53 protein-coding genes and 2 tRNA genes (1 of these 55 cut by a window edge) are annotated in these 56,296 nt (G+C 65.9%); 26 read left to right on the top strand and 29 right to left on the bottom strand.

Features of this window, described 5'->3' with window-relative positions:
* Positions 1–909 carry the 3' portion of a bifunctional UDP-N-acetylglucosamine diphosphorylase/glucosamine-1-phosphate N-acetyltransferase GlmU gene (gene glmU / locus VH326_RS09675; RefSeq protein ID WP_329631606.1) on the top strand. It extends 441 nt beyond the left edge of the window, so the window shows 909 of its 1,350 coding nt (coding positions 442–1,350); its start codon lies beyond the left edge, outside the window; its stop codon occupies positions 907–909.
* A 3-nt stretch (positions 910–912) separates the two neighbouring features.
* Here the strand turns inward: glmU and VH326_RS09670 are convergent, their stop codons facing one another.
* A complete protein-coding gene (locus VH326_RS09670) occupies positions 913–1,608 on the bottom strand; it encodes a tetratricopeptide repeat protein (protein ID WP_329631605.1) in 696 nt (231 codons plus the stop codon).
* A 180-nt stretch (positions 1,609–1,788) separates the two neighbouring features.
* Here VH326_RS09670 and VH326_RS09665 point away from each other — a divergent pair, with 180 nt between their 5' ends.
* Genes VH326_RS09665 through VH326_RS09650 form a run of 4 tightly spaced genes read left to right on the top strand, consistent with a single transcriptional unit; the run spans position 1,789 to position 5,766 of the window.
* Positions 1,789–2,163 (top strand): ribbon-helix-helix domain-containing protein, encoded by a 375-nt coding sequence (locus VH326_RS09665; protein ID WP_329631604.1) that lies wholly within the window; start codon positions 1,789–1,791, stop codon positions 2,161–2,163.
* Positions 2,160–2,528, top strand: a complete 369-nt coding sequence (locus tag VH326_RS09660) for a type II toxin-antitoxin system VapC family toxin (RefSeq protein WP_329631603.1) — start codon at positions 2,160–2,162, stop codon at positions 2,526–2,528. Before VH326_RS09665 ends, VH326_RS09660 begins: the two co-directional genes overlap by 4 nt.
* Positions 2,529–2,542: 14 nt before the next feature.
* The gene (gene glmS / locus VH326_RS09655; protein WP_329631602.1) at positions 2,543–4,366 is read left to right on the top strand and encodes a glutamine--fructose-6-phosphate transaminase (isomerizing); all 1,824 of its coding nucleotides are present in this window, start codon (positions 2,543–2,545) and stop codon (positions 4,364–4,366) included.
* 20 nt (positions 4,367–4,386) lie between these two features.
* A complete protein-coding gene (locus VH326_RS09650) occupies positions 4,387–5,766 on the top strand; it encodes a cytochrome P450 (RefSeq protein WP_329631601.1) in 1,380 nt (459 codons plus the stop codon).
* On the opposite strand, the gene dapE is transcribed toward VH326_RS09650, so the two are convergent.
* On the bottom strand, positions 5,756–6,886 hold the full coding sequence (gene dapE / locus VH326_RS09645) for a succinyl-diaminopimelate desuccinylase (RefSeq protein WP_329631600.1): 1,131 nt from the start codon (positions 6,884–6,886) through the stop codon (positions 5,756–5,758). The genes VH326_RS09650 and dapE overlap by 11 nt on opposite strands.
* A 30-nt stretch (positions 6,887–6,916) precedes the next feature.
* Between dapE and VH326_RS09640 the strand changes: the two genes are divergently transcribed.
* Positions 6,917–7,381 carry a cupin domain-containing protein gene (locus tag VH326_RS09640; RefSeq protein WP_329631736.1) on the top strand — a complete coding sequence of 155 codons (465 nt, stop codon included), beginning with the start codon at positions 6,917–6,919 and terminating at the stop codon, positions 7,379–7,381.
* 3 nt (positions 7,382–7,384) lie between these two features.
* On the opposite strand, the gene VH326_RS09635 is transcribed toward VH326_RS09640, so the two are convergent.
* The 10 genes from VH326_RS09635 to rpmH all read right to left on the bottom strand — a co-directional run bounded on the left by VH326_RS09635 (position 7,385) and on the right by rpmH (position 14,267).
* Positions 7,385–8,050 carry a glutathione S-transferase family protein gene (locus VH326_RS09635; RefSeq protein WP_329631599.1) on the bottom strand — a complete coding sequence of 222 codons (666 nt, stop codon included), beginning with the start codon at positions 8,048–8,050 and terminating at the stop codon, positions 7,385–7,387.
* Positions 8,051–8,127: 77 nt separating this feature from the next.
* The gene (locus tag VH326_RS09630; protein ID WP_329631598.1) at positions 8,128–8,259 is read right to left on the bottom strand and encodes a hypothetical protein; all 132 of its coding nucleotides are present in this window, start codon (positions 8,257–8,259) and stop codon (positions 8,128–8,130) included.
* Positions 8,260–8,339: 80 nt separating this feature from the next.
* Positions 8,340–9,452 carry a zinc-binding dehydrogenase gene (locus VH326_RS09625; protein ID WP_329631597.1) on the bottom strand — a complete coding sequence of 371 codons (1,113 nt, stop codon included), beginning with the start codon at positions 9,450–9,452 and terminating at the stop codon, positions 8,340–8,342.
* Positions 9,453–9,529: 77 nt separating this feature from the next.
* Positions 9,530–9,682 (bottom strand): hypothetical protein, encoded by a 153-nt coding sequence (locus VH326_RS09620; RefSeq protein WP_329631596.1) that lies wholly within the window; start codon positions 9,680–9,682, stop codon positions 9,530–9,532.
* Positions 9,683–9,765: 83 nt separating this feature from the next.
* Complete coding sequence (locus tag VH326_RS09615; protein ID WP_329631595.1) at positions 9,766–11,103, bottom strand: M28 family peptidase; 1,338 nt, start codon at positions 11,101–11,103, stop codon at positions 9,766–9,768.
* 27 nt (positions 11,104–11,130) lie between these two features.
* A complete protein-coding gene (gene yihA / locus VH326_RS09610) occupies positions 11,131–11,769 on the bottom strand; it encodes a ribosome biogenesis GTP-binding protein YihA/YsxC (protein WP_329631594.1) in 639 nt (212 codons plus the stop codon).
* A gap of 1 nt (position 11,770) precedes the next feature.
* Positions 11,771–13,480, bottom strand: coding sequence for a membrane protein insertase YidC (gene yidC / locus VH326_RS09605; RefSeq protein WP_329631593.1), 1,710 nt, complete (start codon positions 13,478–13,480; stop codon positions 11,771–11,773).
* 27 nt (positions 13,481–13,507) lie between these two features.
* Positions 13,508–13,720, bottom strand: coding sequence for a membrane protein insertion efficiency factor YidD (gene yidD, locus VH326_RS09600; protein ID WP_329631735.1), 213 nt, complete (start codon positions 13,718–13,720; stop codon positions 13,508–13,510).
* 8 nt (positions 13,721–13,728) lie between these two features.
* Positions 13,729–14,055 carry a ribonuclease P protein component gene (rnpA, locus tag VH326_RS09595; protein WP_329631734.1) on the bottom strand — a complete coding sequence of 109 codons (327 nt, stop codon included), beginning with the start codon at positions 14,053–14,055 and terminating at the stop codon, positions 13,729–13,731.
* A 77-nt stretch (positions 14,056–14,132) separates the two neighbouring features.
* The gene (rpmH, locus tag VH326_RS09590) at positions 14,133–14,267 is read right to left on the bottom strand and encodes a 50S ribosomal protein L34 (RefSeq protein ID WP_066589281.1); all 135 of its coding nucleotides are present in this window, start codon (positions 14,265–14,267) and stop codon (positions 14,133–14,135) included.
* 332 nt (positions 14,268–14,599) lie between these two features.
* On the opposite strand from rpmH, the gene VH326_RS09585 reads away from it, so the two are divergent.
* The 3 genes from VH326_RS09585 to VH326_RS09575 all read left to right on the top strand — a co-directional run bounded on the left by VH326_RS09585 (position 14,600) and on the right by VH326_RS09575 (position 16,930).
* The gene (locus VH326_RS09585) at positions 14,600–16,108 is read left to right on the top strand and encodes a YifB family Mg chelatase-like AAA ATPase (protein ID WP_329631592.1); all 1,509 of its coding nucleotides are present in this window, start codon (positions 14,600–14,602) and stop codon (positions 16,106–16,108) included.
* Positions 16,109–16,255: 147 nt separating this feature from the next.
* A complete protein-coding gene (locus VH326_RS09580) occupies positions 16,256–16,786 on the top strand; it encodes a DUF805 domain-containing protein (RefSeq protein WP_329631591.1) in 531 nt (176 codons plus the stop codon).
* Positions 16,787–16,845: 59 nt separating this feature from the next.
* A tRNA-Leu gene (locus VH326_RS09575) sits at positions 16,846–16,930 on the top strand.
* Between the two features lie 70 nt (positions 16,931–17,000).
* Here the strand turns inward: VH326_RS09575 and VH326_RS09570 are convergent.
* The 6 genes from VH326_RS09570 to VH326_RS09545 all read right to left on the bottom strand — a co-directional run bounded on the left by VH326_RS09570 (position 17,001) and on the right by VH326_RS09545 (position 23,792).
* Entirely contained in the window at positions 17,001–18,611 is a 1,611-nt protein-coding gene (locus VH326_RS09570; RefSeq protein WP_329631590.1) for an alpha-glucosidase family protein, read from the bottom strand.
* Positions 18,612–18,613: 2 nt separating this feature from the next.
* Positions 18,614–19,951 (bottom strand): HAMP domain-containing sensor histidine kinase, encoded by a 1,338-nt coding sequence (locus tag VH326_RS09565; protein WP_329631733.1) that lies wholly within the window; start codon positions 19,949–19,951, stop codon positions 18,614–18,616.
* 43 nt (positions 19,952–19,994) lie between these two features.
* The gene (locus tag VH326_RS09560; RefSeq protein WP_329631589.1) at positions 19,995–20,714 is read right to left on the bottom strand and encodes a response regulator; all 720 of its coding nucleotides are present in this window, start codon (positions 20,712–20,714) and stop codon (positions 19,995–19,997) included.
* 112 nt (positions 20,715–20,826) lie between these two features.
* Positions 20,827–21,372, bottom strand: coding sequence for an EF-hand domain-containing protein (locus tag VH326_RS09555; RefSeq protein WP_329631588.1), 546 nt, complete (start codon positions 21,370–21,372; stop codon positions 20,827–20,829).
* A 111-nt stretch (positions 21,373–21,483) separates the two neighbouring features.
* Positions 21,484–22,260, bottom strand: coding sequence for a thioesterase family protein (locus VH326_RS09550; RefSeq protein WP_329631587.1), 777 nt, complete (start codon positions 22,258–22,260; stop codon positions 21,484–21,486).
* On the bottom strand, positions 22,260–23,792 hold the full coding sequence (locus VH326_RS09545) for a class I adenylate-forming enzyme family protein (RefSeq protein ID WP_329631586.1): 1,533 nt from the start codon (positions 23,790–23,792) through the stop codon (positions 22,260–22,262). The genes VH326_RS09550 and VH326_RS09545 overlap by 1 nt, the downstream gene beginning before the upstream one ends.
* Positions 23,793–23,864: 72 nt before the next feature.
* Here VH326_RS09545 and VH326_RS09540 point away from each other — a divergent pair, with 72 nt between their 5' ends.
* Together VH326_RS09540 and VH326_RS09535 are read left to right on the top strand one after the other, a co-directional pair.
* Positions 23,865–24,473 (top strand): glutathione S-transferase family protein, encoded by a 609-nt coding sequence (locus VH326_RS09540; RefSeq protein ID WP_329631585.1) that lies wholly within the window; start codon positions 23,865–23,867, stop codon positions 24,471–24,473.
* Positions 24,470–25,267 (top strand): SDR family oxidoreductase, encoded by a 798-nt coding sequence (locus tag VH326_RS09535; RefSeq protein ID WP_329631584.1) that lies wholly within the window; start codon positions 24,470–24,472, stop codon positions 25,265–25,267. Before VH326_RS09540 ends, VH326_RS09535 begins: the two co-directional genes overlap by 4 nt.
* A gap of 135 nt (positions 25,268–25,402) precedes the next feature.
* Here the strand turns inward: VH326_RS09535 and VH326_RS09530 are convergent, their stop codons facing one another.
* Together VH326_RS09530 and VH326_RS09525 are read right to left on the bottom strand one after the other, a co-directional pair.
* On the bottom strand, positions 25,403–26,629 hold the full coding sequence (locus VH326_RS09530) for an MFS transporter (RefSeq protein WP_329631583.1): 1,227 nt from the start codon (positions 26,627–26,629) through the stop codon (positions 25,403–25,405).
* Positions 26,630–26,793: 164 nt separating this feature from the next.
* Positions 26,794–27,510, bottom strand: coding sequence for a DNA alkylation repair protein (locus VH326_RS09525; RefSeq protein WP_329631582.1), 717 nt, complete (start codon positions 27,508–27,510; stop codon positions 26,794–26,796).
* Between the two features lie 50 nt (positions 27,511–27,560).
* Here VH326_RS09525 and VH326_RS09520 point away from each other — a divergent pair, with 50 nt between their 5' ends.
* The 4 genes from VH326_RS09520 (at position 27,561) to VH326_RS09505 (ending at position 34,589) form a co-directional block, all read left to right on the top strand.
* Positions 27,561–28,775: an acyl-CoA dehydrogenase family protein gene (locus VH326_RS09520; RefSeq protein ID WP_329631581.1), complete on the top strand. Its 1,215-nt coding sequence runs from the start codon at positions 27,561–27,563 to the stop codon at positions 28,773–28,775.
* Positions 28,776–28,874: 99 nt separating this feature from the next.
* The gene (locus VH326_RS09515) at positions 28,875–29,948 is read left to right on the top strand and encodes an acyl-CoA dehydrogenase family protein (protein ID WP_329631732.1); all 1,074 of its coding nucleotides are present in this window, start codon (positions 28,875–28,877) and stop codon (positions 29,946–29,948) included.
* A gap of 208 nt (positions 29,949–30,156) precedes the next feature.
* Entirely contained in the window at positions 30,157–33,201 is a 3,045-nt protein-coding gene (locus VH326_RS09510) for a TonB-dependent receptor domain-containing protein (RefSeq protein WP_329631580.1), read from the top strand.
* Positions 33,202–33,296: 95 nt separating this feature from the next.
* Positions 33,297–34,589: an MFS transporter gene (locus tag VH326_RS09505; RefSeq protein ID WP_329631579.1), complete on the top strand. Its 1,293-nt coding sequence runs from the start codon at positions 33,297–33,299 to the stop codon at positions 34,587–34,589.
* Between the two features lie 72 nt (positions 34,590–34,661).
* On the opposite strand, the gene VH326_RS09500 is transcribed toward VH326_RS09505, so the two are convergent.
* Positions 34,662–35,918, bottom strand: a complete 1,257-nt coding sequence (locus VH326_RS09500; RefSeq protein WP_329631578.1) for a TetR/AcrR family transcriptional regulator — start codon at positions 35,916–35,918, stop codon at positions 34,662–34,664.
* A 162-nt stretch (positions 35,919–36,080) separates the two neighbouring features.
* Between VH326_RS09500 and VH326_RS09495 the strand changes: the two genes are divergently transcribed.
* The 6 genes from VH326_RS09495 to VH326_RS09470 all read left to right on the top strand — a co-directional run bounded on the left by VH326_RS09495 (position 36,081) and on the right by VH326_RS09470 (position 41,944).
* On the top strand, positions 36,081–37,364 hold the full coding sequence (locus VH326_RS09495; protein WP_329631577.1) for an acyl-CoA dehydrogenase family protein: 1,284 nt from the start codon (positions 36,081–36,083) through the stop codon (positions 37,362–37,364).
* Between the two features lie 88 nt (positions 37,365–37,452).
* Positions 37,453–38,535: a Zn-dependent alcohol dehydrogenase gene (locus tag VH326_RS09490; protein ID WP_329631576.1), complete on the top strand. Its 1,083-nt coding sequence runs from the start codon at positions 37,453–37,455 to the stop codon at positions 38,533–38,535.
* Entirely contained in the window at positions 38,535–39,590 is a 1,056-nt protein-coding gene (locus VH326_RS09485; RefSeq protein WP_329631575.1) for a phosphotransferase family protein, read from the top strand. The genes VH326_RS09490 and VH326_RS09485 overlap by 1 nt, the downstream gene beginning before the upstream one ends.
* A 20-nt stretch (positions 39,591–39,610) precedes the next feature.
* Entirely contained in the window at positions 39,611–40,375 is a 765-nt protein-coding gene (locus tag VH326_RS09480) for an SDR family oxidoreductase (RefSeq protein ID WP_329631574.1), read from the top strand.
* Positions 40,376–40,455: 80 nt separating this feature from the next.
* Entirely contained in the window at positions 40,456–41,256 is an 801-nt protein-coding gene (locus VH326_RS09475; protein ID WP_329631573.1) for an SDR family oxidoreductase, read from the top strand.
* 94 nt (positions 41,257–41,350) lie between these two features.
* Positions 41,351–41,944, top strand: coding sequence for a hypothetical protein (locus VH326_RS09470; protein WP_329631572.1), 594 nt, complete (start codon positions 41,351–41,353; stop codon positions 41,942–41,944).
* A gap of 1 nt (position 41,945) precedes the next feature.
* Here VH326_RS09470 and VH326_RS09465 read toward each other — a convergent pair whose 3' ends face one another.
* The 6 genes from VH326_RS09465 to VH326_RS09440 form a co-directional block, all read right to left on the bottom strand.
* Positions 41,946–42,857, bottom strand: coding sequence for an acyl-CoA thioesterase II (locus tag VH326_RS09465; RefSeq protein ID WP_329631571.1), 912 nt, complete (start codon positions 42,855–42,857; stop codon positions 41,946–41,948).
* Positions 42,858–42,975: 118 nt separating this feature from the next.
* Positions 42,976–44,103 carry an acyl-CoA dehydrogenase family protein gene (locus VH326_RS09460; protein ID WP_329631570.1) on the bottom strand — a complete coding sequence of 376 codons (1,128 nt, stop codon included), beginning with the start codon at positions 44,101–44,103 and terminating at the stop codon, positions 42,976–42,978.
* Positions 44,104–44,195: 92 nt separating this feature from the next.
* Positions 44,196–45,377, bottom strand: coding sequence for an acyl-CoA dehydrogenase family protein (locus VH326_RS09455; RefSeq protein WP_329631569.1), 1,182 nt, complete (start codon positions 45,375–45,377; stop codon positions 44,196–44,198).
* The gene (locus tag VH326_RS09450) at positions 45,374–46,780 is read right to left on the bottom strand and encodes an amidase family protein (protein WP_329631568.1); all 1,407 of its coding nucleotides are present in this window, start codon (positions 46,778–46,780) and stop codon (positions 45,374–45,376) included. The genes VH326_RS09455 and VH326_RS09450 overlap by 4 nt, the downstream gene beginning before the upstream one ends.
* Positions 46,780–48,804: a 3-hydroxyacyl-CoA dehydrogenase NAD-binding domain-containing protein gene (locus VH326_RS09445; RefSeq protein ID WP_329631567.1), complete on the bottom strand. Its 2,025-nt coding sequence runs from the start codon at positions 48,802–48,804 to the stop codon at positions 46,780–46,782. Before VH326_RS09445 ends, VH326_RS09450 begins: the two co-directional genes overlap by 1 nt.
* A 97-nt stretch (positions 48,805–48,901) precedes the next feature.
* A complete protein-coding gene (locus tag VH326_RS09440; RefSeq protein WP_329631566.1) occupies positions 48,902–50,122 on the bottom strand; it encodes a serine hydrolase domain-containing protein in 1,221 nt (406 codons plus the stop codon).
* 183 nt (positions 50,123–50,305) lie between these two features.
* Between VH326_RS09440 and VH326_RS09435 the strand changes: the two genes are divergently transcribed.
* The 3 genes from VH326_RS09435 (at position 50,306) to VH326_RS09425 (ending at position 53,102) form a co-directional block, all read left to right on the top strand.
* Positions 50,306–52,009, top strand: coding sequence for a class I adenylate-forming enzyme family protein (locus VH326_RS09435; RefSeq protein WP_329631731.1), 1,704 nt, complete (start codon positions 50,306–50,308; stop codon positions 52,007–52,009).
* A gap of 163 nt (positions 52,010–52,172) precedes the next feature.
* Positions 52,173–52,313: a hypothetical protein gene (locus VH326_RS09430; RefSeq protein ID WP_329631565.1), complete on the top strand. Its 141-nt coding sequence runs from the start codon at positions 52,173–52,175 to the stop codon at positions 52,311–52,313.
* 63 nt (positions 52,314–52,376) lie between these two features.
* Positions 52,377–53,102 carry a Crp/Fnr family transcriptional regulator gene (locus VH326_RS09425; protein ID WP_329631564.1) on the top strand — a complete coding sequence of 242 codons (726 nt, stop codon included), beginning with the start codon at positions 52,377–52,379 and terminating at the stop codon, positions 53,100–53,102.
* Here the strand turns inward: VH326_RS09425 and glpK are convergent.
* Complete coding sequence (gene glpK / locus VH326_RS09420; protein ID WP_329631563.1) at positions 53,099–54,583, bottom strand: glycerol kinase GlpK; 1,485 nt, start codon at positions 54,581–54,583, stop codon at positions 53,099–53,101. The genes VH326_RS09425 and glpK overlap by 4 nt on opposite strands.
* 88 nt (positions 54,584–54,671) lie before the next feature.
* On the opposite strand from glpK, the gene VH326_RS09415 reads away from it, so the two are divergent.
* A complete protein-coding gene (locus VH326_RS09415) occupies positions 54,672–55,904 on the top strand; it encodes an AI-2E family transporter (RefSeq protein ID WP_329631562.1) in 1,233 nt (410 codons plus the stop codon).
* Between the two features lie 61 nt (positions 55,905–55,965).
* A tRNA-Asp gene (locus VH326_RS09410) sits at positions 55,966–56,042 on the top strand.
* A 114-nt stretch (positions 56,043–56,156) separates the two neighbouring features.
* Here VH326_RS09410 and VH326_RS09405 read toward each other — a convergent pair.
* On the bottom strand, positions 56,157–56,291 hold the full coding sequence (locus tag VH326_RS09405) for a DUF2842 domain-containing protein (protein ID WP_329631730.1): 135 nt from the start codon (positions 56,289–56,291) through the stop codon (positions 56,157–56,159).
* Between the last annotated feature and the right edge of the window lie 5 nt (positions 56,292–56,296).

Genomic DNA, 56,296 nt, shown 5'->3' with positions numbered 1-56,296 from the left:
GACCGCAACGGCGCGATCGACAAGGTCGTCGAATATAAGGACGCATCGGACGACGAGCGTGCGGTCAAATTGTGCAATTCGGGGGTGACCGCGGTGCGCTCGACCGATTTGTGGCCGCTGCTCAAACGGGTCGGCAACGACAATGCGGCGGGCGAATATTATCTGCCCGACATCATCACGCTGGCGCTCGCCGATGGCGACCGCGCCGTGGTGGTCGAAACCGACGCCGACGAGGTGATCGGCATCAACAGCCGCGCCGAACTGGCGTATGCCGAGGCGCGCTGGCAGGCGGCGCGGCGTGAGGCGGCGATGGCCGAGGGCGCCAGCCTGGTCGCGCCCGAGACGGTGTGGTTCGCTTACGACACGCAGGTTGGGCGCGACGTGCTGATCGAGCCCAACGTCTTCTTCGGTCCCGGCGTCAGCATCGCCGACCGCGCGATCATCCGCGCCAATTCGCATATCGAAGGCGCGACGGTCGGCGAGGGCGCCGAAGTCGGTCCCTATGCGCGGCTCCGCCCCGGCGCGGTGCTCGGCGAGAAATCGAAGGTCGGCAATTTCGTCGAGGTCAAGAAAACGGTGCTCGGCAAGGGCGCCAAGGCCAACCATCTGACCTATCTCGGCGATGCCGAGATCGGCGCGGGCGCCAATATCGGGGCGGGCACGATCACCTGCAATTACGACGGGTTCTTCAAGTACAAGACGGTGATCGGCGAGGGCGCGTTCATCGGCTCGAACTCGGCGCTGGTCGCGCCGGTGACGATTGGCGCGGGCGCGATCGTCGGCGCGGGGTCGACAGTTACTCAGAATGTCGAGGCCGACGCGCTGCGGCTGGTGCGGCCGCGGCAAGAGAGCAAGCCGGGCTGGGGGAAGCGATTCCGCGAGATGATGAGCGCGAAGAAGAAGGGTTGAGTATCAGGTTTTCTTGCCGCGTTGGTTCGCTATGTAGTCGAGCTGATGCTTCGACCGCTCGTCATTCGGATCGAGCGCCAGGCATTCGCGATAAATTGCCTCCGCCGCGTCGAATTTGCCCTCCTCAATCAGGATGTAACCAAGGCCGCGCATGCCGCGAGTCTGGTCGAATATCCGCCGATTGTCAGGCGACAGGGCGGCGGCATCGACGGCGCGTTGGAACAGCCTTCGCGCGGCGACCCAGTCGCGCCGCGACTTGTACCATTCGGCGAGTTCGCCGAGAAACTGCGCGTTTGAAGGCGCCATCGCCAATGCGCGCTCGAGCCAAGCTTTCGCTTCGTGGGACCGGTTGAGGTCGATCAGTGCGAAGCCCTTCAGGAAGATGGAATAGCATGCGGTTTGCGGCAGCACGACCGCTGCTTTCTTCTCGCTCGCTGCCCTGCTGCTGTAGAGCAACGCTTCGGCCGGGCTGCGCGCGCAATAGGTCTGGCGGTCGTCGCCTTGGCGGCGACGCTCCTGCGTGGCGATGAGCGAGTCGAGTAGCGCCACTGCCTCGGCTGGCTTGGCGGCGCTAATGAAGTTCGATGCGCGGTCGACTTGCGACTCGTCATCCTGCTGGGCCGCGGGTGCGGCGTCCTGCGCGGGCAACGGCATGGGCGTCGCGGCGAACAGTGCCAGCGCCAATGGCAAGGCAAGCATAGCGTTTCCCCCTGTTGGCTGAGAGGCTATCATAGAGCCGGTCCATTGTCAGCCGTGCCGGGAGCAGCCGACAAGAGGGGCCATGAAAGCTCGCGCCGATCGCGGGACTTCGTTAAATGTTGGCGCACGAAGCACCCGCGGCCTTGACATGATATCATGATATGATATCGCGATATCATCATGACTCGCATCCTTGCCGATTTACCCGAGGACGATCTCAAGTGGCTCGACCAGCATGCGGCCGAGCAGGGCAAATCGCGCGCGTCGGTGCTGCGCGAGGCGGTGGCCGAATATAAGGCGCAGACGCGCCCGAAGGGCAATCTGGATTGGCTGGATCAGGCGTTCGGCGCCTGGAAGGATCGTACCGATATCGGCGATTCGGTTGAGTGGCAGCGGCGCGAGCGGGCGTCGTCGACGCGACCGTGGGACGACGATTACGAGGAGGTCAAAGCGGAGTTTCCGGACCTGTTCGACGAATGGGACGACCGCGAGCGTACACGGTACCTCGACATGATCGCCGGGAAGATGCCTGACGAGAAACCGACCGGCACGTGAGCGGATATTCCTTCGACAGCAATATCCTGATCGACTCGCTCAATGGTAACGCAGGCGCGCGGGGGGAGATTGCGCGTGTCGAACATCGTTGGATCAGCCGCGTGACCTGGATCGAGGTCTTGTCGAAAGAACGAGGCGGCACGCTACGCGTGATCGAGGCGTTCCTGCGCGGTTTTGCTATCGACGAGGTTGACGAGCGCATTGCCGGGCATGCCGCCGCCCTACGCCGCGAACGCCCGCGATTGAAGCTGGCCGACTCGGTCATCCTGGCGTCGGCGCAGGTCAATCATCGCATTCTCGTGACACGTAACACTAGGGATTTTCCGGCGGCGATGCCGGGTATTCGCGTGCCCAATTATCTTTAACTGAAAGCCCAACCATGTGCGGAATCATCGGAATCGTCGGCAAGGATCAAGTCGCTGGCCGGCTCGTCGAGGGGCTGCGGCGGATGGAGTATCGCGGCTATGATTCGGCCGGCATTTGCACGGTCGAGCATGGCAAGCTGATCCGCCGCCGCGCCGAGGGCAAGCTCGCCAACCTCGTCGCGGTGCTCGCCGCCGATCCCGCGCTGGGCAATACCGGGATCGCGCACACGCGCTGGGCCACGCATGGCGCGCCGACCACGTCGAACGCGCATCCGCACGCCACCGATGAAATCGCGCTGGTCCACAACGGCATCATCGAGAACTTCAAGCCGCTGCGTGAAGCGCTCCAGCAGCGCGGCCGCAAGTTCGAGAGCGAGACCGACACCGAAGTGGTGGCGCATCTGATCAGCGAGCAGGTCGAGGGTGGCAAGTCGCCCGAGGACGCGGTGAAAGACGTTCTTCCGCAACTGCGCGGGGCGTTCGCGCTCGCGGTCGCGTTCCGTCAGCGCGACGACATGCTGATCGGCGCCCGGCTCGGTTCGCCCTTAGTCGTCGGCTATGGCGACGGCGAGACCTATCTCGGCTCGGACGCGCTCGCGCTCGCCGGCCTCACCCAGCGTATCGCTTATCTCGAGGAGGGCGACTGGGTCGTCGTCACTCGCGACGGCGCGCGAATCTTCGATGCCGAGAACAATCCGGTCGAACGCGAGATCACCATTTCGGGCGCGACCGGGGCGATGATCGAGAAGGGCAATTACCGCCACTTCATGCTCAAGGAGATTCACGAGCAGCCGATCGTCGTGGCGCAGACGCTGCGCAGCTACATTCGCGGCGTCGAGCAGACCGTCGCGCTGCCGCAGATGGATTTCGACCTGTCGGCGGTCAAGCGGATCACGATCGTCGCCTGCGGCACCAGCTTCTACGCTGGTATGGTCGCCAAATACTGGTTCGAGCAATTCGCGCGTGTGCCGGTCGACATCGATGTCGCCAGCGAGTTCCGCTATCGCGACCCGGTGTTCGAGGATGGCGGGCTGGCGCTGTTCATCAGCCAGTCGGGCGAGACCGCCGACACGCTCGCGGCGCTTCGCCACGCCCGGAAGGCCGGACAAAAGATCGCGGTGGTGGTCAACGTCCCGACCAGCACGATGGCCCGCGAGGCCGATCTGCTGCTGCCGACGCACGCCGGGCCCGAGATCGGCGTCGCCTCGACCAAGGCGTTCAGCTGCCAGCTGGCGGTGCTCGCCGCGCTCGCCGCGCACCTGGCGCTGGTCAAGGGCCGGATGACTCGCGACGAGGAGATCGAGGTGGTCAAGCACCTGGTCGAAGCCCCCGCCGCGCTCAACGCCGCGCTCGGCCACGACGAGGAAATCGCGGCGATGGCGCACCTCATCGCGCCGGCGCGCGACGTACTCTATCTCGGCCGCGGTCCGGACTATCCGTTGGCGCTCGAGGGTGCGCTGAAACTGAAGGAAATCAGCTACATCCACGCCGAAGGTTATGCGGCGGGCGAAATGAAGCATGGCCCGATCGCCTTGATCGACGAGAACGTGCCGGTGATCGTCATTGCACCTTCGGGGCCGCTGTTCGAAAAGACCGTCAGCAACATGCAGGAGACGCGCGCGCGGGGCGGCAAGATCGTCCTGATCTCCGACGCCGAAGGGCTGGACGAGGCGGGGGAGGGGTGCCTCGCGACGATCGAGATGCCCAAAGTCCACCCGCTGATCGCGCCGTTGGTCTATGCCGTTCCGGTGCAGCTGCTCGCCTATCACGTCGCCGTCGCCAAGGGGACCGACGTCGATCAACCGCGCAATCTCGCAAAGTCGGTGACGGTGGAGTGATCGCGCGATAGGATCGCGGCATGGCCCACGCGCACACGTTCAAGGCGAACCCGCACTGGCTGCCGCGTGCCGCGAAAGGTGCGCTCGCTCACATTCCCGGCGACAACGGGCTTCCGCTGGTCGGTAACACGCTGCGTATGCTGCGCGATCCGGTCCGCTTCGGCACCGGAATGGTCGAGCGGTTCGGCCCGATCTACCGCAACCGCTCGTTCGGCGAGACCAATATCGCGTTGCTCGGCCCCGATGCCAACGAACTCGTCCTGTTCGACCGCGACAAATTGTTTTCGTCCGAACAGGGTTGGGGGCCGTTGCTCAACCTCCTCTTCCCGCGCGGGCTGATGCTGATGGATTTCGATCACCACCGCGCCGACCGCAAGGTGATGTCGGTGGCGTTCAAGCCCGAGCCGATGCGGCATTACGCGACTCAGCTCGACGCCGGGATCGCGGCGCAGGTAACCGGATGGAGCGGGCGCAGCATGCGCTTCTACGACGCGATCAAGAAGCTCACGCTCGATCTCGCCGCTACGAGCTTCCTTGGAGTCGAACTCGGCGAGGAAGCCACCCGAATCAACCAAGCGTTCGTCGACGAGGTGCAGGCGAGTATCGCACCGATACGCGTGCCGTTGCCGGGCACGATGATGCGCAAAGGCGTCAAGGCGCGCGCCTATCTGATCGACTGGTTCGAGCGCGAAATTCCCCACCGCAGGCATGGCGCCCGCGGCGGCAATGGCGAGGATTTCTTCTCCCAATTCTGCCGCGCGACCGATGACGACGGCGAGCCGCTGTCCGCCGCGGCGATCGCCGATCATATGAACTTCCTGATGATGGCGGCGCACGACACGATCACTTCGTCGGCGACGACCTTGGTGATGCTGCTCGCGCGCAATCCGGACTGGCAGGAGAAATTGCGCGAAGAGATCGCCGGTCTCGATCCGCACGTCCCGTTCGCCGACCAGCTCGATCGTCTCGTCCTGACCGAATATGCGTTCAAGGAAGCGTTGCGGATGATGCCGCCGGTGCCGTCGCTGCCGCGCCGGGCGCTGCGCGGCTTCGAATTCGGCGGTTACACGATCCCCGCGGGGACTCAGGTCGGGATCGGCATCACCTGGACCCACAACATGCCCGACATCTGGCCCGAGCCGACCCGGTTCGACCCGATGCGCTTCACGCCCGAGGCATCGAAGGGCCGCCACCGTTTCGCGTGGGTGCCGTTCGGCGGCGGCGCGCACATGTGCATCGGGCTGCACTTCGCGACGATGCAGATGAAGTTGTTGATCGCGAATTTGCTGTCGCGCTACCGGATCGAGGCTGACGAGGATAGCGGGGCGGCGTGGCAGTTTTTCCCGATCCCGCGGCCGAAGGATGGCTTGCCGGTGCGGTTGGTGCCGCTCACGCAATAGTCGCGCGGGCGATGATCTCGGCGTAGATGTCGGCCAGCGTTTCAAGGTCGGCAAGCGCGACCGCCTCGTCGGTCTTGTGCATCGTCGCGTTGACCAGCCCGAACTCGACCGTCGGGCAAAGCTGCGACAGGAACCGGGCGTCGCTCGTGCCGCCGGTGGTCGACAGCGTCGGGCGTATTCCTGCGACCTTCTCGATCGCGTCGGTCGCCATCTCCGACAGCGCCCCGGGTTCGGTCAGGAATGCCTCGCCGGAAATCCGCGCGATCACCTGCGCCTCGGGCGCGTGCGCGCGGGCGGCGCGCTCGATCAGCGCGACCAGATCCTCGCCGCGCTGCTCATCGTTGAACCGGATCGACAGCCGCGCCGACGCCTTGCCCGGGATCACATTGCTCGCCGGATTGCCGACCGCCACGTCGGTGACTTCGATGTTCGACGGCTGGAACCAGTGATTGCCCTGGTCGAGTTCGATCGCGCCGATTGCGCTCAGCGCTGCGACCAGTTTGGGGATCGGATTGTCGGCGAGGTGGGGATAGGCGACATGCCCTTGCCGCCCGGGCACGTCGATCCAGATGTTGACCGATCCGCGCCGCCCGATCTTGATCATGTCACCCAATCGCGCGGTCGAGGTCGGCTCGCCGACCAGACACAGATCGGGCTTGAGCCCGCGCGCCGCCAGCCGATCCAGGATCGCGCGAGTGCCATAGATTGCCGGGCCCTCCTCGTCGCCGGTGATGAGGAAGGATAGCGTCGGGCTTTCATCGTTTTTGGCGACCCGCGCCGCCGCCGCGACGAACGCGGCGATTGCCCCCTTCATGTCGACCGCGCCGCGCCCGTACAGCCAGTCGTCCCGCACCTCCGGCTTGAACGCTTCGCTGGTCCAGCCGTCGCCCGGCGGGACGACGTCGAGGTGCCCGGCAAACGCCAGATGCTTACCCCTGCCGGGCCGAAAAGCGATCATGTTCTCGACCGGCCCGTCGGGGGCCTCGCCGATCGTAAAGCGGTCGATCTCGAACCCGATCACCGCGAGCGCCTGCGCCAGCACGTCGAACACTTCACCGCTCGCCGGGGTGACGCTTTCAGCGGCGATCAGCGCCTTGGTGAGTTCGACGACTTGCGGCAAAGGGTGTTCCTTCAAACGATGGAGACGGCATTGCCCAAGCTCGACCTCGACTCAATCCCCCAGACCAACCGAACCGGCTATCCCGCTCCGTTCGAAAAGCCGGTCGAGGGCCGCTGGTACCGCCGCTTGTCGCCCGCCAGCGGGCTGAGCGACTTCGGGGTCAGCCATGTCACGCTCAAGCCCGGCGCCTGGTCGTCGCAGCGCCACTGGCATATCGGCGAGGACGAATTCGTGGTGATGATTGCCGGAGACGCCGTGCTGGTCGACGATGCGGGGGAGCATCCGGTACGGCCAGGGGACTGCATCGCCTTTCCCAAGAATGACGGCAACGGCCACCATTTGCAGAACCGGAGCGACACCGACTGCGTTTTCATCGCGGTCGGGGCAGGGCAGCCATTGGGGGGCGATTACCCCGATATCGACATGCAATTCACCGCCGATGGCCGCTATGTCCGCAACGACGGGACCGCCTATCCGACGACGCGCATACCCTAGCGCTCAGGCCTCGGGCTGCTCGTATTTCTCGATCACCCATTCCTCTTCCTGCGCGGCGGCGATCCAGTCCTGCATGAAGCGGTGGTTGAGCACCGCCTCGACATAGGGCACCGCGAAGCGCGCGACGGGGAGCTGGTACGTCACGATCCGCGTGCACACCGGCGCGAACATGATGTCGGCCGCGCCGAAATCGCCGAACAGAAACTGCCCGTCACCGCCGAACCGCGCGCGCGCCTGCGCCCAGATCTCCATCAAGCGATTCAGCTCCTCGAGGACATCGTCATCCGCACGCCTGGCCGGATAGACATTACGGATATTCATGCCGCACTTCGCGCGTAGCGCTTGGAACCCGGAATGCATCTCCGTCGCCATCGACCGCGCCATCGCACGCGCCGCTTCGTCTTCCGGCCAGAATTTGGTGTTGCCGGTCTTGTCGTTGAGGAAGTCGACAATCGCCAGGCTGTCCCACACCACAACGTCGCCGTCCCACAGGATCGGCACCTTGCCCGACGATGGCGCGAACTCGTCGCCCTGGCGGCGCTTGTCCCATTCCTCGTCGTACAGCGGGACGACGACTTCCTCGAACGGCAGGCCCGATTGCTTGACCGCGAGCCAGCCGCGCAGCGACCAGGAGGAATAGGCCTTGTTGCCGATGATGAGCTTGAGCATGGCGGCGGTGCGTAAAGCGGATCGCGCCGGCGGGCAACCGGCGGTCCCGCGAGCAGGTCAAGCGCGACCGCTAGCGACTATTTGGGCGCCGGCGAGCCCTTGCGGCGGTCGCCGACGCGGCGTTCCGGGCCGGGGAAATTGGGGTCGTCTTCTTGCCGGCGATCGCTGCCTTCGCGCTTGTCGGCCGACTTGTTCGCATCCTTGTCCATCGCTGGTCCCCTAATGCTGAAGGCATCATGGCACAGACATAGCGAAAGTCGCCAGCCAAATTACTGATCCTGATCAGGCCCTAAAGCGACGGGTTGATCAGGTATTTTTCGCCCGTCGCCTTGCGTTGCCAGCCGCGGATCGTGTCTGGCGCGATCGCCTCGGCGAGCGATATTTCCGACGTATAGCCGCTGGCGAAGGTCGTCAGGATTTCGTCCGCAACTCGCTGGCGCAGCTTCTGCATCATTTCCGGCCCCGCCTTCATCAGGAACGGGGTGAGCAGGAACCCGCCGACACCCCAGGCGAACCCGGCATTGGGCGCGAGCGCGGTCGGCGACAGGTCGAGCCGGCCGTAGATATAGACTTGCTTGTGGACCGGCGAGCCATAGCCGCTGGTCGGCGGCGTCTTGCGCACCAATGCCGCTTCCATCGCGCCGAGAATGTACCCGGCGAGCGGCCCGCCGCCGACCGCGTCGAACGCGATCGTCGCGCCGGTTTCGTAGAGCACGTCGGTCAGCGTGTCGCGAAAGTCGGGCTTGGACGAATCGACGATGTGCTTAGCGCCGAGATCGCCGAGGATTTCCGCCTGCCCGCCGTTGCGCACGATGTTGACCAGGTCGACGCCGTCGGCGAGGCAGATCTTGTTGAGCATCTGGCCGAGGTTCGACGCGGCGGCGGTATGGACCAGCGCAGTGTGGCCCTCCATTCGCATCGTCTCGACCATCGCCAGCGCGGTCAGCGGATTGACGAACGCCGACGCGCCCTGCGCCGGGGTAACGCCGTCGGCATAGACCAGCACGCTGGCGGCGGGCGCCTTGCGGTACTGGGTGTACATCGCGCCGCCTAGCACCGCGACGACCTTGCCGATCAAATGCTCGGCGCCATCGCCCGCCGCGACCACCACGCCGGCGCCCTCGTTTCCGGCGGGGAGCGACTTGCCGAGCCGCGCAGCGACGAGCGGCGCGCCGGATTCGGGGATCGCCGCGGTGGTGACATTGCCGTCGCTGTCCAGGGTCGAAAGGTCGGCGGGGCCCAGCAAGAGCGGCTGGTCGGAAGGATTGATCGGCGCGGCCTCGATCCGCACCAACACTTCGCCGGGACCGGGGACGGGCACATCGACGTCCTGAAGCGACAGTTCGAGCTTGCCGTCGGCGATCAGCGAGCGAAGCTCGCGCATCCTGGTCGGTACCGTCATCGTCGCTCCCCAAAATCGATTGCGTGTTGCAACCGATTAGCGAGTGACGGGTCGGGGGGCAATCGCGACCGAGCTGACTAGTTGGAGCCCCACAGATCGGCGCTGGTGTTGCGCATTGCGAAGCTGAAGCTGCCCAACCAATGGCCGACGGCGCGGGTATATTGGCCGTTGAGGAACAGCAGGTCGCCGATCACCGCGGCGAGCAGTCCGAACAGAATGAAGAACCGCATAATCGCCAATCCCGGCCGCGCAGACCTCTGCGCAATCCTATGATTAGCGATTCCGGGTTACCGGCGAGTTAAGGCGAGCCCGGTTAGCGGCCCGCCGAGGGCCGGCCGTCAGCCGTCCATCGCGGGGTGAAGCCGCCATCGGCGAGCTTGCGGATCGGCGCGACCAGCGAATTGATCGCCGCGGTCATGTAGTCGATGTCGAGATTCTCGACCGTGTCGGTCGGCTGATGATAAGTCGGCCCGACCCACCCCGACAACGTGTGGGCGACGATCCCCTTGAGCGCGAGCGAGTAATTGTCCGATCGCTCGAAAAAATGTTGGTCGGGATACGGGTCGCGCGCAACCAGCGCGCCATTGGCCTTGAGCATCTGGAACAGGTCGGACCGCTCGGCCCCGGTCATCATCAGCGACCCCTTGGGGAGCTTCGCGTCTTGCGCGCCGATCATCTCGAGCTCGATATTGGCGACGATGCGGTCGAGCGCGATCGGCGGATGCTGTCCGAACCAGGTCGAGCCGAGCCCGCCGAGTTCTTCGCTGCCATAGGCGACGAACAGGATGCCGCGCTTGGCCGGGCCCATCGTCGCAAAGGTGCGCGTGAGTTCGATCACCGCGACGGTGCCCGACGCGTCGTCGTTGGCGCCGGGCATCATCACGCCATCCGGCCGCACGCCGAGATGGTCGAGGTGCGCCGAGAGCAGGATCACGCCCGCGGTCGGATCGGTGCCGGGGAGGTAGGCGATCGCGTTGGTGGTGACGCCCTTTTGGGCCGCGAAGGGCACGTCGAGCGACACGGTGTCGCCGGGCTTGATCTTCGCCAGCGCGTCGGCCGGCAGCGTCGCCAGCGCCACGCCGGACCACGCCCCGCCGCCTTCGAGCGTCGTGCGGAGCTGCGGCTTGCCGCCGGTCGCGGCGAGGTAGCGGCGGGTCGTATCACTTTCGGCGGTCACGATCAGCTTGACCTTGCCGCGCGCCGCACGCCGAACCTGCGACAGGCCGTCGGCGGGTCCGGTATAGACCAGCACGTCGGCAACCGGGACGCCGTCGCCGATCGCGTTCACCACGACGGCTTTGCCGCCGAGCGTGCCGCCATCGGTGGTAAGAATGCCGACCCCGCCAATCGCGGTACCATCGACCGTCAGCGTCGGGACGCCGGTCGCGGTGCGGCGCACGATCGGCGCGGCCTGCAGGTAGCTCGCCATCCCTGGCGCGGGCTGGAGCCCAGCCGCCTTGAATTGCGCCGCGACCCAATCCGCGGCGCGCGCTTCGTCGGTGGTGCCGCTACCGCGCCCGCGCATCTCGGGACCCGCCAGCGCTCGCTCCGCGGCCAGCACGTCGACGCGGCTGATCGGTGCGGCAGTCTGCGACAGTGCAGGCGAGACCGTAAGCGCGGTGATCGCTATCGCGGTGAGGATGTTACGCATCACGGGAACCTCCGAAGGAAAGAAATATTAGCCGATCGCCTCGATCACCGCTGCGCGTAGCTCGGGGATGCCGAGCCCGGTCTCGCTCGAGGTCGCGATGATGTCGGGATGCGCGGCGGGGCGCTTGCGCGCTTCCTCTGCCGTGCGCCCGGCGACCTCGGCAAGTTCGGTCGGCTTGATCTTGTCAGCCTTGGTCAGCACGATCCGGTAGCTGACCGCCGCCTTGTCGAGCATGTCCATGATCTCGCGGTCGACGTCCTTGAGCCCGTGCCGAGCGTCGACCAGCACCAAGGTCCGCTTGAGCACGTCGCGCCCGCGCAGGAAGTCGTTGATCAGGAAGCGCCACTTCTTGACCACGTCCTTAGGCGCCTTGGCAAAACCGTAGCCGGGCATGTCGACCAGCCGGAACGCTAGCGGCTCCCCCACATCGAAGTAGTTGAGCTCCTGAGTACGCCCCGGCGTGTTCGATGTGCGCGCGAGACCGTTGCGGTTGGTCAGCGCGTTCAACAGCGACGACTTGCCGACGTTCGACCGCCCCGCGAACGCGACCTCCGGCACCACGGCATCGGGCAGATGCTCGAGCTTGGGCGCGGACTTGAGGAACGCGATCGGCCCGGCAAAGATCTTGCGTGCCGCCTCGATCGCTTCCTCGTCGAAATCGCTCACGTTATTTAGCCACCGCCTGCTTGAGCGCCGGATGCCGTGCGTAGAGGATCTTCTGCTGCAACACCGTCAGCAGATTGCTCGTGATCCAGTACACCTGCAGCCCCACGGCGAACGGGGCCATCACGAACATCAGCACCCACGGCATGAACGCGAAGACTTGCTTCTGCGCCGCGTCCATCGGTGCCGGGTTCATCCGGAATTGCAGCCACATCGACACGCCGAGCAGCACCGGCACCACGCCGATCGCGAGGAACCCCGACGGCGTGAAGTGGAGATAGCCGAATAGGTTGAGGATCATCGCCGGATCGGGCGCCGACAGATCGTGGATCCACCCGACGAACGGCTGGTGCCGCATCTCGATCGTCAGCATCAGCACCTTGTAGAGCGAATACATGATCGGGATCTGCAGGAAGGTCGGCAGGCAGCCCGCGAGCGGATTGACCTTCTCCGCCTTGTACAGCGCCATGATCTCCTGCTGCTGGCGCTGCTTGTCGTCCTTGTGGCGTTCCTGCAGTGCCTTCATCTTGGGCTGGATCGCGCGCATCGCCGCCATCGAGGCGAACTGGCGCTGCGCGATCGGGAAGATCAGCGCGCGGATCGTCAGCGTGAGGAACATGATCGCCACGCCGAAATTGCCGATCATCCGGAACAGCCAGTCGAGATAGTAGAAGATCGGCTTTTCGATCACTCGGAACCAGCCCCAGTCGATCGAATAATCGAGCATCGGGACCAGGCCGCTATCGGTATAATGGTCGATCAGCCGCACTTCCTTCGCGCCCGCGAAGAAGTGGCTGGTCTGAGTCAGCGCCTTGCCCGGCGCGAGCGGCGTCGCGGCACGCGCGTAATCGGCCGAATAGGTCTTGGGCCCGGGCGAGGTGAACTGGCCGGCGAAGGCCGCGCCGCGATCGGGCACCAGCGCCGTCAGCCAATATTTATCGGTAAAGCCCAGCCAGCCGCCGGTCGTGGTGAACTGCTTCGCGCCCTTGTCGACGTCGGAATAATTGACGCCGTAATCCGCCTTGCCGTCGTGCACCGACATCGGCCCGACCTGGATCGACCAGGTGTCGGGATCCTTGGGCGCCGACGCTCGGCTGATCAGCGCGGCGGAGGCCACGTTGATTGGCGCGCCGCTTTTGTTGACCACCGTCTGGCGGATCGTGAACATATATTGGTCGTCGACCGACAGCTCGATCGCGAAAACCTGCCCTTGAGTGTTTGCGGCGGTCAGCGTCACCGGTTTGCCTGGCGCCAGCACCCGGCTGTTCGCGGCCCAGAAGGTGTCGGCGCTTGGCGCCTGCAGCCCGCCATTATTCTGCCAGCCAAACTCGGCGAAATAGGCGTCGGACGCGCCGTCGGGCGACAATAGCCGGATCGGCGGCGAGTTCTTGGCGATGGTTTCCTTGTACGCGGTCAACACCAGATCGTCGATCCGCGCGCCCTTCAGGTTGATCGAGCCCTTGAGCGTCGGCGTGTCGATCGCGACGCGCTGCGCCGCGCTGTCGGTGAGTACCGCTTTCAGATCGCGAGTCTTAGCGGGGGTGGTGGGGGACGGCGCGGTGGCGTTGGGCTGGACCGTCGTCTTGCCGCCCACGATCTTCGTCACCGGCGGGTTGGCCGGCGGGAAGAAATAATGCGTGACCCATTGCGAGCCGAAGAAGATCAGCGCGGCAATCACGATGAACGTGACGAAATTGCGATTGTCGTTGTTCACGTGTCGGAGGACCTTCGGCCGGAAATATCAGGGAACGGGGTCGGGCCCGAACCCGCCCCAGGGATGGCACCGCCCGATCCGCTTGATCGCCAGCCACCCGCCCTTGAGCGGCCCATAGCGGCGAAGCGCAGTGATTGCATAGGCGGAACATGATGGCTGGTATCTGCACGTGGGCGGCATCATCGCCGACGGACCGATCTGCCAGAGGCGAACTAGGCCGATGAGCAGCCGCGTGGCCAAGCGTCGGATCATCGCGCGACCTTTGCCAGGGCCCTGGTCAGATCCAGCTTCAGTAGCGCGAAATCGCGAGTAATGGCGTCGCTTCGCCCGATCAGGACATGGTCGGCGCCCCGCACGCCGCTCGTCGGCAGAACGTCGCGAGCAAGCGCGCGAAAACGCCGCTTGATGCGATTGCGCACCACGGCGTTGCCGATCTTCTTGGTCACCGTATAGCCGACCCGCATCATCGGGTCGCCGTCGCCGCGCGGGTTCACCAGCAGGACGAACCCTGGCATCGGCGCGCGCTTGCCCGAATTGGCTGCGAGGAAATCGCGACGCTTGGTGAGCGTGGTCAGGGGAGCAGAAACGAGACCAGCCCGCGCTCCATGCGGAGGCGGGCCGACATCGTCACCTTGTAAAAGCGAGTCGGGACTTACGCCGACAGCTTCTTGCGGCCGCGGTTGCGGCGCGCACGGATCACGTTGCGTCCGCCCACCGTCGCCATCCGCGCGCGGAAGCCGTGCCGGCGCGCCCGCACCAGGTTGCTCGGCTGAAAAGTCCGCTTCATCGCTCATTCCCTGATCGTCTGAATTGAAAAGGGCCGCCACGCGGACGGCCTTGATGGTGGCGCGCATACGCAAGCTTGCCGGCGAAGTCAACGCGAGGGGAGGCATGCGATCCACTTGTCGGCGGATGTGGGACCGGTGTGTTGCCTGCGCAAGACGCTGTGGTCGTTGCAATGTAGGAATTCGCGTGAGATTTGTCGCCTCATCGTCGGGAGCATGCCAGGGTCGTTCCTCTGACGTCATGGTCAGTGCGAACATTGGGAACATTCGATAGAGGGATCGCTGTTCCAAACCCGGCGCAAGCTGTTAGGAATTGCCGGAAGCGGGGGGCTGAATGGCGACATTGGTGGCGACGGTCGCGTATCTGGGGCTGGAGGCGCGCAGCGTCGAGGTTCAGGTGCAGCTGATCGCCGGGTTGCCGAGCTTCACGATCGTCGGACTGGCCGACAAGGCGGTGGCCGAGAGCCGTGAGCGCGTGCGTGGTGCGATCGCGGCGATGGGGCTGTCGCTCCCGCCCAAGCGAATCGTCGTCAACCTGTCGCCCGCCGATCTGCCCAAGGAGGGCACCCATTTCGACTTGCCGATCGCGCTGGCGTTGCTCGGCGCGATGGGCGTGGTCGATGCCGAAACGCTGAGCGAGTTCGTCGTGGTCGGCGAACTCGGGCTCGACGCGCGGATCGCCTCCTCGCCGGGGGTGCTGCTCGCAGCGCTCCACGCCGCGGAAGAAGGCAAGGGGCTGGTCTGCCCGGCGGCGCAAGGCGCCGAAGCGGCTTGGGCGGGATCGGTGCAGGTCGTCGCCGCGCCCGACCTGATCTCGCTGCTCAACCATCTCAAGGGCAACCAGCTGCTCGGTGCGCCCGCGCCCGGCGAGGCGGACGCGCCGGGGTTCGGCCCCGATCTCAAGCAAGTCAAAGGTCAGGAAACGGCCAAGCGCGCGCTCGAGATCGCAGCCGCCGGCGCGCACAATCTGGTAATGGTCGGGCCGCCGGGCGCGGGCAAGTCGCTGATGGCGGCGTGCCTGCCGGGTATCCTGCCGCCGCTGGACGCCGCCGAAGCGCTCGAAGTGTCGATGGTGCAATCGGTTGCGGGGACGCTGGTGGGCGGGCGGATCACGCGGACCCGCCCGTACCGCGCGCCGCATCATTCGGCGTCGATGGCGGCACTGGTCGGCGGCGGGCTTCGGGTGCGGCCGGGTGAGGTCAGCATGGCGCATCTCGGCGTGTTGTTCCTCGACGAGCTGCCCGAGTTCCAGCGCGCGGTGCTCGATTCGCTGCGCCAGCCGCTCGAAACGGGAACGGTCAGCGTCGCGCGCGCCAATGCCCACGTCACCTTCCCGGCGCGGGTGCAGCTCGTGGCCGCCATGAATCCGTGCCGGTGCGGACATCTGGGGGATGCCGCGCTCGCCTGCGCCAGAGCGCCCAAATGCGCGGCGGACTATCAGGCCAAGGTCTCGGGTCCCCTGCTCGATCGCATCGATCTGCACGTCGAAGTGCAGGCGGTCAGCGCCGCTGACCTGGTCCTGCCGCCGCCCGCAGAGGGATCGGCCGAGGTGGCCGCGCGGGTAGCGGCGGCGCGCGCAGTGCAGACCGAACGCTATACCGGGCATGCGGCGCGGACCAACGCGGAGATCGATGGCGATCTGCTCGAGGCGGTGGCGACGCCCGACGACCCCGGCCGCACGTTGCTGGCACAGGCATCGGAAGCGATGCGGCTTTCGGCGCGCGGCTATACCCGCATCCTCCGCGTCGCGCGCACGATCGCCGACCTGGCCGGATCGGAAAGGGTCGGGCGAGTCCATGTCGCCGAGGCGCTCAGCTATCGCCGGCGCGCGCCGAACAATTGAGGGACGCGGTTCGTTTCGCGACCAGTTGTAATCGCCGGACGAAGGAATAGGCTGTCGCCGCGACTCGGGGGAGGCGGCATCTGCCAATAAACATATTTCGCCGGCGCGCGTGTGCCGATGCCGAGTTCAACAAAGGGGAGAGCTGAAATGGAATGGATGTTCATGCCGCTGAAGCGGTACGCGGAGTTTAGCGGGCGTTCGCGCCGCATGGAATATTGGATGTGGGTGCTGTTCGTCTGCATCGTCTACGTCGTGCTCAGCCTACTCGATTCGGCACTGGGTTTGGGCGGCAAATCGACTGCAACGCAGAACCTGTCCCCAAATGGCGTATCGTATAATTACGGCATTCACGGAGGCATCCTGACCGGCCTCTTCGCGCTTGCAACCTTGATCCCCAACATCGCCGTGGCGGTGCGGCGGCTGCACGATACAAATCGCACGGGCTGGTGGCTGCTGCTGCCGTTGGTGCCGGTGATCGTCGGGGTCGTGATGATGATGATGGGCGCGATGTCGCTGTCGCTCAGCATGGTCGGGCTGGGTTCGATGATCATGATGCTGGGTGGGCTGCTCGGGATCGTGCTGATCGTGTTCTACTGCCTTCCGGGAACGCCGGGTCCCAACAAATACGGTCCCGATCCGCTCGGTGGCGGCGCCAATCTGAACGAGACCTTCGCATAGCGGCGTTGTGCGGCTTGCCCGGACGAATCTGCTCGTCTAGGCAAGCCGCCTTCGCACTGGCGGGTGTGGTGGAACTGGTAGACGCGCCGGACTCAAAATCCGGTTCCGCAAGGAGTGTGGGTTCGATTCCCACCACCCGCACCAGTGTTCAGGATCGGCGGATGCGCGGGGCGCATCAAACCGCCTGAGCACTCCCGAGCGGAGCGATCAGCGTTCAGAATCTCTCCGCGATCAGTCCGGCATAGCCGCCGAACCGCCAGCCCTCGACCACGCCGCCCGTCTCCACCGCCCGCCAGTGCGCCGGGTGTGCGGGCAGCCACTCGGCCGGCTCGGCGGCCAGGTTGAAGACGCACAGCAACGTCTCGTCGCCGGCCGATCGCTCGAACGCGAGCAGGCTGTCGGTCGCGGTCAGCATCGTCACGTCGCCGACCCTCAGCGCTTCGCTGGCTTGGCGAAACGCGATCAGCCGGCGCGTCAGGTTGAGCAGGGAGTGCGGATCGCCGTTCTGCCGATCGACCGCGAGCGCGAGATGATCCTCTCCGATCGGCAACCAGGGCGGCGCAGTGCTGAACCCGGCGTGGCAGCCGGGGTCGCCGCGCCACGGCATCGGCGTCCGCGCGCCGTCGCGCGACAGCGTCAGCGGCCAATTGGCGATCGCCTCCGGGTCGCGCAGCGCTTCGAACGGAATGTCGACCTGAGTCAGGCCGAGTTCCTCCCCCTGGTAGAGGAACAGATTGCCGCGCAGGCACATCAGCAGCAGCAGCTTCAGCCGAGCGAACGCCGCACGATGTTGGGGTTCAGCCCAGCGCGAGATCGCGCGCGCGGCGTCGTGATTCTCGAACGCCCAGCTCGGCCAGCCGGCACCGGGTTCGTCGGGCCACTCGGCGAGCGCGTCGCGGACCAGCGCGGGGGTGAGGGGCTTGGCGTAGAGGAAGTTGAAGCCATACGCCGAATGGAGCCGCCGCGTGCCCGCCGTGAAGGCATGCATTTCGGGCTCGGGATGGCGGCCCCCCACTTCGGCAACGGTGAAGGTCGCGCCATAGCGATCGGTCAGCGCGCGCAGCCGCTCGAGGAAGGGCAGGATGTCGGGGTGGCTCTGGTTGTGGAGATGCAGCTGGAAATCGAACGGCCGCGACCGCTTGCCGGCTGGCGCAGGCGGATTGTCGGTCAGTGCGGGGTCGTGCATCGCGAAGTTGATCGCATCGAGCCGGAAACCGTCGACCCCGCGGTCGAGCCAAAACTGCGCCACAGCCATCAGGGCATCCTGCACCGCCGGATGGCGGACGTTGAGCTGCGGCTGCTCGGGCAGGAAATTGTGCATATAATATTGGCCGCGGCGCGCGTCCCACGTCCAGGCGGGCCCGCCGAATACGGCTTGCCAATTGTTGGGCGGCGAACCCTCGGGCTTGGCATCGGCCCAGACGTACCAATCGGCGTGGGGATTGGTCCGGTCGGTACGACTTGCCTGGAACCAGGGATGCCGGTCGCTGCTATGCGCGTAGACCTGGTCGATCAGTACCTTGAGGCGGAGCTCATGCGCGCGCCCGACCAGCGCGTCGAAATCGGCGAGCGTGCCGAAGATCGGATCGACATCGCGATAATCGGCGACGTCGTACCCGAAATCGGCCATCGGCGAGGTGAAGAAGGGCGACAGCCAGATGCCGTCGAGGCCAAGCGAGGCGACGTGGTCGAGACGCTGGATGATGCCGGGCAAGTCGCCGATGCCGTCGCCGTTCGAGTCGGCGAAGCTGCGCGGGTAGATCTGGTAGATGATCGCGCCGCGCCACCATTCTCTCGTGGAGGTGGCAGGAGCGGGCGCCGTCATGTTCAGCGCGGCAGCGTGATCGTCGCGGCGAGCCCGCCCTCGGCGCGGTTGGCCAGCGTGATGTCGCCGCCAGCCTCGCGCACGATGGCGCGGGCGAGCGCCAGCCCCAAGCCGATCCCGCCCGTTTCACGGTTGCGCGATCCTTCGAGCCGGGTGAACGCTTCGAACACTTCACCAATCCGTTCCGCCGGAATGCCCGGCCCATTATCACACACCGTGATTTCGACCGAGTGGGCGCCGGGCCGCAGAAACACTTCCGCGCCGCCGCCATATTTCACCGCATTCTCGATGAGATTGCGCACCGCGCGGCGCATCAGCGATGGTCGCAGGCGCATCTTGAGGCGCTCCACTTCGGCGAACTCCACCGGCTTGCCGAGGTCGCGAAAATCCTCGACCACGGCGTCGACCAACGCCGCCAGATCGACTTCGGTGAGACCCTCGCTGGGTCGCCCGAGCCGCGCCAGCGACAGGATGTCGTCGAGCGTCCCGCTCATTTCGTCGATCGTGTCCGCCATCTTCAGCCGATCGTCGTCGTCCTCGACCGATTCGATCCTGACGCGAAGGGCCGCCAGCGGGGTGCGCAGATCGTGGCCGATCGCGCCAAGCATGCGGTCCTTTTCGTTGAGCATCGCGGTCGCGCGGGTGCGCAATTGGTTGAACGCCGCGATCAGCGTGCGAACGTCGTGCGGGCCGCTTTCCTCGATTGCGCCGTCGGCCTCGCCGGGATGGTAACGCTTCGCGGCATTGGCGAGCATGTGCAGCGGCCGCGCTATTCGCCGCGTCGCCCACAGGACGGGCAGCAGAACGATCGCATAGAGGACGAGCGTCTGCCCGATCAGCGCCCACAGGATCGGCCAGTCCGAATCGTGCCACGACTGGCTCGTCAGCCACCAGCCGGTGCCCGGCTGTTCGACCGCGATGAGCAATTCGCCGCCAGCCTGGCGCAAACGTTGCGCGCGCAAATGGGAGACTCGTTCGAGCCGCGGGTCGTCGGGACGCACCGAGCGGATTCCCGTGACGATCTGACCGACCGGAATCCCCGCGTCGGTCAGTATGCGGCGCAGGCCGCTTTCGACATCCGGGCGGCGGCGCAGGCCGCTAGGCATCAAATTGGCCGGCCATGGACGCGGGCGAAAGCCGTCCCATGGTGAATCGTCGAACCGCGGCGGCGGCGGGAAATCGGGCGCACGGTTGGTCCTTGGCCCTTGCCCGGCGTCGATGATCCGCGAGGACACCGGGCCGACGACTTGCTCGAGGCGGAACGCCTGGCGATCGCGCAGCGTGAACCCGAAATTGATCGCCTGCGCCACGAATAGCGCCATCGCGACCAGCACCGCCATCTGCCCCGGCAGGTTGCGCGGCCAAAGCCTCAATGCCGGGCCCTCACAGGCGAGTCACCTCAGCCGCCAGCGTGTAGCCGCCGCCCCAGACGGTCTTGATCAGCTCGGGATTCTTGGGATCGGCCTCGATCTTGCGGCGCAAGCGGCTGACCTGATTGTCGATCGCGCGGTCGAACGCCATCGCCTCGCGGCCCTGCGTCAGGTCGAGCAACTGGTCGCGCGTCAGCACCTGACGCGGGCGCAGAACGAGCGCGAGGAGCAAATTATATTCGCCGGTCGACAGCGGCACCGACACGCCCTCGCGGTCGACCAGTGCGCGCTCGCCGCTCTTGAGCACCCAGCCGCCGAACGCATACGATCCGCTCTCTGGCGCGTGCTGCCGCGTCCCGCCGGTGGTGGCGCGGCGCAGGATGACCTTGGCACGCGTGGCGAGCTCACGTGGGCTGAACGGCTTCACGACATAGTCGTCGGCGCCCATTTCCAGTCCGACGATCCGGTCGGTCTCCTCGCTCTTAGCGGTCAGCAGGATCACGGGAATGTCACCCGAAGCGCGGATGTGGCGGCAGAGGCTGAGCCCATCCTCGCCCGGCATCATGATGTCGAGAATGACGAGGTCGATCGCATAGGCGGTCAAACGCGCGCGCGCCGCCTCGGCATCGCCGACCTGCGTGACGCGAAAGCCTTGCTTGGTCAGATATTGCGCGAGCGGCTCGCGGATCGAGCGCTCGTCATCAACAAGCAGGATGTGGGGCATGCCGCTCATGGCGTGAGGCTTAGCACCAAATTTCCTCCCGAAAAGCCGCTTGCGTGGGCGTCAGGCGAAGGCCGGGCGGGCGAGGAGGGACGCCCGCCCGGCTGCCGGGGCAGAATGGGGATTACTGCCCGGCGTCTGGTTTGGGCGCGCCCGGGGGCGGCGGGGGCGGCATGTCGCCACCCGGTCCGCGCTCGCCACGCATGCCCATCGCGTCGCGCGCCGCCTGGCGCTCCGCCGCGTCGATCTTGCCATCCTTGTTCGCATCCATGCGGTCAAACCGGCGTAGCGCCACCGCGCGAAACTCTTCGCGGTCGATCACGCCGTCGCCATTGGCGTCCAGCCGCGCGAACATGCGGTCCGCGCTTCCCGGGGGCGGCGGCGGAGGCGGTGCGGCGCCATCGGCGGGCGGAGGTGGGGGCGGGGCCATGTCGCCCGAGCCACCCGGCCCGCGGCGCGGCTGCAGCTCGGTGCGATCGAGCTTCCCGTCGCGATTGACGTCCATCAGATCGAACCGGCGATCGGTACGCGCGATCGTGTCTTCGCGAGTCATCACACGGTCCGGATTATCGCCGGGGGCGGGCGCAGTCTGCGCCGCCAGGGGGCCGGCAGCCGCGACGGCGGCGAAACCGCTGGTCGCCAGCACGGCGGCAAGAATGAAACGGTTCATCTCATGGTCCTCGACAGAGCGAGGAGGTCCCCGCCAGCGTTGACATCTGTCGCTGCTCTGTGTCGCGGGGCGGTGTCAGTCCACGGCGAAATTGTCGCAATTTGTCGCGTGTCAGGCGAAGATCGCGACGCTCTGCATCTGCTCGGCGATGGGCTCGCCGTCCGTGTTCCAGATCCGCATCTCCTGGCTCGAACTGCCGCCTTTGGCGTAAGCGGCGTCGGCGCGGAGCAGCCACCAGCCGTCGCGGGTCGTCGGTTGCGAGCCGAGGACATTGAGCTGCCACGTCATCGAACTGCACGGGGCGGGGCCGCCGACCAGTTTGAGTGCTGCGGGAGGGAGGCAATCGGCGACGGCCATCAACTCGACCATCGGATCGAGACCCTCGCGCTCGTTGAGCCGGACCCAGCGCAGCCATTCGGCGGGCCCGACCGTTTCGTCGCGGCGGTCGAGCAACTCGAAATTTTGCGCGAAAGACACCGCGGAATTGCCCTTGAACGTCGTCGCGTCGGGTCCCGGTGGCGCGTAGTCGGGTGCCTTGCCGACCTGATAGTCGACCTTCGATTCGACCGCGCTCATGAACACGAAGGTGGCGCGCAGCCCGAGCCCCGCTTCGCTTTCGACATCGGCCTGAACGAACGCCGCGTTGCGGCCGCGGCGGAGCCGGCTCGCGCGGATGACGATATCGCCCGACAACGGGCCGATGAACGCCACCAAAGCCGATCGCAACGGCGGCAGATCCTCGTCGCTATTCTGCGCGGCATGGAGCGCGAGCGCTGCCGATAGCCCGCCATAGCTGGTCCGGCCCTGCAGCCAAGTATCGGGGATCGTCCCCCGCGAGCCGTCCTCGATCGGCTCGAGCGCGTCGATGATCGCCTTCAATCCGGGCATCAAACTTCCCCCTTGGCGAGCCGCTCGCGCAGCTCGCGCTTCAGCACCTTGCCGATCGCGCTGCGCGGCAGCTCGTCGATCGCGTGGAGCGCCGACAGCCGCTGAGTCTTGCCAAGCTGGGCATTGGTCCACGCGATGATCTCGTCGGCGCTCGCATCGACGCCAGTGTTCGGCACGTAGAACCCCACGGGCGTCTCTCCCCAAGCTTCCGACGGCACGCCGATCACGGTGCATTCCTGCACCGCCGGGTGCTGCTTCAACACCGCTTCGAGATCGACCGGATAGATATTGAACCCGCCCGATATGATCAGATCCTTCTTGCGGTCCATCAGGATGAGGAAACCGTCCTCGTCGAACCGGCCGATATCGCCGTGACGGATGAAGCGATTGCCTTGCTTGTCGTGCCACTCAGCGTCGGCGGTGGCTTGCTGGCGGCCGTGATAGCCGGTCATCATCGCCGGCGAGCGGCCGACGACTTCGCCGACTTCGCCCTGCGGCACTTCGTTGCCGTTTTCGTCGATCAACCGCATGTCATGGCCGGGCAGGGGCTGGCCGACGGTGTGGAGCTTGTCGGGATGCTCGGTGGCGTTGAGGCCAGTCGACGCGCCGCCCTCGGTCATGCCGTAAAACTCGACCAGGGCGCCGGGCCATCGCGCGAGGATGTCGGCCTTGAGCGCAGGCGAGAAGGGCGCGCTGGTCGATGTCTTGAGCTTGAACGACGACAGATCGAACGTATCGAAATCTGGCAGCGCCATGATCCGCTGATATTGCACCGGCACCAGCATCGTGTGGGTGGCGCGATGTTTCTCGGCGAGTTCGAGGAAGCGGCGCGCGTCGAACTTCTTCATCAGCACCGACGTACCGCCCCAGCCGAGCGTCGGTAGGAAGCTGACCAAGGTCGTGTTCGAATAAAGCGGAGTCGAGGTCATCGTCACCGCTTCGTCGAACCCGCTCGCCGAATTGCGGCCGATATGCGCCCAGCGCATCTTGTGGCTCTGGACGATGCCCTTCGGCGTGCCGGTAGTGCCCGACGAATAGATGATGTTGAACCCGTGCTCGAGCGCGATCGTCACGGGCTGGGACCTGGCGCCTTCGGGCGCGAGCCATGCCTGGAACTCCTCGGTATCGAGCCGGACCTGCTTCGCCGCGATCGGCTGCCCGGCGATGGCCGCGGCATTCTCCCCGTCGACGAACACGATCGGCGCACCGCAATCGGCGATCATCACGGCGAGCGACTCCGGCGTCGACGAAGGCGCGAGCGGCGCAGCGACGCACCCGGCGCGGAGCGCACCCATGAACAGGGCGGCATATTCGATCGACGCCGCGGCGATGATCGCGACCGATTGGCCTTGTGCCACGCCATCGCGTTGCAGCGCGGCGGCGATCCGGTCCATCAACGCGTCGAGTTCGGCATAGGTCAGCGTCGCGCGCTCGTCGGCGACCGCCACCCTGCCGCCGCGTTCGCGGCCATGTTCGCGCAAGATGTCAGGGAGGGTGGCGAAGTCGCTGGTCAGCAAATCGGCGGCGCTCATCCACGATCCGCTAGGCGAAGCGTTTCGCGAATGCCATACGCGAAATTCGAAAAAGCCAATCGAGGGGATCCGATGCTGTTCTACAACGCCCCCAACGCGCCAAACCCGCGCCGCGTGCGTATCTTCCTTGCGGAGAAGGGCGTCGAGGTGCCGATGACCGACATTTCGATCATGACCGGCGAGTTGCAGTCGGAAGCGTTCCTCGCGGTCAATCCGCTGGGGCAGGTGCCGGCATTGAAGCTCGACGACGGCGAGGTGCTGACCGAGACGGTGGCGATCTGCCGCTATTTCGAGGCGCTGCATCCCGAGCCGCCGCTGTTCGGCACCGATCCGCTCGAGATCGCGCGGATCGACATGTGGACCAGGCGCGCAGAGCTGCGCCTGGGCATGCCGATAGGGATGATCTGGGTTCACACGCATCCGATCACCGCGCAGTTCCTGACGCAATATACCGACTTCGGCGAGAGCAATCGGCCGCGCGCCGCGGAGGCGATGCGGTTCCTCGATCGCCATCTCTCGGATCGCGAGTTCCTGGCGTCCGAGCGGTACACAATGGCGGATATCGCGCTGCTGACGATCATCGACTTCGCCGCGTTCATCGACGTGCCGATCCCCGTGGAGCTGCCTAATCTCAAGGCGTGGCACGCGCGAGTCTCTGCCCGCCCGAGCGCGCAGGCATGAGCGCGACCATGGAGGGCCGCGTCGCGATCGTCACCGGCGGCGGCACGGGGATCGGCGCGAGCGTGGTGAAGATGCTGGCGCAGCGCGGCGTGCGCTGTGTGGTCAATTACGCATCGAGCAAGGACGACGCGGAAGCCGTCGCGGCCGGGGCGGGCAATGGCTCGATCGCGGTGCAGGCGGACATCGTCCAGGACGCGGCGTGCCGGGCGCTGGCCCAGGCCGCGGCCGACGCGTTCGGGCGGATCGACTTCCTGGTCAACAATGCCGGGCGCACCAAGTTCGCCAATCATGAGGATCTCGACGCCCTCGACGCCGAGGATTTCGTCGACATCTACCGCCTCAACACGATCGCCGCGTTCCAGATGGTGCGCGCCTGCGCCCCGGCGATGCGCGAGCAGGATGCATCGTCGGTGGTCAACGTCGCCAGTGTTGCCGGCATGTTCGGTATGGGATCGTCGGTCGCCTATGCCGCGTCGAAGGGCGCGCTGATCACGATGACCAGGAGTCTGGCGCGAGTGCTGGCGCCGGCGATCCGGGTCAACGCGGTGGCACCGGGCTATGTCGGCACCGGCTGGTTCGAGAAGCGGCTGGGCGCGGAAGGGTTCGAGAAGCTCAACCAGAATATCGCCGGCCGTGTGCCGATGGGGTTCGCCACCGGGCCGGACGACGTTGCCGGCCCGATCGTCCACTTGCTCGATCCGCTGAGCCGAGCGATCACCGGCGAAGTCACGCTGATCGACGCCGGCGGGCATCTCGACATGGCGCTGACGCGGCGGCCGGGTAAAGAGAGTTAGGATACCGTCTCTTCTGACGCCTCCCCGGCGGAAGCCGGGGTCCAGTTGGGCGGCATTGATATCGAAGCGCTACGCCAACCAAACAAGCTCTCCCACCTGGGCCCCGGCTTTCGCCGGGGAGGCGCTGTTGGTTGGTCAGGCGGAAGCGCTCTCCGCTTTGGCGGGGATGCGATCGAGCACCTTCCACACGATGATCGCGAACGCCACCGTCACCAGCACCGCCGCGAGCAGGAAGTTCGCGCCCGGAAAGCCGTGGTCGACGCCTGTCGCGAGCGCTTGCGTCAGCAGCAGCGGCCCGATGATCGACGACACGCTGCCCATGCTGCCGATCCCGCCTTGCAGCGCGCCCTGATGCTTGGCGTCGACCATCCGCGACAAGAGGCCGTTGAACGACGGAAACACGAACCCCTGAAACGCGCTAACCGCCATCAGCACATAGGCCTGCCACCCCGCGGTGACGAACGCGAACAGGTAGAAGGCGAGCCCGGCCGAGCACATCCCCGTCAGCATCGCGCGCCGCTCGCCGAAGCGCTTGATGAAGGGGCCGGTCAGGCCGCCCTGGACGCAAGCCATGATCACCCCGACGAACGCGAGGCTCCAGCCGATCGCCTTGGCATCCCAGCCGAACCGGATCGCCGCCCAGAACGACCAGGTCGCCGGATAGACCATGTGCGCGAGCTGCCAGACGAACCAAGCCACGAGTAGCGGCGCGGCGTTGCCCGCGTGGAACAGCGGCCGAAACGCGCCGATGATGTGCGAATCGCGCAAGCGGAACGGCCGGCGGTTTTCCTGGCCGAGCGTCTCCGGCATGAACAGGAACATCATCACTGCGTTGGCCAGCGCCAGCGCGGCGGCGGCGATGAACGGCGCGCGCGACCCGAACTGCGCGAGCAGTCCGCCGATCGCCGGCCCGATGACGAACCCGATCCCGAACGCCGCACCGATAAAGGCAAAGGTCGCGCCGCGTTTCTCCGGCGGCGTCACGTCGGCGATCACCGATCCCGCCGGGCCGTACACCGCGCCAGCCGCGCCGGCGATCGCCCGACCGAGGAACAGCCAGCCGAGCGTCGGCGACCACGCCATCAGCACATAGTCGACGCCGAAGCACAGCATCGAGGTCATCAAGACCGGGCGCCGCCCGAAGCGATCGCTGAGATTGCCGAGCACGGGCCCGGCAAAAAATTGCATCACAGAGAACACGACCAGCATGTACCCGGCGACGCGCGTGGCCTGTTCGAGATCGATATGCCCGAGCTGCGTGATCAGCCGCGGGAAGATCGGCATGATGATGCCGAACCCGATCGTGTCGATCAGCACTGCGGCGAGCGCGATCGGCACCGCGCGGTTATCGAATCGTATCATGAGCTATCCCCCGCCCGATCATCCGAAGGTCACGAAAGTCACGCCACGTACGCGAGCGAAATACGACCAACCGAGTGGGGCCGGACAATCACCACCTGGGCATCGTCTCACAAACCTACGCGGGTAGGAAAATGAAAAGTGAAGTGGCGCGGTGGCAAGCCCCGTCAGCCGCGCCGCTTGTCACCGTTCTTGAGCGCCTCGCGCTGGCTGAGACCGCTCAGCCGATGGGCATTGGCGGCGACGTAGCGGGCGACTTCCTGTGGATCGATCCAGGCGTATTGGCGGAGCGCCCAGCCGATCGCCTTGCGCAGGAAGAACTCGCTCGATCCGATCGACGGCTCGATGCAGGCGTAGAGGAGATCGAGATCGATCTCGCGCTTGGCGGGGATCTGGCAGAGGATGGCGCTGCGGCGTTTCCACATGTCGGCGTCGGTCGACCATTGGAGCATCGCCGCCCGCATTGCTGCACGGTCGTTCTCCAAGATCGCCCACAGCCGATGCGTCGCGATCTCGTCGACATAGTCCCACCACGCGCCACCCACGATCATCTCCTCGTACATCGGCAGCGCGTCGATCGTGTGGAAACGGCGTGCCGATTTGAGCGCGGCCAGCTCGAGCGCGGCATAGCGTTCCTCGCGAAACTCCGCGCCGCGCCAAAGCGCCAGCACGTCGGCTTCCCACGCCGCGCGGTCCGGCCAGTCGATCCCCGCGAACACCGCCTTCAGCGCAGCTCGCCGCGGAACCGTGGAGACGCCGAGATAGGGCATCGCCGATTTCATATACGCCGCCATCGCCGGGGCGTGTTCGGGCTCGGCGACCGCCTCCAGCGCAGCACGGACGCGAGCAGTCAGGGGCTTTTCGGGGATGCGCGAATGTGTCACATCTCGACCATACCCGATATTCAGATTCGGTGAAGAGGGAGAGGTTTTTCATGGCGACCGCCGCCGAAATCGATCGTCCGGGCGATGCGCTCGACGATTTCCGCGCAGAGGTGCGCGACTGGCTCTCGGCCAACTTCCCGCCGTCGCTCAAGGGCAAGGGCAATGCGCTTGCCAGCGTCGAGGGCCCGACCAGCGAAACCCCCGAAATGACAGCGTGGCGCGAGGCGATGGGCGAAAAGGGGTGGGGCGTGCCAACCTGGCCGAGGGAATATGGCGGCGGCGGGCTGAGCAAGGCGCAGGCGCGCGTGCTGAGCGACGAAATGGCGCGAGTCGGTGCGTGGAACCCGATCGGCGGGATGGGCGTGATGATGTTCGGGCCGACCTTGCTCGAATATGGCTCCGAGGAGCAGAAGCGCGAGCATATTCCCGCAATCGCCAAGGGCGAAATCCGCTGGTGCCAGGGGTATTCGGAACCCAATGCCGGCTCCGATCTCGCGAACTTGCAGACCTTCGCCGAGGATGCGGGCGACCATTATGTCGTCAACGGCCAGAAGACCTGGACCTCGGGCGGGCAATGGGCGGACAAATGCTTCTGCCTGGTGCGCACCGACAAGTCGGACAAGCACAAGGGCATCAGCTTCCTGCTGATCGACATGACCGCGCCCGGCGTGGAGGTGAAGCCGATCAAGATGATCAGCGGCATGTCGCCGTTCTGCGAGACGTTCTTCACCGACGTGAAGGTGCCCAAGGAAAACCTCGTCGGCCAGGAAGGGCAGGGCTGGACGATTGGCAAGCGCCTGCTCCAGCACGAGCGGACCAATTTGTCGGGCGGCGGATCGCGGTTGCAAATGTCGGGGCCGAGCCTGGCTGATCTCGCCAAGACGTTCGTCGGCGCCGACGACGACGGTCGCATCGCCGACCGCGACCTGCGCGCGCGGATTGCGAAGTGGGAAATGGACTGGCGCACGTTCCAGCTCACCGCGATGCGCGTGATGGCCGAATCCAAGGCGGTCGGCGGGGTCAGCGAAGTGTCGTCGATCCTCAAGACCGTCGGCACCAAGCTCGGCCAGGAACGCGCCGAACTGATCATCGAGATCGAGGGCCTGCAAGGGCTCGGCTGGGAAGGCGAGGGCTTCTCCGCCGACGAGCTCCACCAGGTCCGCGCCTGGCTCTTCGGCAAGGCGACGACGATCTATGGCGGGTCGACCGAGGTGCAGAACAACATCATCGCCAAGCGGATCCTGGGGATGCTGGATCACCAGTGAATGACCGTCGCCCCGGCGCAGGCCGGGGCCGCTGGCCGCATGGTCAGCCATTCGCAACTTAGCGGCCCCGGACTTCGCCGGGGCGACGAGGAAAGACAGATGGCCGTACTCAGCGAAGAACAGACGATGCTGCGCGACATGGCGCGCGAGTGGACGTCGAACGAAAGCCCGGTGATCGCGTGGCGCAAGGTGCGCGACGCCGATAGTCCGACCGGCTTCGATCCCGCCGCCTATCGCGAAATGGCGCAGATGGGTTGGGCGGGGATCGTCATTCCGGAAAGCTATGGCGGGTCCGATTTCGGCTGGCTCAGTCTGGGGCTGGTGGTCGAGGAACTCGGCAAGACGCTGACCGCCAGCCCGCTTGCGGCCTCGGCCGCTGCCGCGTCAGCGATCGTGCTCGGCGGGAGCGATGCGCAAAAGGAACAGTGGCTGCCGCGGATCGCGTCGGGCGAGCTGGTCGCGACGCTCGCGGTTGACGAAGGCCCCCGCCATGACCCTGCCGACCTCAAGACGAGCATGTCGGGCGGCAAGCTGAGCGGTACTAAGGCATTCGTCGCCGAGGGCGATGCCGCCGGGTTGTTCGTCGTCGCCGCGGCCGATGGGCTGTACCTGGTCGACGGCGAAGCCGCGGGCGCGTCGCGGTCGCGGCGCAAGCTGACCGACTTCCGCAGCCATGCCGAAGTGCGCTTCGACGGCGTGGACGCCGATAAGCTGTCGGGCGGCGGCGACGCGTTGCTCGACCAGGTGCTCGACCGCGCGCGCGTGCTCGCCGCGGCGGAGATGCTCGGCATGGCGGGGCAGGGGTTCGAGACGACGCTCGCCTATCTCAAGCAACGCGTCCAGTTCGGCCAGGTGCTCGCCACCTTCCAGGCGCTTCAGCACCGCATGGCGAACCTGTTCAGCGACATCGAGCTGATGCGCTCGGCGGTCGAGAACGGGCTGTCCGCGATCGACCGCGGCGGCGACACGCGCCAAGCGGCGTTGCTCGCCAAGACCAAGGCGAACGAGGTCGGGCATTTGATGAGCCGCGAGATGATCCAGCTCCATGGCGGGATCGGCATGACCGACGAATATGACGCCGGTTTCTACCTCAAGCGAATGCGCGTGCTCGAGGCGATGTGGGGCAACACCGCGTATCTGCGGAATCGCTTCGCGACGCTCAACGGCTACTGATCGCCGCTACCGCATTGCTGTCCTTTTAAGATTTCCGGTATCGGGTTTGGGCTGATTCGGACCCATGAGGGTATGACATTTCCGCCGCGCACCGAGACGGATAGCAATTTGCAACTCGAAGAACCCTTGACGTAGCGTCAATCCCATGTGCCTATTCGATTTCTGGGTATGGTGCCGGCAAGTGCACTGACTCAATGGGGAGAGGTACATGACCAAGACAAGGTTGCTTTGCGCCTGCGCGATGTCGGCAATCGCCGTGATCGCTGCCGCACCTGCTCATGCTCAGCTGGCTGCAAACAGCGCAGCTGATCCGCAAGATACGCCCGATCAAACGCGCGACATCGTCATCACCGGTTCGATCATCCGCGGCACGCCGGAGGACGCGGCGTTGCCGGTCAACGTGATCACCTCGGACGATCTGACGAAACAGGGCTCGCCCTCGGCGGTCGAATTGCTCAAGGCGCTGCCGACGTCGAGCGGTGTGCTGGGCGATTCGAACCAGTTCGACAGCCGCAGCCAGGGCGCCGAAGGCATCGCCACCGCCAACCTTCGCGGGCTTGGCCCCCAGCGCACGCTGGTGCTGCTCAACAACCGGCGTCTCGTCACGGCCGGCAATGGCGTGCCGTCGGTCGACATCAACCTGATCCCGGCAGCGGCGATCGGACGGATCGAAGTGCTCAAGGACGGTGCGGCGGCGACCTATGGTTCCGACGCGATCGCGGGCGTCGTCAATTTCATCACCCGCACCGACCAGAACGGCTTCCGCGCGGCGGGCAGCTATAAATTCGTCAGTGGTTCCGACGGCGACATCGATGCGTCGCTCAGCTATGGCCACACCGCCGATACGTGGCGTTTCCTGGCGGCGGTCAGCTTTTCCAAGCGCGGCGAGCTGTCGGTTCGGGACCGGCCGTACCTGACCAAGCCTTACCCGCAAAATCCGCAAGGCGGGTATACCGGCGGCGGCAACCCCTCCACCTTTCTGGGTCTCGCTGCGTCCGGCGCGCCGACCACCGGGCTGATGGCGGACACGAGTTGCGCGCCGCTGGGCGGCTATGTCGGCGCCAACGGCCGCTGCTACAACCAATATACCAAGTTCGATGATCTCGCCGACCTCGAAAAGCGCGGCACCGCGTTCGTCGATTTCGAGGCCGACCTGACCAGTTCGATGAAGTTCGAGGTCACCGCGTTGTACGGGCGCAGCACCGTGCCGCATTATCTGACGACGCCGTCCTATCTCTTGACCCAGACGCCTTCGATCATCGCGCTCGGGGGGACCAACCCGACACCGTTCGTTCCCGGCTTTTATGTGCCGGGCAACAACCCCGGCTTCATCGCCTATCGCGCGGCGAACCCGACGTTGTTCCCGGCGACGACGACGGGTGCGGTGTTCCCGCTACTCTTGTTCCGGCCTTATCTTGCCGGCGGCAACCCAGCGACTCTCAACGATCCCGACGAGCCGGGATCGGCGCGCGGCATGCGCAAGTCGGAGTCGACGCGTTTCACGGCAGAATTGTCAGGCAAGATCGGCAGCGGCATCGACTGGAACGTGTCGGGCACCTACCACGATTATTACCGCTACATCGACGGCTATGACGAGTTCGGCGATCGCGTGGAGTTGGCGTTGCGCGGCCTCGGCGGCCCCAACTGCAACTATCTCACGGGTACGCCCGGTGTTGGCGGGTGCATGTATCTCAACCCGTTCGGCAACGCGGTCACCGCCGGCGCCGTAAACGGCACGACCAATCCGCAAGGAAATCCCGCGCTGGCCAACAACGCGGATCTCGCCAACTGGATCTTCGTCAAAGGCACGACCCAGGTCGAATCGCAATTGTTCGTGGCGGATGCCTCGTTGAGCGGTAGCACGGGGCTCAAGCTGCCGGGCGGCGCGATCCAGTTCGGCGTCGGCGCGCAATATCGCTACAACAAGTTCAGCACGGTTTACGGTTCGAACAACAATATTCTCACCGAGCCATGCCGCGATTCGTCGATTACCGGCAACACCAACGCGGCGGCTTGCGCGCCGACCGCTTCGCCCGTCGGGCCGCCCAGCGCACCCAACGGAGCGTTCGGATTCCTCGGGACGGGGCGTAACGCCTACCAGCGCGGCGGGGTCTACGCTCTCTACGGCGAACTCCAGCTGCCGGTGTTCGACGCGCTCAACGTGCAGCTTGCCGCCCGCTATGAGGATTACGGCGGTGGCGTCGGGCACACGTTCGACCCGCAAGTCCGTGCGCGCTGGCAAGTCACCGACTGGCTGGCGATCCGTGGCGGCTTCGGCACCACCTTCCGCGCGCCGACGCTGGCGAACATCACCACCGGGTTCGTGACTGCGCTGCAGTTGATCGGGTCGACCTTCACGCCGGTCGACGTGAACGGTAATCCGGGCCTGAAACCGGAAAAGTCGAAGAATTATTCGGCCGGGTTGCTGCTCAAATTCGGCGGCTTCCACGCCAGCGTCGATTACTTCCGCTATGACCTGTCGGACGTCATCGTCGCCGATCCGCTGGCGGCAATGGTAGCGACGTTGTTCCCCGCCGGATCTCCCAACACCTGCGCGACCAACGCCGCGCTGGCGGCGCGGTTCACCTTCTCGACCGGCGCCTGCACGGCGGCGACCACGGTGGCCAACGTCTCGCGCGTCAAGACGTTCTACCAGAACGGCGCCAGCCAGAGCAATTCCGGGTTCGACTTCAGCGCCGAATATCGATCCAATCAATTCCTCGGATCGGGAATGCGATTCGGACTTGGCGTGGACGCGACCTACACGATCCACAACCGCATCAGCGCCATCTCGGTAGCGGGGGTGCCGGTCGCGGCGGCCTTCGACGGTGTCGGACTCCTCAATTATCAGTCGACGCTCTATCCGTTGCCGCAATGGAAGGGACAGGCGTTCGTGGATCTCGGCTCGGGCCCGGTCGATGCTCGCTTGACGGTCTATTATACCGACGGCCTGCACGATCAGCGTTACGATACGCGCAGCGGCCCGTTCGCGCCCGATCCATCGATCCGCAATCCCGACGGCACTATCCCGGCAACGCCGATTTCGGTGCTCACCGGCGCCGATATCAGCAACTTCGTCACCGCGGACTTCAACCTGCAGGTCAAGCTGCCGTGGAATGTCGTGCTGACCGGCACGGTGATCAACATCTTCGACGCGAAGGCGCCGTTCGCTCGCGAGGATTACAATTACGAGCCGTTCATCGGCAATCCGTTCGGGCGCGAGTTCAAGGTGGGTGCCTCGGTCAAGTTCTGATCGTGCCCGACTAAACCCTTTCGGCCCCGTCGCGCCCAATCCGGCGCGGCGGGGCCTTTGTTTTTGTGCCAGTGTAGAGAAAGGACATCCCCTCCGTGTCCGGGCCCACCGACCTTCCCGAAGTTCAGGCGACCTTCGTCGCAGAACGCCGCGCGCTCACCCTGCTGCTGCTGACGTTCGCCTATTTCTTCAGCTACATGGACCGCCAGATCCTCGCGATCCTCAATGAGGATATCGTCAAGGACCTGCATCTCGGCGACGAGCAATTGGGGCTGCTCAACGGCACGGCCTTCGCGATCTTCTATGCCGGGCTGGGCCTGCCGATCGCGTGGCTGGCCGATCGCAGCAATCGCGTGCGGATCATCGCCATCGCGCTCACGATCTGGAGCGGGTTCACCGCTCTGGGCGGTCTGGCGATGAGTTTCTGGCAGCTGCTCGGCGCGCGCATCGGCGTCGGCATCGGCGAGGCCGGGTCGAGTCCGCCGAGCCATTCGATCATCGCCGACCTCTACCCGCCCGAGAAGCGCGCGAGCGCGATGTCGATCTACTCGCTCGGCGTCGGGCTCGGTGCGGCGTTCGGCACGATCATCGGCGGCGTCGTCGCGACCTATTACGGCTGGCGAGTCGCGCTATACGTGATCGGCCTGCCGGGCTTGCTGTTGGCGGTGACGATCTGGCTGGTCGTGCCGGAGCCCAAACGCGGGCTGTCCGATGCGCAGATCGCGATGGACGAGGGATCGAAACCGACGTTCGCCGAAGGATTCGCTTCGTTGTTCTCAAACCGCGCGGCGCTCCACCTGATCGTCGGCTTCACGCTGACCTCGATGATCGGCTACGGACTGACCGCGTTCGGGCCCAGTTATATGCAGCGCTCGTTCGGCTTCACCAAGCTCGACATCGCGCTCAAGGTGGCGCCGGCGGGCGCCGTCATCGTCGGCGTCGCGGCGATCGCGAGCGGCCGGCTCGCCGACTGGTTGACTCGCCGCTACGGGCTCTACGCGCAGTCGTTGATGGTCGCCGTGCTCAAGACGTGCGGACTGCCGTTGACGATCTGCTTCTATCTGTCGACCAGCGGCAACGTCGCAATCGGCTTCTTTTTCGCATCGATCCTGTTCTCGACCGCGTATCTCGGCGTCACGTTCGCGCTGATCCAGTCCGAAGCACCGATCCGCCAGCGCGCGATGTGGGCGGCGATCACCTTGCTGGTCAACAACATGATCGGGCTGGGGCTGGGACCGCTCGCGGTGGGCGCAATCAGCGAGGCGCTTAAGCCGACCTACGGCGCCGAATCATTGCGTTATGCGATGTTCACCTTCGCCGCGATCACGCCCTGGGCGATCTTTCATTACTGGCGAGCAGGGGTTTTGCTCAAGCGCAGGGCGGCTTAACCGCCGCGGCAAAGCCGCGTCGTCGGACAGGCTGGGCGCCTGCCGGCCGCGCTGGCGCGTCTCGTCGCGAACTCAGTTCGCGTCGTGCGCGGCGGCGCGGTCATCGAACATGCCGAACGCCAGCGTCGAAGCATACATCGCCACCGCGCGGTCGCGGCTCATCGTCGAGGCCCATTTGCGCATGTCGAACGCCGCGTTCTGCAGCGCCATCAGCGATTGCGCGACGATCATCGGGTCGACCGCGCGGATCGATCCTTCGGCGGCGCCGTCGCTCAGCATCCCGGCATACCGCCGCGCGATCCGGTTCGACCGGTCGATCATCGCGGTCCGCACCGGGCGCGGCAGCCCGTTGAGCGCAGTGGTGCGGAGCAGCGGTCCCCGTTCGGTGAACTGCACGTCGAGCAAGCTGGCGATAATGCTCGACAACCGGTGCCACCAGTCGCCATCGGCCGCGCTGCCGATGCGAATCGTCTCGGTGATCGTGTCGAAGCTGCGCTTGTAGCATTCGATCACCAGATCGTCCTTGGCGTCGAGATGATGGTAGAAGCTGCCCTTGGTGACGTTGAGCTCCGACGCGATCTTCTGCACCGACGCGCCGCGATAGCCGAGCTGGTTGATCAGCCGGGTGGCCGCGCGCAGGAACGCCTCGCGGCCCGGCTCGGCCTCCTCATGCTCGATGTCGAACATCTCCGGACGCCACTCGGCGCCCGGCATCGCGATGCCATGCCGGAACATGTCCATTAGCCGCGCCTCGACGCGATCATATTGGTCGAGGTCGTAGCGCGCGATCCAGGCCGGGATCCAGAACGTGTTCTCGAGCAGCACGTGCGCGCGCGCGCCGTACAAATCCTTCAATCGCCGGTTGGCGGGCTCCTCGCCCCACAAGGTGCGCGTGCGGCGGAAGATGTCGCGCCAGCCGGCCATCAGCCGGCCGAGCATCGGCTCCTCCATCGCGCGCAGATCGCTCAAACTGGCGAGCGCGCGTTCGTCATGCTCGCGGATGCGGGCGTAGCGCGCGATGTTTAGCGAAAGGTATTTGGCGACCCGCGCGTCGGGTGTGGGCTCAAGCAGTGCCTCGTCGAGCATGTCGCCGAGGATTTCGAGCGTGTGCTCGAAACAAGCTTGCGCGAGGTCTTCCTTGCGCTTGAAATAATAGGTCACGCTCGTCGTGTTGAGCCCGACGCGGCGCGCAACATCGGCGAAGGTCATGCCCTTCGCGCTTTGCTCGTTCATTGCCTCCGATGCCGCCGCCAGGATCGCGTTGCGTTTCGCCCTGAAACGCTTTGTCCCCCCGACGTCATCCTGCTCCGCGTCTTGTATTTGCCCCATCGTCGAAGCTTAACAGCTTGGCCCGGCAGGGCTAGCGCTTTTCTGTCGCAAATACGGGCGTTTTCGAAGGCGCGAACTCGCGGTGAAAAAGCCATTCTGCGGCTTTACCGAAAACGCGGTACGGTTTAGTCGAGTGCGCGACAGCCATAGGAGAGCGATGCGATGGACTTCACGCTGAGCGAACGAGAGACCTATTTCCGCGATCGCGTGAAGGCGTTCATCGACAAGGAAATCCGCCCGCGCAACGGCGACTATCACGCCGCGGCGCACACCGGCGATCGCTGGAAGGTGAACCCGGTGATCGAGGAAGTGAAGGAGGTCGCCAAGGCGCAGGGGCTGTGGAATTTCTTCATGCCGCCGCATTCGGGCCAGACGCATGTCGACGACAGTTTCGAATTCGAGGGCACGCAGCTCACCAACCTCGAATATGCGCTGTGCGCGGAGGAGATGGGCAAGCTCGGCTGGTCGTCCGAATGCTTCAATTGCTCGGCGCCCGACACCGGCAACATGGAGGTTCTTCATCGTTACGGTACGCGCGAGCAAAAGGAGCGATGGCTCAAGCCGCTGATGGATGGAAAAATCCGTTCGGCGTTCCTGATGACCGAGCCGGCGGTCGCTTCGTCGGACGCGACCAACATCGAGACCCGGATGGAGCGCGATGGCGATCACTATGTGATCAACGGGCGAAAGTGGTGGTCGTCGGGCGTCGGCGACCCGCGCTGCGCGGTCGCGATCGTGATGGGCAAGACCAATCCCGACGCCAAGCGCCACGCCCAGCAGAGCCAGATCCTCGTGCCCCTCGACACGCCCGGCGTGAAGATCGAGCGGATGCTTTCGGTGTACGGGTATGATCACGCGCCGCACGGTCACGGCGAAGTCACGCTGACCGACGTGCGTGTGCCGGTCGACAATCTGCTGCTCGGCGAAGGCCGGGGGTTCGAGATCGCGCAGGGACGCCTGGGACCGGGCCGCATCCACCATTGCATGCGCACGATCGGCGTCGCCGAGACGGGCATCGAGGCGATGGCCAAGCGGCTGCTCAGCCGCGTCGCGTTCGGCAAGCGGATCGCCGATCATTCGATCTGGGAACAGCGCGTTGCCCGCGCGCGGATCGACATCGAGATGACTCGCCTGCTGTGCCTCAAGGCGGCCGACATGATGGACAAGGCCGGCAACAAGGCCGCCAGCCAGGAAATCGCGATGATCAAGGTGCAGGCGCCCAACATGGCGTTGCAGATCCTCGACGACGCGATCCAGGCGCATGGCGGCGGCGGAGTCAGCGACGATTTCCCGCTCGCGCATCAATGGGCGGCGATGCGCACCTTGCGGTTCGCCGATGGGCCGGACGAAGTGCACAATCGCGCGATCGCGCGGAACGAGTTCGGCAAATATGGCGAGTATCGCGCGGATGTCCCGTCGAGCGGGGATATCGGGGTGTCACGCTAATCGAGCGTCACCGCGGCGAAGGCGGGGGCCGCCCAGTGGTTAAGTACAACATAGCGGCCCCGGCCTTCGCCGGGGCGACGGAGAAAAGATGAAAGCTGCCGTTCTGTTCGAAGCGAAGAAGCCGCTCGAAATCTGCGACGTCGATGTCGCCAAGCCGGGCCCGCACGAAGTGTTGATCCGCACCGCAGCGTGCGGGGTGTGCCGGTCGGACCTGCACTTCGTCGACGGCGCGTACCCGACTCCGTTGCCGGCGATCCCCGGCCACGAAGCGGCCGGGATCGTCGAGGCGGTCGGCGACGAGGTGCGCACGGTCAAGGTCGGCGACGCGGTCGTCACGTGCCTGTCGGCGTTCTGCGGGCATTGCGAGTTCTGCGTCAGCGGCCGCATGTCGCTTTGCGTGTCGAGCGACGTGCGGCGTCCGCAGACGGCGGCGCCACGGCTGACGATGAACGGTTCGCCGGTGCATCAGATGCTCAACCTGTCGGCCTATGCCGAGATGATGCTGGTCCACGAGCATGCCTGCGTCGCGATCGACCCCGAAATGCCGCTCGACCGCGCCGCGTTGCTCGGCTGCGCAGTGACGACGGGGGCGGGGGCGGTGTTCAACGCCAGCCCGGTCACGCCCGGCGAGACGGTGTGTGTCGTCGGTTGCGGCGGGATCGGGCTCGCCGCGGTCAACGCCGCGAAGATCGCGGGTGCGGGCAAGATCATCGCGCTCGATCCGGTGCCCGAGAAGCGTGCGTTGGCCGAGAAGCTCGGCGCGACGCACAGCTTCGATGCGATGAGCGAGAGCGTGGTGCCCGAAGTGGTCGAACTGACCAAAGGCGGGGTCCACCATGCGATCGAGGCGGTCGGGCGCGAGGCATCGGCCGAGACCGCGGTCAAGGTGCTGCGCCGCGGCGGCACCGCGACGATCCTCGGCATGATGCCGTTGGGGTCGAAGGTGGGCCTGTCGGCAATCGATCTGCTCGGATCGAAGAAGCTGCAGGGCGGACTGATGGGCGGCAATCGCTTCCCGGTCGACATTCCGCGGCTGGTCGATTTCTACCTGCGCGGGCTGCTCGACCTCGACACGATCATTGCCGAGCGGATGCCGCTCGCGCGAATCAACGACGCGTTCGACGAGCTGCGCAAGGGTGACGCGGCGCGATCGGTGATCACGTTCGCCTGATGGTCGACGACTCGCCCAAGACGATCGCGGTCGCCGATAAGGATCGGCTCGACCTCGACAAACTGACGGCGTGGATGGCGGCGAATGTCGAGGGTTTCGCCGCGCCGCTCGATTATTCCAAGTTCGCGGGCGGCCAGTCTAACCCGACCTACAAGCTCCACGCCGCGTCGGGCGAATATGTGCTGCGCCGCAAGCCGTTCGGAAATTTGCTTCCGTCGGCGCACGCGGTCGACCGCGAATATCGCGTGATCGCCGGTCTCTACCCGACCGGCTTCCCCGTCGCGCGGCCGTACGGACTGTGCACCGACCCGGAGGTGATCGGCACCGACTTCTACGTCATGGGGTTCGCCGACGGGCGCAACATCTGGGACGGGACGATGCCCGATTATGCGCCCGACGAGCGCACCGGCGTCTACAACGCAATGTGCGACACGCTCGCCGCGCTCCACAACACCGACCACGTCGCGGCGGGGCTGGGCGAATACGGCAAGCCGGGCAATTATTTCGAGCGCCAGGTCGCCCGCTGGACCAAGCAATATCGCATGTCCGAGACCGAGGAGATGCCCGCGGTCGAAAGGCTGATCGAATACCTCCCGCGCACCATCCCCGAGCAGACGCGTACCTCGATCGTCCATGGCGATTACCGCATCGACAACATGATCTTCCATCCGACCGAAGGTCGCGTGATCGCATTGCTCGACTGGGAGCTGTCGACACTCGGCGATCCGCTGGCGGATTTCAGCTATTTCCTGATGAGCTGGGTGACCGCGCCGGAAGGTCGCTCGGGCGTGATGGGCAAAGCGGGCGGCGACAGCGGGATTCCGACGATGAAGGCGATGGTCGATCGTTATTGCGCGGCGACCGGGCGCGATGGGGTCCCCGACCTCAACTGGTATTTCGCCTACAATCTGTTCCGGCTGACCGGGATCATTCAGGGCATCAAGAAGCGCATCGTCGAAGGCACCGCTTCGTCGGCGCAGGCGGAGAAGTCGGCGGCAGGGGTGTATCGGCTGGCCGACGCGGCATGGGGTTTCGCGGAGAAGGCGGGGGCCTAGAGGCAAATAGGGAGAAGAAGATGTCGCTATTCGACCTCACCGGCAAGGTCGCCGTGGTCACCGGTTCGTCGAAGGGGATCGGCAAGGCGAGCGCGTTCGAACTGGCCGAGCATGGCGCCAAGGTCGTGATCTCGAGCCGCAAGCAGGATGCGTGCGACGCGGTCGCCGCCGAGATCAACGCGAAGTATGGCGACGGCACCGCAATCGCTGTCGCCGCCAACATTTCCGACAAGGCGGCGCTTCAGCACCTCGTCGACGAGAGCCGCGCCGCGTTCCGGCAGATCGACGTGCTCGTCTGCAACGCCGCGTCCAACCCATATTACGGCCCGCAGGCGGACATTAGCGACGAGCAGTTCCGCAAGATCCTCGACAACAACATCGTCTCGAACCACTGGCTAATCGCGATGGTCGCGCCGGAGATGCGCGAGCGCCGTGACGGCTCGATCATCATCGTCTCGTCGATCGGCGGCTTGCGCGGATCGACGCAGATCGGCGCCTATTGCATCTCGAAGGCTGCCGACATGCAGCTCGCGCGCAACCTCGCGCACGAATTCGGGCCCGACAACGTCCGCGTGAATTGCATCGCGCCGGGGCTGGTCAAGACCGACTTTGCGCGCGCGCTGTGGGAGAATCCGGATCGCGTCAAGGCCGCGAACTCGAGCGTGCCGCTGCGGCGGATCGGCGAGCCGGAGGACATCGCGGGCGGCGTGGTGTTCCTCGCGTCGAAGGCGGCGGCGTTCACGACAGGGCAGACGATCGTGATGGATGGCGGCGTGACGATCTGAACCCAGCGTCGCCCCGGCGGAGGCCGGGGCCAGGCAGTAACATAACGGCCCCGGCCTCCGCCGGGGCGACGGAGAATGAGATGCCAAGGTTCACCGAAAAGTCGATCATCGTCACCGGAGCCGGATCGGGGATCGGTCGCGCCACTGCGATGCTGTTCGCGCGCGAGGGCGGCAAGGTTGTGGTCGCCGACAAGACCGAGGGTGCCGACGCGACGGCGGGGGCGATAGCCGACGCCGGCGGCACGGCGGTGGCGATCCAGATGGATGCGGGGCTGGAGGAGGATGTCATCCGCACCGTCCAGCTCGCGGTCGATCGCTTCGGCGGGCTCGACGTGATGTTCGCGAACGCCGGGATTTCGGGCGGAATGGCCAACATCTTCGACACCGACGTCGCGCTTATTACCGAGGTGCTGAGGGTCAATCTGATCGGGCCGTATCTGGCGATCAAGCACGCCGCGCCTAAGATTGCAGAGCGCGGTGGCGGCGCGATCGTGCTGACCGCGAGCGTCGCCGGCATTCGATCGGGCGCCGGCTCGCCAGCCTATTCGGCGTCGAAAGCGGGCGTAATCAACCTCGCCAAGACTTCCGCGCAGCAGCTGTCGGGATCGAACGTCCGGATCAACGCGATTTGCCCCGGGCTGACCGAAACCGGCATGACCAAGCCGACCTTCGATTATGCGCGGGAAGCGGGGAAGATCGACCGCGTAGGGCGCCTCAACCCGTTGCGCCGCGGTGCGCAGCCCGAGGAACTCGCCGAGGTCGCCGCCTTCCTCGCCTCGGACGCCGCGAGCTACGTCAACGGCCAGGCGATTGCAGTCGACGGCGGGCTGTCGTCGAGCCATCCGGTCACCAAGCAGGAATATGGGCGCACCGCGGTCTAGCCACGCCGCGATACCGGCAGTTTCTTACAATGAAGCCGGCGCCCGCGCGCCTAGCCTTGCCCAAGCTCGCGAGGCGGAGCGACAGGGGGCGGACATGGGCAAGGGATATATCGTCGGTGCATTGGCGATGGCGATGCTGATCGCCGGGTGTGGCGGCAACGGCGGCGGCAACGGCACGACGGATGTCGCTGGCGCAGACGACGGCGTCCAGTTGATCCCCGATACCACGATCGGCGCGGATTATGGTGCGACCGGCCCTCGCAAATGCTCGACGCGCAAGGTGCCCGCCGACGGCCCGCCGTCGAACGAGACGATCGCCAAATACGTGATCTGCGGGGGCGAGGAAGTCACCGGCAGCAACCTCTATCTCTACGACAACGTCGTCGTCACCGACGTTGCGCCCGGCCGACCGTACAACCCCAACGAAGACATCAACATGTCGAACATCGACATCAACAAGCCGGTCTACGCGATCAAGGGGTCGTTGCGCGGCTATCAGTGCGGTCCGGTGATGAAGCCGGGTGGGTATGACGGCGGCCCCGACGACCACAAGGGCACCAATTGCAGTCGCACGACAGAGCCCAACGCCAGCGGGCTATGTTACCAGGACACGTTCGGCGACTGGTATTGCAACATGCTCGACGTGAGCGCGCCGGTAAACGCCGAGCGTCAGGTCGCCGCGCCCTGATCTAGCGGCGCGGCTCGCGTTTCCGGATCAGTCCTTCCTGCGCCACGCTGGCGACCAGCCGGCCGTCGCGGGTGAAGATGCTCCCGCGGTTCATGCCGCGGCCGTGCCCGGCCCACGGGCTGTCCATCGCGTAGAGCAGCCACTCGTCGGCGCGGAAGTCCTCGTGGAACCACATCGCGTGGTCGAGGCTCGCGGTCTGCATCCCCGGCGTCATCCAGTTGACCCCGTGCGGCATCATGCTCGTCGCCATCAGCCCCATGTCGCTGGCATAGGCCAGGATCGCGCGGTGCATCGCCCGATCGTCGCCGAGCGGCGCGACCGCCTTGATCCAGCTATAGGTGATCGGATCCCGCGCGGTCGGGGAGAACCAGTTTCGCGGATGCAGCGGCCGCACGTCGATCGGGCTCGACCAGCGCAGGAAGCGCGCGCGGTGCTCCTCGGGCATAGCCTGCGCCGCCTCGACGCGGAGTTCGCTTTCGGACTTCAGGTCTTGGGGCGGCGGGATATCGGCCGGGAAGGCGTCCTGATGGTGGAGCCCTTTCTCGGCGACCTGGAAGCTCGCCGCCATGTTGAGGATGGGCTGGCCGTTCTGCGTCGCGATCACGCGGCGGGTGGCGAAGCTCTTGCCGTCGAAATCGCGCACCACGCGATAGACGATCGGCAGCGCGTCGTCGCCGGCGCGCATGAAATAGGCGTGGAGCGAGTGCGCGTCCTTGCCCTCGGCCGAACGCTGCGCCGCCTGGAGCGCCTGCCCGATCACTTGTCCCCCGAACACGCGCCCGCGGCCGCCGGGGAGCTTCATCCCACGATAGAGATCGGTGTCGAGTTCCTCGACGTCGAGCAAGGCGACGAGCCCCTCGACGAGTTGTTCGGGGGTGCGCTTGGGGCGGGGATTGGGGTCTTCTTCGGCCATTCGGGCTCCTAGCGGCACTGGGCCTCGTTTTACCAGTGCTCCTGCGCAGCCAGGAGCGTTGGCCGCAAACGTCGCGCTCATTCTCCACGCTCCTGCCTACGTAGGAGCACGGCCCGTGTCAGTAACCCGCCGCCCTCGCCAGTTTATCCGCGTGGAAGTTGGCATCGCCGAACATTTCGGCAAGCACGCGCTGGCGCTTCATGTAGAAACCGACATCGTATTCGTCGGTCATGCCGATGCCGCCGTGCATCTGCAACGCTTCCTGCACCGCGAGCATCGAGGCGAGCCCGGTCTGCGCCTTGGCGACCGACACCGCTTCGTCCGCGCGGTCCGATCCGCTGTCGAGCATCTGCTGCGCGCGCAAGGTGGCGGCGCGGGCGACTTCCATTTCCGAATAGAGGTGCGCGGCGCGGTGCTGGAGCGCCTGGAAGGTACCGATCAACACGCCGAACTGCTTGCGCTGCTTGAGATAATCGACCGTCATGTCCATGGCGCCGCCGCCGACGCCGAGCATTTCGGAGGCGGCTCCGGTACGGCCGGCGCGGAGCAAGCGGTTGAGCGGATCGCGCCCGACGTCGACCTCGCCGATCACCGCGTCGGCGGTGACTTCGACATTGTCGAAGTCGAGCCGCGCCGCGATGCTCGAGTCGGCCAGCCGTTCCGGCGTGACGTCGAGCCCCGTCGCGCCCTTGTCGACCGCGAACAGCGTCACGCCGTGTTCGTCGGCCGCCGACCCTGCGGTGCGCGCGGCGACGATGATCAGGTCGGCGACATGGCCGTGGGTGACGAACTGCTTCTTGCCTGAAAGCTTGAATCCGTTGCCCGAGCGCTCGGCCTTCATCCCGACGCTGTCGCGGAACTTGGCGCTTTCGTCGATCGCCAGCGCGGCGACGGTATCGCCCGACAGGATACCGGGAAACCAGCGCTCGGCCTGCGCCGAACCCTTGAGCGCCTCGACCGCCGCGACGGCGGTCGGCAGGAACGGCGACGGGGAGAGGTTGCGACCGATCTCCTCGAGTACCACGCCCGCCTCGACATGGCCGAGCCCGAGGCCGCCCTGATCCTCGCCGATCAGGATGCCGGTAAAGCCCATCTCGGCGAATTGCTTCCACAAATCACGGCTGAAACCGGTCGGATCATTCGAGTCGCGCAACGCACGGAGGTGTTTGACGGGAGCATGCTCGGCGACGAAGTCCTTCGCGGTGTCGCGAAGCATTGTCTGTTCGTCATTGAGGTAGAGGGGCATTCTTCTACTCCGTCGCCCCGGCGAAGGCCGGGGCCGCAGGGTTTATGTCGGCCGGCCGCCACGCAGCGGCCCCGGCCTTCGCCGGTGTGACGTTAGCTCGGTAGCTCAAGAATCCGCTTCGAAATGATGTTGAGCTGCACCTCGCTGGTCCCGCCCTCGATCGAGTTCGCCTTGGTCCTGAGCCACGCACGCGGTGCGGCGCCGTTGTTCGACTGAGCGCTCTCCCATTCGAGCGCGTCCGACCCGCCGGCCGCCATCACCAATTCGTGCCGCGCCTTGTTCAGTTCGGTGCCGTAATATTTCATCATGCTGGGCTGCGCGGGGTGCGCCTTGCCCGCCTTGAGGTCGTCGATGAACTTCTCCGACATCGCGGTGAACGCCTTGGCGCGCACGTCGAACAGCGCCATCTGCGCGCGCAGCACCGAATCGGCGAGCGTGCCGTCGTCATTGAGCCCGATCGTCCGTTTGGCACCATCGACCAGCGGATTGCCGGCCGATCCGCCGAGCCCCATCCCGCTGATCATCTCGCGCTCGTGGCCGAGCAGATATTTGGCGACGTCCCAGCCCTTATTCTCTTCATGGACAAGGTTTTGCTTGGGCACCTTCACATTGTCGAAGAAGGTTTCGCAGAAGGGGGAATAGCCCGAGATGAGCAGGATCGGCTTGGTGCTGACCCCCGGCGTCGCCATGTCGAACAGCACGAAGCTGATTCCGCCTTGTTTCGATTCCTTGCTGGTGCGGACGAGGCAGAAGATCCAGTCGGCGTAGTTGGCGTAGCTGGTCCACACCTTCTGGCCGTTGACGAGGTAATGGTCGCCTTTGTCCTCTGCCGAGGTCTGCAACCCGGCAAGATCGGACCCCGCGCCCGGCTCCGAATAACCTTGGCACCAGCGGATCTCGCCGCGCGCGATCTTGGGCAAATGGTCGAGCTTCTGCTCTTCGGTGCCGTATTTGAGCAAGGCCGGCCCGAGCATCGAGATGCCGAACGAGTTGAGCGGGTTGCGCGCGCGAATTGCCTGCATCTCCTCGCGCAGGATCTTGGCTTCGGCCGGCGACAAGCCGCCGCCGCCATATTGCTTCGGCCAGTCGGGTACGGTCCAGCCGCGCCCGCCCATGGCGTCCATCCATTGCTTTTGCGCTGGGCTCATCTTCGATTGGTCGCGCCCCCCCCAAACGACATCGGCGTCGGACCGCACCGGCTCGCGCATTTCGGGCGGGCAGTTCGTCTCCAGCCAAGCGCGAGTCTCTGCGCGGAAAGTGTCGAGGTCGCTCATTGCATCGCTCCATGCGCCAGCCGCGCGACGGCGATGGCCTTGTGGTCCTGATAGGTGTCGGCGATCGCCTGGACCCCTATGGGCATGCCGTCGGGATCGACCCCGATCGGGAAACTCGTCGCGGGCAGCATCGGGAAGGTGGCGAGCCCGGGAAAGGCGAATTGCACCCCGAACGGCGTCTTCTCCCCGTTGATATCGAGCACGCGCCTGGGCAGCGGCGTGTCGTCGTGCGCGAACGCGGTGACGCCGAGGGTGGGCGCGATCACCGCGTCGTAGCGCTTGAACAACCGGTTCCACGCGCGCTGGTTGCGCGCTTGCTCGTCGCGCAGATCGAACCATTCGACCAACGTTGTCGGCTGCGATCCGTCCTGCGGCACGCCGCGTGCGATCGTGATGTTGAGCATCTTCATATAGTTGCGCTGTTGTGCGGCGAGATCGGGGACGAGGTCGCTGTCGCGGTCGACCGTCATGTCAAGATCATGCAGCGCATCCGCCAGCCGGTCGAGCGCGTCGGCGATGGGCGCGGCGACGGTCGCGCTGAGATGGCTGTTGAGAACCAGCACCCGATATCCGTTTGGCGGCCGGTTATCCGCTGGTTCGAGCGGATGGTCGCTGAGGATATCGAGCGCGAGCGCGAGGTCGTCGGCATTGCGCGCCATCGGTCCGACCACCGACAATTCGCCCGGCGCGCCGTCGGTGCCGGGGAAGAAATGCCCGTCGCGGCTCAGCGCGCCGAAGGTCGGCTTGTGTCCCCACACGCCGTTGAACGCGGCGGGCACGCGGATCGACCCGCCGATGTCGCTGCCCAGTTCGAGCGGAACCATCCCCGCCGCAAGCGCCGCCGCGGCGCCGCCCGACGATCCGCCGGCGACCCGATCATGATTGTGCGGGTTGTTGGTGCGGCCGTAGATCGGGTTGTTCGACTGCAGGTCGGCGAGAAGCGGCGGAACGTTGGTCTTGCCGAGGATGACGGCGCCGGCCGCCTTGAGCCGCTTGACCGCCAGCGCATCGTCCTGCGCGACGAAATCGCGCGCGGCCTTGATGCCCCAGGTCGTCGGCAGGCCGGCAAGGTCGAAGCTTTCCTTGACCGTCATCGGCACGCCGAGCAGCGGCGCGCTTTCTCCGGCCGCCAAGCGCCGGTCCATCGCGCGCGCCTGATGCCGCGCCCGGTCGAAATCGCGCACGACGACAGCGTTGATCGGCCCGTCGCGCGCCTCGATCCGCGCGATCGCGGCTTCGCATTCGAGCAGGGCGGTGGTCTCGCCCGACCGGATCGCGGCGGCGGTTTCGATGGCGGATTTCTCCGTCGCCCCGGCGAAGGCCGGGGCCGCTGCGTTTTTCGCGATGCCGGCGCCGACCAAAGCGGCGGCCCCGGCCTTCGCCGGGGCGACGTCGAGGGCCATCAGAACTTGTCCCCCGCCTCGGCCTTCCGCTTCAACAGCGGCGAGACCGGCACGCCGTTCTTTTCCAGCCCGGCTACGACCTTGTCGAGCCCGACCGTGTTCGCCCAGAACATCGGGCCGCCGCGATAGACCGGCCAGCCATAGCCGTAGATCCACACCACATCGATGTCGGACGCGCGTTGCGCCACGCCCTCGTCGAGGATCTTCGCGCCCTCATTCACCATCGGAAACAGCAACGCGCCGATGATTTCCTCATCGGTGTAATCGCGCCGCGCTTGGTTCGATTTGGAGCGGAATTCCTCGATGATCTCGGCGACCTCGGGCGACGGTGACGGGTTGCGATTCTCGTCGTAATCGTACCAGCCCTTCTTGGTTTTCTGCCCCCAGCGCCCCTTGGCGGCGAGCGCGTCGCGGATCGTTTCGATGCGGTTCGGGTCGCGGTGCCACCCGATATCGACCCCGGCAAGATCGCTCATCTGATAGACGCCCATCGGCATTCCGAAATCGGTCAGTGCCTTGTCGATCCGCTCGGGCGGCACGCCCTGCATCAGCATCGTATTGGCCGGCGCACCGCGCTGCGACAGCATGCGGTTGCCGATGAAGCCGGGACACACGCCCGACACCACGGCGACCTTGCCGATCGGCTTGGCCAGCGCCATCACCGTCGCGAGCACGTCGGGCGCGGTCTCGGCGCCGCGCACCACTTCGAGCAGCTTCATGACGTTGGCCGGCGAGAAGAAATGCATGCCGATCACGTCACCGGGGCGCGCTGTCACATCGGCCATCTCGTTGATGTTGAGGTAGGAGGTGTTGGAGGCGAGGATCGCACCCGGCTTGGCGATGCGGTCGAGCTTGCCGAACAGCTCCTTCTTGACGTCCATGTTCTCGTAGATCGCCTCGATAATCAGGTCGGCGTCCTTGAGCGCCTCGAGGTCGAGCGTCGGGGTCAGCAGCCCCATCATCGCCTCGACCTTGTCCTCCGTGAAGCGGCCCTTCTTTGCCGAATTCTCGTAGTTGCGGCGGATCGTCGCGACGCCGCGGTCGAGCGCTTCCTGCGTCGTCTCGACGATCGTGACCGGGATGCCCGCGGTCAGGAAGTTCATGCTGATCCCGCCGCCCATCGTCCCCGCGCCGACCACGCCGACCTGGTTGATCGCGCGCAGCTGAGTGTCGGCGGGGATGCCATCGACCTTGGCCGCCTGGCGCTCGGCGAAGAACATGTAGCGTTGCGCGACCGACTGCGTGCCGGTCATCAGCTTCATGAATTCCTCGCGCTCGACGGCGATGCCATCGGCGAAGGTGCCGGTGGTGGCTGCCTCGACACAACGGATATTGGCGGCGGGCGCGTCGAAGCCGCGGAACTTGCGCGCGTTCGCCTTCTTGAACTCCTCGACCGCCTGCGGGTCGGCGCTCGCGGTCTTTTCCGACGCGCGGGGCAGGGGCCGCGTGTCGGCTACTTCGCGCGCGAAGGCGATCGCGTCCGCCTCGAGCGAATCCTCGCCGACGATCTTGTCGATCAGACCGGCTTCATGCGCCGCCTTCGCCGAAATCGGATCGCCGATCGCGGTCATCTGGAGGGCGAGGCGAACGCCCGCGATGCGCGGGATTCGCTGCGTGCCGCCCGCGCCGGGGAGCAGCCCGAGCTTGACCTCGGGCGTGCCGATCTTCGCCGACGGCACCGCGACGCGGTAATGACAGCCCAGCGTCACTTCGCATCCGCCGCCCAAAGCGGTGCCGTGGATCGCCGCGACCACCGGCTTGTCGCACGCCTCGATCATGTCGATCACCGTGCCCAGCCCCGGCCCCTGCATCGGCTTGCCGAATTCGGTGATGTCGGCGCCCGCGAAGAAGGTGCGGCCGTCGCAGCGGATCACCATCGCCTTGATGCTCGCGTCCGCGACGCCTTCCTTGATCCCGGCCTCGAGCCCCTGCCGTACCGCCGCGCCGAGCGCGTTGACCGGCGGGTTGTTCGAAATGATGACGAGCACGTCGTCATGGCGTTCGGTGCGGATGGGGGAGGTCATTCTGTTCTCCTGCGTGCTCCTGCGTAGGCAGGAGCGTTGGCCGCCAGCGACGGCCTTGTTGGCCAGGGCTCCTGCCTGCGCAGGAGCACAATTTGCATCAGGTCAGCGACGAATAGATCATCGTCTTGAGTTCGCGGCGGATCGGGTAGACGCTCGATGGGCTCATCTGCGTCATGAACACCATGTGAAGCCGCTCGACCGGATCGATGAAGAAGGCGGTCGAGAACATCCCGCCCCAATAATATTCGCCCGCCGATCCGGGCATCATCGTCTTGGCGACGTCCTGCACCACCGCGAAGCCGAGCCCGAAGCCGGTACCGGCGTTCTGGGTCTCGCTGAACAGCGACTTCGACATCGACGAAAGGTCGGCGCGGTTGGGCAGATGGTTCATCGTCATCAGTTCAAGCGTTTTGCGCCCGACGATCCTCGCGCCGTCCAGCTCGCCGCCGTTCGCGCACATCTGGCAGAAGCGGTGATAGTCGAGTGCGGTCGAAACCAGCCCGCCGCCGCCCGAGACGAGCTTGGGCATGCGCGACCAGGCGCTTTCCTCGGCGCGGTCGTACATGATCCGGCCCTTGCCAGGGACGAAGGTGTAGCAATCGGTCAGCCGGTCGATCTTCCCGGCGGGGACCGCGAAGAAGGTATCGTCCATCTTGAGGGGGGCGAAGATCCGCGTCGTGAAGAAGTCCTGAAGCGGCACGCCCGACACGCGCTGCACCACCGCGCCGAGCACGTCGGTCGCGACCGAATAGTTCCACGCCTCGCCGGGCGAGAATTCGAGCGGCAAAGCCCCAAGCGCCGCGACGAAGCTGTCGAGGTCGTGCCCGCCGTGCCAATTCTCCATCTTCGCCGCGCGGTACGCAGCGTCGACGTTCGACCGGTTCTGGAAACCGTAGGTCAGGCCCGCGGTGTGCCGGAGCAGATCGAGCATCCGCATCGGCTCGTTGGTCGGCTTGGTCACGAACGGCACGCCGCCGCCGCCGCCATTGTACACGCCGACGCCCTTGAATTCGGGCAATACGTGGTGGACCGGCGTGTCGACCGCGACGTGCCCTTCCTCGACCAGCATCATGAATGCGATCGAGGTGATCGGCTTGGTCATGCTGGCGATGCGGAACAGCGATCCCTCGTCGATCGCCTTGCCGCCTTCACGGGCAGCGCCCTGACTTGAGAAATGGACGATCTCGCCGTCGCGCGCGACGAGCAACTGAGCGTTGGCGAGCTTGCCCGAATCGAGGTACCGTTCCTTCAGGAATGCGTCGATCCGATTGAGTCGCGCGGCGTCGAGACCGTGCTTTTCGGGCGCTTTCATCAGCATCGCTCTTCCATACCCCTATTTCTAAATTGCATCTCTATGCCTTGAGCGGCGGGCGAATCAACTCTAACGTTGCGATAAAGCCGCTGGCAACGACCAAGCGGATCAAACGTGCGGAGAGTGTGCCCCGTGGCAAGCAGCGTGACGAGCGAACCGGTTATCGAACTCGACCCGAATTGGCCCAAAATGTCGCTGGCCGATGCCAACGCGGCGCTGACCGCGCCGGGCAGCAAGTTCGAGATGGAGACGGTGACGATCCGCGGCGTCCCGACGCGCGTGTGGAAGAACGCGCCAGCAAATCTCGGGCAATTGCTCGATCTGTCGCGCACGCATGGCGAGCGGTTGCTGACGATCCACGAGGACGAGCGGATCAGCTACGAGGCCAACTACCGCGCGACCGTCGCGGTGGCGCGAGCGCTGGCGGATCTCGGCGTCGGCAGGGGCGACCGAGTCGCCTTCGTCATGCGCAACCTGCCCGAATGGCCGGTGATCTTCTTCGCGATCGTCAGCCAGGGCGCGATCGCGGTGCCGCTCAACGCTTGGTGGACCGGCGGCGAGCTCGAATATGGCATCCGCGATTCGGGCGCCAAGGTGCTGATCGCCGACGCCGAGCGGTACGAGCGGATCAAGCCGCATCTCGCGGCGCTCGACCGCGTCGAGCATGTGATCGTCGCGCGCGCGGCCGGCGCCGGCGCGCCGGCGCGCGCGCTCGAGGAATTGATCGGCACGCCGCACGATTGGGCGGGCTTGCCCGATATCGACCGCCCGCGCGTCGACCTCGATCCCGACGACGATGCGACGATCTTCTACACCAGCGGCACCACGGGCAACCCGAAGGGCGCGCTCGGCACGCACCGCAACCTCGCCACCAACATCATGTCGGGCGGGTTCAACGCCGCGCGCAGCTTCCTGCGCCGCGGCGAGCCGATCCCGGAGCCGACTCCGCGCGTCGGGCTGACCGTCATCCCGTTGTTCCACGTCACCGCCTGCAGCGCCTCGCTGATGGGAACGATGGCCGGCGGATCGACGATGATCTTCATGCGCAAATGGGAGCCGGTCCGCGCGATGGAGATCATCGAGCGCGAAAAGGTCAACCTGACCGGCGGCGTGCCGACGATCGCGTGGCAGCTGATCGAGCATCCCGACCGCCACAAATACGACCTCTCGTCGCTGGAGGCGATCGCGTACGGCGGTGCGCCGTCGGCGCCCGAACTGGTCAAGCGCATCCACGAAGAGTTCGGCGCTCTCCCCGGCAACGGCTGGGGAATGACCGAGACGATGGCGACCGTCACGGGTCATTCGTCGGAGGATTATCTCAATCGTCCGACCAGCGCTGGGCCACCGGTCGCGGTTGCCGATCTTGAAATCCGCGCCGACGACGGCGTCACCGTGCTGCCGACCGGGGAGGTCGGCGAGTTGTGGGCGCGCGGACCGATGATCGTGAAGGGCTATTGGAACAAGCCTGAAGCGACCGCCGAAACCTTCGTCGACGGCTGGGTCCGCACCGGCGATCTCGCGCGGCTCGACGAGGAGGGGTTCGTCTATATCGTCGATCGCGCCAAGGACATGGTGATCCGCGGCGGCGAGAACATCTATTCGTCCGAGGTCGAGAACGTCCTCTACGCGCATCCCGCCGTCACCGACTGCGCGATCATCGGCTTGCCCCATCGCACGCTGGGCGAGGAGCCGGCGGCGGTGGTGCATCTCGCGCCGGGCACGACCGCGACCGAGGCCGAGCTTCAGGCCTGGGTGCGCGAGCGGCTAGCGGCATTCAAGGCGCCGGTCGCGGTGCGCTTCGTCCACGAAACGCTGCCGCGCAACGCCAACGGCAAGATCCTCAAGAAGGATCTGGGCGTGCTGTTCGCCGACCGCGAAAGCGAGGCGGCTTAGGCGCTCCACGTCTCGCTATTGCGAGCAGAGCGAAGCAATCCAATGTCTAGGCGTGCCGGATGGATTGCTTCGCTGCGCTCGCAATGGCGGATGCGGATTAACCATCCTTGGCCGGAACCGCATTCCACAGCCTTCGTTATGCTGCCGGAACGGAGGATGTACCATGGCCGATCTCAACACCGACGAGCGTACCGTCGTCGAGCGCACCAACAGCAGTTTCAACGTGGCGAACGTGATCATCGCGATTGCGATCCTGTTGCTGGTGCTGGGGGTGCTAAAATATTTCGGCGCGACGCCGTTCTAGGCGCCGCCGCTTCTCTCACATAAATCATTGTCGGGCGGCGATTTCAACGTACAACGCCCGGCGATGCTGACCGAGAATTTCCTGAAAGGTCGCCGCCGCCGCGAACTGAGCGCGGAGGAGCGTCAGGCGCTCGAGAGCGTGCTGACGCCGCCCGTCACCCTACCCAAACGCCGGGTCGTGACCGTGCGCGGCGATGTCGTGAGCAGGAGCACGTTCCTGATTTCCGGTTTCATGTGCCGCTACATGGATGGCGCCGACGGGCAGCGGCAGTTGGTCAGCGTGGAGACGCCCGGCGACTTCGTCGATCTGCACGGCTATCCGTTGCAACGGCTCGATCACGACATCGCGACGATCAGCGAATGCCAGGTCGCCTATGCGCCGCATGAAAAGCTGACCGAGTTGATCGAGCGGTTTCCGCACCTTGGACGACTGTTGTGGTTTTCGACCCTGCTCGACGCGGCGATGCACCGCGAATGGATCTTCCGGCTCGGGCGGCTCGATGCGGTCGGCCGCGTCGCGCACATGCTGTGCGAAACCTACGTGCGGCTCGACGCGGTCGGGCTGGTCGAAAACCAGTCGTTCGCTTGGCCGCTGACTCAGCAGGATCTGGGCGAGGCGTGCGGGCTGACATCGGTCCACGTCAATCGCACCTTGCGGGTGCTGCGCGAGGCCGGAATGGTCGACGTGGCGGACCGGATCGTCACGGTGCTCGATTTCGGCCGGCTCGCGTCGACCGGCGAGTTCAAGCCCGATTATCTTTATTTCAACGACGAACTGCGCACGCCCTAGCGCGCGGCGTCGATGACCGATCGCACCGCGCGCTCCCACCCGGCGAGCCGCACGTCGCGCACCGCCACCTCCATCCGCGGCTCGAACGCGGCGATCTTGCCGCGCATCGCCGACGCGGCCTTGAGATCGGCGAACATTCCGCAGCCGACCCCCGCGAGCATCGCCGCGCCCAAGGCGGTGGTTTCAGCGAAAGCGGGGCGCTCGACGTGGACATCGAGCATGTCGGCAAAGTCCTGCGCCAGCCAGTCGTTGGCGACCATCCCGCCGTCGATCCGGAGCGCTTTCCAGTCGGCACCGTCGGCGGCAAACGCAGTCTTCAAGTCGTGCGCCTGGTGCGCCATCGCCTCCAGCGCGGCGCGGACGATATGCGCGCGGGTGGCGGTGAAGCTGAGCCCCGAGATGCTGCCGCGCGCTTCGGCTTCCCACCACGGCGCACCGAGCCCCGACAGCGCGGGCACGAGATACACACCGGCATTGTCGTCGACGGAACGCGCGAGCCCTTCGGTCTCGGGAGCGGTCGCGATCAGCTTGAGCGAATCGCGCAGCCATTGGATCAGGCTGCCGGCGACGAACACCGATCCTTCGAGCGCATAGGCCCGCCGCCCGCCGATCTGCCACGCGATCGTCGCGAGCAGGCGGTTCTTCGAGGTCGGTTGCCGGGCACCATATTGCGTCAGGACGAACGCGCCGGTGCCGAACGTCGCCTTGGTGTCGCCGGGGTCGAGGCAGGCTTGGCCGATCGTCGCCGCTTGCTGGTCGCCCGCCATTCCGCAGATCGGGATCGGCGCGCCGAACAAGGTCGTCTTGCCATAGTTTCCCGCGCAATCGACAATCTCCGGCAACGCCGCGCGCGGCGCGTCGAACAGATCGATCAGCCCATCGTCCCAATGTCCGCTGCCGATCGCCATCAACGCGGTGCGGCTGGCGTTGGTCGCGTCGGTGACGTGGACGCCCGCTGTTTTTTCGCCGGCGGTCAGCTTCCACACCAGCCATGAATCGATCGTCCCGACCGCGAGCCGATCGCCGGCTTGCTTGAGCTGCGGCCAATTCGCCATCGCCCAGCCGATCTTCGACCCCGAAAAATAGGGATCGAGCAGCAATCCGGTGCGCGCCTGGACGGTCGGCTCGTGCCCGGCCTGCTTGAGCTTGCGGCACATCGCGGCGGTACGCCGGTCCTGCCACACGATCGCGGGCGCGAGCGGTTCGCCGGTGGACTTGTCCCAGAACACCACCGTCTCGCGCTGGTTAGTGATTCCGATCGCGGCGATCGCGCCGGCGCCGCCGGCTTGCTCGACGATCTTGCGCGCGCAGGCGAGCGTGCGCTCCCAGATTTCGGCGGCATCGTGCTCGACCAGCCCGGGGGCGGGGTAGTGCTGGGTCAGCTCCGCCTGCTCGCAGCCGAGACACGTGCCATCGGCCGCGAACAGCATCGCACGGGTGGAGGTGGTGCCTTCGTCAATGACGAGCAGTTTGTCGGCCATGCCGGCGAGGCTAGGGGGTCGGTCCGATGGCGACAATAGCTACATCGCGGGATTACTTTGCGCCGGATTGTCGTTACGGATGGTGTCGATGGTAGATCCGAGCGAAACCGGCGTCAGCCCCGCAGTCGCCGCTACGCTGGGCGGCGCGGCGGCGGTTGCGCCGGCGCCGTCCCCGCCACCGGAAAACGGCGAAGGCCCGCCGGTCGACGATCGCCGCGATCGGCTGCTCGCCGGGCTGACGCTGATCGCGGGGATCGCGTTGCTGCTCGGCTTGCCCTTCGCGCTCAAGGCAGGGGCGGAGTTCTTCCTGCCGGTGACGATTTCGCTGGTCATCGCGATCGCGTTGATCCCGGTGCTCGAATGGCTCGAGCGGCGGCGGTTGCCGTCGTGGATCGCGGCGTTGTTTTGCGTGCTGAGCTTCCTTGCGCTTGCCAACGTCGCGCTGGCGGCGATCGTCGTTCCGGCGATCGAGTTCTTCCGCAAGCTGCCCGAGCGCATCGACCGAATCCAGGCCAATCTCGCGCCGTTGCTCGATCTCTACCAGACGCTCGAAAAATACATGAACCGGACGATCACGCACCTTGCCAACACCGGCCCGGTCAAGGCGCCCGCTACCGCGGCGGTGGCGCCGCCGGGATCGTTGCTCGAGCTCGCCGCGACGTCGGCGCCGACCGCGATCATCCAAGTGTTTTTCGGGGTGCTCGTAGTATTCTTCTTCCTTGCCGGCTGGACGCGCGCGCGGCGCAAGACGATCACCAGCCGCGCAAGCTTCGGGGGCGCGATGGCGACCGCGCGGGTGATCCAGGACGTGGTCGACGACGTGTCGGCCTATCTTGGCACGATCACGCTGATCAACGTCGTGCTCGGCGCGATCGTCGGGACGGCATTGTGGGCGGTGGGGATGCCCTATCCGGCAATGTGGGGCGGCATCGCGGCGTTGCTCAACTACGTGCCCTATTTCGGGCCGATCGTCGCGGCGTTGCTGCTCGCGGTGGGCGGACTGATGACGTTCAACGACATCTGGATCGCATTGATACCGGCTGCGATCATGATCGGATGCCATCTGGTCGAGGCCAACGTGATCACGCCGCTGATCGTCGGGCACCGGCTGACGATCAATCCGGTGCTGATCCTGATCTCGCTGAGCTTTTGGAGCTGGGTCTGGGGAACGCCCGGCGCCTTGCTCGCGGTGCCGCTGCTGATCATCATCCAGACCGTCGTCGGGGCCGCGGGCAAGCCCGATATCGCGGGCTTCCTGTTCGAGCGCGGCACGCTTGTCCGGGAGCGTCCGCGCACGCGTTTCGGTATCCGCAGGACTTAGCGGGAGCGGCGGTTGACAGGGTCCGGCCCCTCGCTTAGTGGCCGCGCCTCACGCTTTCCAAGCGGGTGTAGCTCAGTTGGTTAGAGCGCCGGCCTGTCACGCCGGAGGTCGCGGGTTCGAGCCCCGTCACTCGCGCCATAGCGCCGTCTGAAAGACGCGCTGGCGAAGCCATCGCGCATTCAGACAAGCTCGGCCGGCGAGGCAGAGCCTCGACCGACGACGCGGCTTCGCCGCGGCGTAATCCTCAGGTTTTCACCGCCGCCACCGCCCAGTCTCCATCCAGCTCAGCATCCGTCGCATCGGCAGCAGCCATAGCCAGGCGACGCCGGCGGCAATGTAGAAAATCAGCTGCACGATTTCCGGCCATTGCCCGATCCAGCGCGACAAGCTGG

The sequence above is a fragment of the Sphingomonas sp. genome, assembly GCF_036269755.1.
Taxonomy (GTDB): domain Bacteria; phylum Pseudomonadota; class Alphaproteobacteria; order Sphingomonadales; family Sphingomonadaceae; genus Sphingomonas.
This window is presented reverse-complemented; position numbering and strand designations above follow the sequence as displayed.

What these genes read in the sequence shown, in the direction of transcription:
- VH326_RS09630 (WP_329631598.1), bottom strand. Translation starts at nt 8,259, where the DNA reads ATGGACAAGGATGCGAACAAGTCGGCCGACAAGCGCGAAGGCAGCGAT.
- VH326_RS09580 (WP_329631591.1), top strand. Translation starts at nt 16,256, where the DNA reads ATGGAATGGATGTTCATGCCGCTGAAGCGGTACGCGGAGTTTAGCGGG.
- VH326_RS09470 (WP_329631572.1), top strand. Translation starts at nt 41,351, where the DNA reads ATGGGCAAGGGATATATCGTCGGTGCATTGGCGATGGCGATGCTGATC.
- VH326_RS09555 (WP_329631588.1), bottom strand. Translation starts at nt 21,372, where the DNA reads ATGAACCGTTTCATTCTTGCCGCCGTGCTGGCGACCAGCGGTTTCGCC.
- VH326_RS09510 (WP_329631580.1), top strand. Translation starts at nt 30,157, where the DNA reads ATGACCAAGACAAGGTTGCTTTGCGCCTGCGCGATGTCGGCAATCGCC.
- VH326_RS09425 (WP_329631564.1), top strand. Translation starts at nt 52,377, where the DNA reads ATGCTGACCGAGAATTTCCTGAAAGGTCGCCGCCGCCGCGAACTGAGC.
- VH326_RS09495 (WP_329631577.1), top strand. Translation starts at nt 36,081, where the DNA reads ATGGACTTCACGCTGAGCGAACGAGAGACCTATTTCCGCGATCGCGTG.
- VH326_RS09430 (WP_329631565.1), top strand. Translation starts at nt 52,173, where the DNA reads ATGGCCGATCTCAACACCGACGAGCGTACCGTCGTCGAGCGCACCAAC.
- VH326_RS09665 (WP_329631604.1), top strand. Translation starts at nt 1,789, where the DNA reads ATGACTCGCATCCTTGCCGATTTACCCGAGGACGATCTCAAGTGGCTC.
- VH326_RS09670 (WP_329631605.1), bottom strand. Translation starts at nt 1,608, where the DNA reads ATGCTTGCCTTGCCATTGGCGCTGGCACTGTTCGCCGCGACGCCCATG.
- VH326_RS09650 (WP_329631601.1), top strand. Translation starts at nt 4,387, where the DNA reads ATGGCCCACGCGCACACGTTCAAGGCGAACCCGCACTGGCTGCCGCGT.
- VH326_RS09450 (WP_329631568.1), bottom strand. Translation starts at nt 46,780, where the DNA reads ATGGCCCTCGACGTCGCCCCGGCGAAGGCCGGGGCCGCCGCTTTGGTC.
- VH326_RS09485 (WP_329631575.1), top strand. Translation starts at nt 38,535, where the DNA reads ATGGTCGACGACTCGCCCAAGACGATCGCGGTCGCCGATAAGGATCGG.
- VH326_RS09570 (WP_329631590.1), bottom strand. Translation starts at nt 18,611, where the DNA reads ATGACGGCGCCCGCTCCTGCCACCTCCACGAGAGAATGGTGGCGCGGC.
- VH326_RS09440 (WP_329631566.1), bottom strand. Translation starts at nt 50,122, where the DNA reads ATGCTGATGAAAGCGCCCGAAAAGCACGGTCTCGACGCCGCGCGACTC.
- VH326_RS09635 (WP_329631599.1), bottom strand. Translation starts at nt 8,050, where the DNA reads ATGCTCAAGCTCATCATCGGCAACAAGGCCTATTCCTCCTGGTCGCTG.
- VH326_RS09465 (WP_329631571.1), bottom strand. Translation starts at nt 42,857, where the DNA reads ATGGCCGAAGAAGACCCCAATCCCCGCCCCAAGCGCACCCCCGAACAA.
- VH326_RS09625 (WP_329631597.1), bottom strand. Translation starts at nt 9,452, where the DNA reads ATGACGGTACCGACCAGGATGCGCGAGCTTCGCTCGCTGATCGCCGAC.
- VH326_RS09500 (WP_329631578.1), bottom strand. Translation starts at nt 35,918, where the DNA reads ATGGGGCAAATACAAGACGCGGAGCAGGATGACGTCGGGGGGACAAAG.
- VH326_RS09565 (WP_329631733.1), bottom strand. Translation starts at nt 19,951, where the DNA reads ATGGCGGTGCTGGTCGCGATGGCGCTATTCGTGGCGCAGGCGATCAAT.
- VH326_RS09475 (WP_329631573.1), top strand. Translation starts at nt 40,456, where the DNA reads ATGCCAAGGTTCACCGAAAAGTCGATCATCGTCACCGGAGCCGGATCG.
- VH326_RS09560 (WP_329631589.1), bottom strand. Translation starts at nt 20,714, where the DNA reads ATGAGCGGCATGCCCCACATCCTGCTTGTTGATGACGAGCGCTCGATC.
- VH326_RS09550 (WP_329631587.1), bottom strand. Translation starts at nt 22,260, where the DNA reads ATGCCCGGATTGAAGGCGATCATCGACGCGCTCGAGCCGATCGAGGAC.
- VH326_RS09455 (WP_329631569.1), bottom strand. Translation starts at nt 45,377, where the DNA reads ATGAGCGACCTCGACACTTTCCGCGCAGAGACTCGCGCTTGGCTGGAG.
- VH326_RS09480 (WP_329631574.1), top strand. Translation starts at nt 39,611, where the DNA reads ATGTCGCTATTCGACCTCACCGGCAAGGTCGCCGTGGTCACCGGTTCG.
- VH326_RS09615 (WP_329631595.1), bottom strand. Translation starts at nt 11,103, where the DNA reads ATGCGTAACATCCTCACCGCGATAGCGATCACCGCGCTTACGGTCTCG.
- VH326_RS09535 (WP_329631584.1), top strand. Translation starts at nt 24,470, where the DNA reads ATGAGCGCGACCATGGAGGGCCGCGTCGCGATCGTCACCGGCGGCGGC.
- glpK (WP_329631563.1), bottom strand. Translation starts at nt 54,583, where the DNA reads ATGGCCGACAAACTGCTCGTCATTGACGAAGGCACCACCTCCACCCGT.
- VH326_RS09620 (WP_329631596.1), bottom strand. Translation starts at nt 9,682, where the DNA reads ATGCGGTTCTTCATTCTGTTCGGACTGCTCGCCGCGGTGATCGGCGAC.
- VH326_RS09435 (WP_329631731.1), top strand. Translation starts at nt 50,306, where the DNA reads ATGTCGCTGGCCGATGCCAACGCGGCGCTGACCGCGCCGGGCAGCAAG.
- rpmH (WP_066589281.1), bottom strand. Translation starts at nt 14,267, where the DNA reads ATGAAGCGGACTTTTCAGCCGAGCAACCTGGTGCGGGCGCGCCGGCAC.
- VH326_RS09445 (WP_329631567.1), bottom strand. Translation starts at nt 48,804, where the DNA reads ATGACCTCCCCCATCCGCACCGAACGCCATGACGACGTGCTCGTCATC.
- VH326_RS09540 (WP_329631585.1), top strand. Translation starts at nt 23,865, where the DNA reads ATGCTGTTCTACAACGCCCCCAACGCGCCAAACCCGCGCCGCGTGCGT.
- VH326_RS09490 (WP_329631576.1), top strand. Translation starts at nt 37,453, where the DNA reads ATGAAAGCTGCCGTTCTGTTCGAAGCGAAGAAGCCGCTCGAAATCTGC.
- VH326_RS09515 (WP_329631732.1), top strand. Translation starts at nt 28,875, where the DNA reads ATGGCCGTACTCAGCGAAGAACAGACGATGCTGCGCGACATGGCGCGC.
- VH326_RS09530 (WP_329631583.1), bottom strand. Translation starts at nt 26,629, where the DNA reads ATGATACGATTCGATAACCGCGCGGTGCCGATCGCGCTCGCCGCAGTG.
- VH326_RS09460 (WP_329631570.1), bottom strand. Translation starts at nt 44,103, where the DNA reads ATGCCCCTCTACCTCAATGACGAACAGACAATGCTTCGCGACACCGCG.
- VH326_RS09585 (WP_329631592.1), top strand. Translation starts at nt 14,600, where the DNA reads ATGGCGACATTGGTGGCGACGGTCGCGTATCTGGGGCTGGAGGCGCGC.
- VH326_RS09545 (WP_329631586.1), bottom strand. Translation starts at nt 23,792, where the DNA reads ATGAGCGCCGCCGATTTGCTGACCAGCGACTTCGCCACCCTCCCTGAC.
- glmS (WP_329631602.1), top strand. Translation starts at nt 2,543, where the DNA reads ATGTGCGGAATCATCGGAATCGTCGGCAAGGATCAAGTCGCTGGCCGG.
- VH326_RS09520 (WP_329631581.1), top strand. Translation starts at nt 27,561, where the DNA reads ATGGCGACCGCCGCCGAAATCGATCGTCCGGGCGATGCGCTCGACGAT.
- VH326_RS09415 (WP_329631562.1), top strand. Translation starts at nt 54,672, where the DNA reads ATGGTAGATCCGAGCGAAACCGGCGTCAGCCCCGCAGTCGCCGCTACG.